The following is a 40,895-nucleotide window of genomic DNA, read 5'->3' on the forward strand; positions in this document are numbered from 1 at the left end:
CCTTGTCTTGTATCGCAAGCTCGGTTTCTTGGGCTAGCTGGTGGTAAACGTTCTGGCGCTCAACCTCGCGCTGTATCACCTAAAATAACCCGCCCCGCGCCGGGTACCCACACGACCCCGGGCGCAATTCATGATTGGACCTGATGCCGGACGACAGGAACGACACACAGAACAGACCGTCCCCCGACGCGCTCCTCGAGCATGCGGAGCGCGAGGGCCGTGGCCGCCTGCGCATATTTCTCGGCGCGGCGCCTGGCGTCGGCAAGACCTACGAGATGCTAATGGCGGGCCGCGCGCAGCGCGTCGATGGCATCGACGTCGTGATCGGCATCGTCGAGACACACGGCCGCAAGGAAACCCAGGCCCTGGTCGACGGCTATGAGGTGATCCCGCGCCGCCTAGTCGATTATCGCGGCCAGACGTTGGACGAGATGGACATCGACGCCATCCTGAAGCGGCGCCCGGCGCTGGTCCTGGTCGACGAGCTCGCCCACACCAACGCGCCCGGCAGCCGCCACCCCAAGCGCTATCTCGACGTGCAGGAAATCCTTGCGCAAGGTATCGACGTCTACACCACGCTCAACATCCAGCATGTCGAGAGCCTGAACGATGTCGTGGCGCAGATCACCCGCGTCAGGGTACGCGAGACGGTTCCCGATTCCATCATCGACGAGGCCGACGACATTGAGGTCATAGACCTCACCCCCGACGACCTGATCAAGCGGCTGCATCAAGGCAAGGTCTATTTCCCTCAAACCGCGCAGCGCGCCATCGAAAACTACTTTTCGCCGGGCAATTTGACGGCGCTGCGCGAGCTGGCGCTGCGCCGCACCGCCCAGCGCGTCGACGAGCAGCTCCTCAACCACATGCAGTCCCACGCCATCCCCGGACCGTGGGCGGCCGGCGAGCGGGTCCTTGTCTGTGTCGATTCGCGCCCGGGCGGGGCCGCCCGCATCCGCTATGCGCGCCGGCTTGCCGATCGGCTGCGCGCTCCCTGGACGGCGCTGCATGTCGACACGCCTCGCCTTGCCGGCATGTCCGAGGAGGACAAGGACCGGCTGGCGGCGAACCTGCGGCTTGCCGAGCAGCTCGGCGCCGAAGTGACGACCATTCCGGGCCAGAACGTCGCCCAGGACATCGTGCGCCACGCGACGGCAAACAACTTCACCCATATCGTCGTCGGCAGGCCGACCCGGTCGCGCTGGCGCGAGCTGATCGAAGGCTCGCTCACCTACGATCTGATCCGCAATGCCGGCGACATCAGCGTCCATGTCATTTCGCGAACCGAGCGCGACACCGATGCCGCCTCGACGAGGGTCAAGGCCGCGGCGGAACAGACACCGTTCCAGGTCTGGCCCTACCTTGTCACCACCGTCTTTGTCGTGGGCGCGCTGGCTGTCAGCTCCGTTCTCGACCAGTTCTTCGATGTTCGCAATCTGGCAAGCGTCCTGCTGCTGGCCGTGCTGACATCGGCGGTGACGTTTGGGCTCTGGCCGGCGCTTTACGCCTGTTTCCTGAGTGCGCTTGCCTTCAACTTCTTCTTCCTCGAGCCGCGCTACACGCTGACGATCAGGGATCCGGAGAGCATCGTCGCCTTTGCCGCCTTCCTCATTGTCGCCGTCATCGCCAGCAATCTGACGGCGCGCGTGCAGCGCCAGGCGGTCGCCGCCCGTTCGCGCGCACGGGCAACCGAGGACATCTATTCCTTCTCGAAGAAGCTCGCCGGCGCCGGCACGCTCGACGACGTGCTGTGGGCCACTGCCTTCCAGATCGCCTCGATGCTGAAAGTGCGCGTGGTGCTGCTGCTGCCCGAGAACGGCACGATTACGGTCAAGGCCGGCTATCCGCCCGACGACACGCTGGCCGAGGCCGACATCGCGGCCGCCCGCTGGGCCTGGGAGCACGACCGCCCGGCCGGCCGCGGCGCCGACACGCTGCCAGGGGCGAAGCGCCTCTATCTGCCCTTGCGGACGGGCCGCACGGCTGTCGGCGTGGTCGGCCTCGACAATGACAAGCAGGGCCCGTTGCTGACGCCCGAACAGCAGCGTCTTCTCGACGCGCTTGCCGACCAGGCGGCGGTCGCCATCGAGCGCATCCAGTTGGTCGCCGATGTCGACCGCGCCAGGTTGGCGGCGGAAGCGGACCGGCTGCGCACGGCGCTGCTCACCTCGATCTCGCATGATTTGAAGACGCCGCTTGCTGCGATCATGGGGGCGGCCGGCACGCTCAAGGAATTCGCGCCGGCGCTGCCGGAAAAGGATCGCGCCGAGCTTCTGTCGACGGTTGTCAGCGAATCGGAGCGGCTGAACCGCTTCATCGCCAATCTGCTCGACATGACCAGGATCGAGTCGGGCGCGATGGAGCCGAATTACGCGCTGCATTATGTCGGAGACGTTGTCGGCTCGGCGCTGAACCGGGCGGGGAAGATCACCGCTGAGCACAGGACGGAGACCGACATCCCGGCCGACCTGCCGATGCTGCGGCTCGATCCTGTCCTCTTCGAGCAGGCGCTGTTCAACCTTCTCGACAATGCCGCGAAATATGCGCCGCCCGGCTCGACCATCCGCCTGCAGGCCTGGGTCGACAACGGCTCCGTCATCCTGCAGGTCATGGACGAGGGACCGGGCATCCCGCCCGATGACCTGGAGCGGATATTCGACACCTTCTACCGCGTGCGCAAGCGCGACCAGGTGCGCGCCGGCACGGGTCTCGGCCTATCGATCAGCCGCGGCTTCATCGAGGCGATGGGCGGTACGATCTCGGCCGCCAACCGCACCGACCGTCCAGGCGCGATCTTCACCATCCGCATGCCGGTGCCTTCGGAATTGCCTGTCCTGGGCCTTACGGACGATGCGGCATGACAAATCAGACCGTCTCCATTTTGGTCGTCGACGACGAACCGCCGATCCGCAAATTGCTGCGCGTCGGCCTCGGCAGCCAGGGCTACGCGGTCTCCGAGGCGCCGAATGCCAAGGCGGCGCTCGAGCTCATCCAGGCCGAGCGGCCGGACCTGATCCTGCTCGATCTCGGCCTGCCCGGCATGACCGGCCTCGAGCTGCTCGGCAAATGGCGCAGCGACGGCCTCGACATTCCGGTCGTCATCCTTTCCAGCCGCACCGACGAGGCCGGCATCGTTTCGGCGCTCGAGCTCGGCGCCGACGATTATGTGACAAAGCCGTTCGGCATGAACGAGCTTGTCGCCCGCATCCGCGTGGCGCTGCGCCACAAATTCCAGCAACAGGGCGAGAAGCCGGTGTTCAATACCGGCGACCTCTCCGTCGATCTGGTGAAGCGCATCGTCAAGGTCGAGGGCAAGGAAGTGAAACTGTCGCCCAAGGAATACGACATCCTGCGTATGCTCGTGCAATATGCCGGCAAAGTGCTGACCCACCAGTTCCTGATGAAGCAGATCTGGAACGACTCGACCGATGTCCAGTATCTGAGGGTCTATGTGCGCCAGCTACGACAGAAGATCGAAAAGATCCCGGACCAGCCGCGCTACATCATCACCGAAACCGGCGTCGGCTACCGTTTGCGCGAGGCGGACGGAAACGAATAGGGCAACCGGTTTCTGCCGATCGCCCGCAGACGAATCCCTTACCTTTCGTTGCTCAGTCCGCCGACAAATCCGCCGTCCGGGCCAGCGCGCTGCCGAAGCCGTTGAGCGAGATGGTAAACGCGATCGGCTGCATGGTGTCCGCCGCTGTGGCGTTGATCTTCAGCGTCGTGCCGTTCTGCAGCATCGGCGTGGTATCGGCGTCGAACGTCACCGGCACTAGGCAGCCGACTGCCTGGCAGGTGTTGAACTGCAGCGCGCCGTCCAGCTTCTTGTCGTCGATTTCGAGCGCAATGCCGTTGGCCAAGGCAAGTCCGAAGGGCAGCGCCAGCGTGCCGGTGGCGTCCTGGCCGGTCTTGGTCGTCAATTCGATCGCCAGCAGCCGCTGGCCGCTTTGCTTGTTGAACTGCTGATGCGACAGGCTGCAGACCTTGTTGTTGCCGGTGACCTGGCAGTTGACCGTCCAGTCGCCATGCGTTTCCGACAGCGCCGAGGCGCCGCCCGGCAGCTGCGGCTTGGCCGCCGCGTCGGCGGGCTGAGCGGCGGCAGGCGCCACCTTGTCGGTCTTGTTCTGCGCGGCAAGTCCCGCCGCCGGCACACCGCCAATGCAGGCGGCTGTCAGTATCGCCGCCAAATACGCGTACTTCGTCCTCATGACATCCCTTCTTGGCCGCCGCCCGCGTCAGCTAGAAGCTGACTTTCAGAGACGCGCTGACCGCATTCTGCCTGACTGTTTCGCCGAAGGCGCCGTTGTACCTGATCGCCAGGCCGACGCCGTTGACGCCATTGAGCTCCAGCCCGGCGCCGACGCGATAGAGCGGCGAATCGACGGCTTCCGTCAAGTGCAATGCCGGGTTGCCGGGCAGATTCCCGGCGGCGGCGAAACGCCCCTCGCAGTCGCCCATGGCGCCATTGGCCGGCCGCACTATATAAACCATATGGTTTTTCGTACGGGAGCCGACCGGATGCTTCGTCATACCCTGGCTGTTCTTGCAGGCGCCTTGCTGGCGGCCGCGATTTCTCAGGCCGCACCGTCTTACGCGCAAATCGTCATCCCGACGAACCGCAACGCATTGGTGCAGCAAAATGAGCTGCAACAGTTCGAGAACCGGTTGCAGCGGCAGCAATATCAGCAGCAGCAGCAAATCTATCGCGAGCTCGACCGGCCGACCGCGCCCAGGAGCCAGCCCAACGTGCCGATCTATGACAAGACATGTCGGATGGAAGCGGTCGGCAACACGATTTCCAGGGTTTGCCGCTGACATTTTTGTTTTTTCAGTTTATTAGCCGACTTACTTGCTGGCAAAATGCCGGATTGCAAGGGCGGTGGTTTTAAGGTTTGCAGGGGGACAGGTTTTTGCCCGCGCGGATAGCGTAGGCAGGAATTCTGCTCTCACCGGAATTTGGGATGGCAACAACCAAAAAGAAAGCAGTTCGCAGAGCCAGGAAAGGGCAACGGATCCGCCAGGTGGCGGCCATTCCATTTCGGTTGCGGCAAGACGGCAGCCTCGAAGTGTTGCTGGTCACCTCACGCACCACGCGGCGCTTCATCGTGCCCAAGGGCTGGCCGATGAAGGGCAAGAGCGGGCGCAAGGCGGCAACGATCGAAGCCCAGGAGGAAGCCGGCGTTCTCGGCAAGGCGCTGAAGCAGCCTGCCGGCAGCTATTCCTATTGGAAACGCATGACCAACGGCTTCGTCCGCGTCGATGTCGTCGTCTATCTGCTCGAGGTCACAGAGGAACTTGCCGACTGGCAGGAAGCCGCGAACCGACAGCGCGCATGGCTTCCGGCGGCAGACGCCGCCTTGCTCATCGACGAGCCGGAGCTTTCGACGCTGTTGAGGGATTTGACCATCCCAGCGGCCGATCCGGCATAAGCAGGTACCTGTTCAGTGCCGTCCGGGAAAGGCCATGCTGGCTTTCCGGCATGGATCCACAGCCGCGGTTTCGGCCGGGCGCCCTCATTCGCTGCTTGACTCATACATATCCCGGCGGTTATACGTCAATCAATAGCCAATGGGTTATCGATCTCAGATGCCGGCCACGCACGATATGCTGTTCAGGACGCTTGCCGATCCGACAAGGCGCGCCATCTTCGAGCGTCTCTGCCGCCTGGGCGAGCAGACGGTCGGAGCCCTCACCGCGCAGGCCGGCGTGTCGCAGCCGGCGGTGTCGAAGCATCTCGGCGTGCTCAAGGAGGCGGGACTGGTACGCGACCGTCATGAAGGGCGTCAGACCCATTACAGCGCGCAGCTGAAAGCGCTTGCACCGTTGATGGATTGGACGCGCGACATGGCGGGGTTTTGGGAAAGCCGGTTCGACGATCTGGAGGACCTGCTCAAGAGGATGGATCAATGAACGAAGTGCCGGCCGCAAAGCGCTCCGTCATTGTCGAGCGCGAGATACCGTTTGCGCCGGAGAAGATCTGGCGCGCGCTCACCCAACCGCATCTCATCGAGGAGTGGCTGATGAAGAACAACTTCAAGCCGGTCGTGGACCACCGCTTCAATCTGAGCGCGGAATGGGGAGGCGTCGACTGCCAGGTGCAGACGGTCGAGCCCAACAGGACGCTGTCCTATACCTGGGATACCAAGGATCTCGAGAGCGTTGTCACCTGGACGCTCACCCCGACGAGCACGGGCACGCATCTGCGCATGGAGCAGATCGGTTTCCGCGCCGACCAGGAGCCGTACTACCGCGGCGCCACGGTGGGCTGGAAGCGCAACTTCACGGCCCTGGAAGAGTTGCTTTCGCGGATCGATTGAGGTCCGCCGCAAGGGTCAACAAACAATCAGGTCTGGCGGGCGGCAACCGCAAGCGTGAGCAATGGAGACACCGAAATGAAGATCAAACTGACCAGCATCTATGTCGACGATCAGGAAAAAGCTCTGGGATTTTACACTGGCGTTCTGGGCTTCACCAAGAAGGCCGACTTCACCAATGGGCCGTTTCGCTGGCTGACGGTGGTCTCACCGGACGACCCTGAAGGCACCGAGCTGCAGCTGGCACTGAATGACAACCCGGCGGCAAAGACCTATCAGCAGGCGATTTTCAAGCAAGGCCAGCCGGCGCTGATGCTGTTCACCGATGACATCAAAAGCGATCATGAGCGGATCAAGGCCAATGGCGGCAGCTTCGCCATGACGCCGACCGAAGTGACCGGCGCGACCATTGCCCAGCTCAACGACACCTGCGGCAACCTCATCCAGCTTTCGCAGCTGGCGCGCTGGTAGGCAGCTCGATCAACATCATCATTTGCAAGGGAGGTTAGATTGGACTGGAGCAAATGGATCAGGCAGCTTCACCGCTGGCTGTCGATCATCTTCACCGCCACCGTTATTGCCAATTTCGCCGCCATGGCCATGGGCTCGCCGCCCGCCTGGATCGTCTATTCGCCGTTGATCCCGCTTTTCCTGCTGCTCTTCAGCGGGCTCTATATGTTCGTGCTGCCCTATGCTGTGAGATGGCGCGGTGACGAGGCACGCGAGCGTATATAGGATCGACCTGATGGCGAAGACGAAATCGCCGAAAGTTGCCGCCCGGTCTCCGGGCGCGAAACCCGTCCTGCTTTCTGGCGGCAACCCGCAGATCGCTAAGGGCTATGGCGATGCCCCCGTGCAGGCCTATATCGCGGCGATGCCGGGCTGGAAGAGTGAGGTCGGGCGGCGGCTCGACCAGCTCATTGTGCAGGCCGTTCCAAATGTGCGGAAGGCCGTCAAATGGAACTCTCCTCTTTACGGGATGGAGGGCGAAGGTTGGTTTCTCGGCATCCATTGCTTCACCAAATACATCAACGTGACCTTCTTTCGCGGCCTGTCGCTCAAGCCGGTGCCGCCCGGCGAATCCAAGAGCAAGGACACGCGCCATTTCCACATCCATGAAAACGACCGGCTCGACGAGGAGCAATTCATCTCCTGGGTGAAGCAGGCGAGCCAGCTGCCCGGCGAACGGATGTAAGCGCACGATGATCAAGCGCCGCCTCCCTGAAACAGCCACGATGGCAATCTCTTATCCAGCCTCGAAGGAGAACCGGACATGCAAGAAGGCGACACGCAGGGCGGCAAGTCTCCGTCGGAGCTGATCGACGGAAGGATCAGGGAACTGGGTGACTGGCGCGGCGAGACGCTTGCCAGGCTCCGCGCCCTTATCAGGCAAGCCGCGCCGGACGCCGTCGAGGCATGGAAATGGCGCGGCGTGCCGGTCTGGGAGGATGCCGGCATCATCTGCACCGGCGAGACCTATAAGTCCGTCGTCAAGCTGACCTTCGCCAGGGGCGCGGCGCTGCCCGATCCGGCGAAGCTCTTCAACTCCAGCCTCGAAGGCAACACCAGGCGCGCCATCGATTTCAAGCAAGGCGACAATATCGATGCCGACGCCCTGAAGGCGCTCGTCCGCGAAGCCGTGGCCCTCAACAAATCGAAGACCAAACGCTGAGAGACGGCTGTCGCGGGATGCTATCGGTTTGATGTCGCGACTTTTTCTGCCGTGCCTTCGCGCTGCGGGTCGATACTATGCAGCAAATATCGCCATCACGTAGCGTAAGCGTCCTTCTGTAGCTTAGCAATAAATCATGAAACAAATACTGGACGAATTTATCGCCTGTTAAGCGAGGCGTATTATCTGGATTATTGTCGTCAGTAACCGGGCGACATGCGGGGAAGAACATCGTCTCAACCGACGGATGAGCCGGTCGGACAGACACCGGGGGAGCCAGCATAAGCTCCATGGGAATGGGATGAAGCTCTCATCGACCGATGCCAGCCCGCGTCTCATCGGACTGGTCTGGCCCTTCGTAGCGGTCGTCCTGATCCAGGCACTGGTTGCCACCCTCAGCCTCCACACGCTATCGGCCGTCCGCGCCTATGTCGGCGGCGAAAGCCAATGGTCGAAAGGGCAGAAGCACGCCATCTATTTCCTGAGCCTTTATGCCGATACCGGCCAGGAAGAGTATTTCAACGAATATCGCCAAGCCATCGCCGTTCCGCTCGCCGATCGCGCCGCGCGGCTGGCGCTCGAACGGGCTGAGCCCGACACGAATACGGCGCGGCTTGGCTTTCTTGGCGGCAACAACCATCCCGACGATGTCGCCGGCCTGATCTGGCTGTTCCGGAATTTCCGTGGCGTGAGTTATCTCGATACCGCGATCCGTCACTGGACGGAGGCCGACGAAACGATCCTCGCCATCGAAAGACTTGGCGGCGACGTGCATCGAAGGCTCGAAAAAGGGCCGGCATCTGCGGCCGAGATCGGTCTCTGGAAGGCGGAAATCCACCAGCTCGACCGCCAGATCGGGCCACTTTCCAAGGCCTTTTCCGACAGTCTCGGCGAGGGATCGCGCTTTATCAAGATGGCGCTGACCGCAGCCAATCTCGCCACCGCCGCCCTGCTTATCGCGCTCGCCGTCTGGCGCACGCGCAAGCTGATGGAACAGCGCCAGGCATTTCAGAACGCCCTCAACGCCGAGCGCGAGCGTGCTCAGATCACGCTGGCCTCGATCGGCCAGGCCGTGATCAGCACCGATGCCTGGGGACGGCTGGACTATATGAATGCCGGCGGGGAAAAATTGCTCGCCTGCTCCCTCGATGCCGCCAAGGGCAAACCAGTCGATGCCTTGTTTCGCCTCATCGACAAGGACAGTGGCGTCGAGGAGACCGATTTGATGCCGCGCCTGCTGGCAGGCGAGCCGCGCCGCTCCAATGTGCGTCCGCAGCTTCTGGAGCGTCCCGACGGTTCGGTGGTGCCGGTGGCGCTGAATGGCGCTCCGCTGATCGTTTCCGGCAATATCCTCGGTTGCGTCCTGGCCCTGCACGACATGACGCGCGAGCAGGATTATATCGAGCGCCTGTCGTGGCAGGCATCGCATGATGCGCTGACCGGGCTCGTCAACCGCCGCGACTTCGAGAACCGGCTGGCGGGCACGATCGCGGAGGCGCCGGAAAAGCCGCGCCAGCACGCGCTGATGTATCTCGACCTCGACCAGTTCAAGCTGGTCAACGATACGTGCGGCCACGCCGCGGGCGACCAGTTGCTGCGCCAGATCTCGGTGCTGCTCGCCAAAGAGCTGCCGCCCGGCGACATCCTGGCGAGACTGGGCGGCGACGAGTTCGGCGTGCTGCTCTTCGATTGCGATGCCGACTGTGCGGCCGTGACCGCCGAACGGTTGCGCGCCACGGTCCAGGATCTGCATTTCTCCTGGGAAGGGCGTCCCTTCAACGTCAGCGTCAGCATCGGCATGGTCGAAGTCGCCAATGCCGGCATGACGCTGGAAGAGGTGCTGCGCGCCGCCGACGTCGCCTGCTACATGGCGAAGGAAAAGGGCCGCAACCGTGTCCAGCTCCACAGCGACGGCGACACGGCGCTGCGCGAGCGCTTCGGCGAGATGGCCTGGGTGCAACGCCTGCATGCCGCGCTGGATGAGAACCGCTTCAGGCTGCACGCGCAGGAGATTGCGCCGCTGCGGGACGATATCGTCGAGACGGGCGCGCATGTCGAAATCCTGCTCAGGCTGACCGACGAGGACGGCAGCTTCGTCACCCCGCAGAGCTTTATCCCGGCGGCGGAGCGCTATGGATTGATGCCGGCGATCGACCGCTGGGTGGTACGCAACACCTTCGCCACATTGGCGGTCAGGCGCACCGATCCACATGCGACGCCGATATCCACCTGCGCGATCAACCTCTCCGGCGCCACTTTCGGCGACGAGACATTTCTCGGCTTCATGCGCGAACAGTTCACCGCGCACGCCATTGCGCCCGAAACGATCTGCCTGGAGATCACCGAGACCAGCGCCATCGCCAATCTTTCGGAAGCCATGCGTTTCATTGCCGACCTACGTGGGCTGGGCTGCCGCTTCGCGCTCGACGATTTCGGCTCCGGCATGTCGTCCTTCGCCTATCTGAAGCATTTGCCCGTCGACTACCTCAAGATCGACGGCGGCTTCGTCAAGGACATGCTCGACGACCGCATCGATCGCGCGATGGTCGAGATGATCCATCACATCGGCAAGGTGACGGGAAAACGCACCATCGCCGAGTTCGTCGAAAGCGACGGCATCGTCGAAGCGCTGAAAGTGATCGGCGTCGACTACGCGCAAGGTTATGCGATTGCACGGCCCCAGCCATTCGACGCGACCACCGCGCTGCTGGGAGGCCGGGTTGACCGCAGCGCAACCGCAGACACCTGGCAGACTTTGGCGCAGACGTTGCGCAGCAAGGTCGGCTAGTAACCCGGCCCTCTAGTGCATGTCGCCCAGAAGTGTGCAGCGGTTCTGGGACAACGACATGCATAAAAACAAAGACTTAAAGCGTGTCGCCTGAATCCGTTTCAGCGCGACACGCTTTAGTGCATTTTCACCGTTTCATGGAAACGGTGAAATGCTCCATCTCTTTGTTTTGACGCAATCTAGGCAACCGCCCCACCGGCCTGCCGTTCCAACAGGATCGTAGGCTTCTCGTGGTAAGCGGTCCGCAGCGTTTCGCGATAGCCGTTCTTTTCGGCCACCTTCAGCGAAGCGCCATTTTCCGGATCGATGATGCAGACGGTGCGCCCGGGCGGCCCGAACACCTCGTCGCCCCAGGCCACGACCCGTCCGACGACCTCGCTGGCCAGTCCCTGGCCGTGCGCGGCCGAGGCCAGCGCCCAGCCTGCCTCCGGCACGCCTTCGATCGAGGGCTCGATCTCGCGCTTCAGGTCATGGAATCCGGCCTCGCCGATGAAGCGCCCCGTCGCTCTGTCCTCGATCGCCCAGAACCCATAACCAAGCAGCGACCAGAGGCCCGCGTGGCGCAGGAAGCGCATCCAGCTTTCCTCCCGCGTGCGCGGCTTGCCGCCGATGAAACGGGTGACGGCTGGCTCCGCCCACATGGCGGCATAGGTCTCGAAATCACCCAGACGGTGCGGCCGCAGGATGGTCCGCGCCGTCCCGAGGATCGGCACGCCGGCTTCCTTTTCGATGCTCATGGCATTTCCTCGTTGAGCCGGTAGCGCATAGCAAACCAGCGCGTTCGAACAAGGGCCAGGATAAGCCAGGATCATCCTCCAGCGCAGCGATTTCGGCGCCTGGGAATTTTGACCGACGATGCTACTCTTCTGACGCACGATCCAGCCACGTCGCCTAACGCAGGGAACGAACATGGACACCACTGATCTTGTATTGGCCATTCTCCATCATCTGCTGGTGTTCTCGCTGGCCGGCATCATAGGCGCCGAGTTCGTGCTGGTGCGCGGCGATTTGGGGGCGGCGACGCTCAAGCGCCTGACCGGCATCGACCGTCACTACGGCATCATCGCCGCGCTGATCGTCATCGTCGGCATCTGCCGGGTGTTCTTCGGTCTGAAAGGCTGGGAATTCTATATCTACAACTGGGTGTTCTGGGCAAAGATGGTGGCCTTCACCATCGTCGGCCTGCTGTCGATCGTGCCCACCATGCGCTTCATTTCCTGGAACAGGCAGGCGAGCGGCAATCCGTCCTTCGCGGTGCCGGCGGCGGAATTGGCCTCGGTGAAGAACTATGTCCGCGCCGAAGGCTTCATCTTCCTGCTCATCCCGGTTTTCGCCGCGGCGATGGCGCGCGGCTACGGTTACTAGGCCTCGACCGGAAACGCCTCATCCAGCGGCGCGATCGGCACCAGCGGCGCCGGTATGTCGGTGGTCTTTTCCTTCGACTTGCAGATGTCGGCGATGACGCAGGCCGGGCAATCGGGCTTGCGCGCCTTGCAGACATAGCGGCCATGCAAGATCAGCCAATGATGCGCATGACGCATATATTCGGCCGGGATGACCTTGAGCAGCCCATGCTCGACCTGTTCCGGCGTCTTGCCGGGGGCAAGCCCGATCCGGTTGCCGATGCGGAAGATATGCGTGTCAACCGCCATGGTGTGCTGGCCGAAGGCGACATTGAGCACGACATTGGCGGTCTTGCGCCCGACGCCCGGCAGCTTGACCAGTTCGTCGCGATCCTCCGGCACTTGGCCCGCATGGTCGTCGATGAGCGCCTTGGACAAAGCGATCACGTTCTTCGCCTTGTTGCGCCACAGGCCGATGGTGCGGATATAGTCGCCGATCTTGGCCTCGCCCAATGCCAGCATCTTGGCCGGCGTGTCGGCCGCCGCGAACAGTGCCTTGGTCGCCTTGTTGACGCCGGCGTCGGTCGCTTGCGCCGACAGCACCACCGCGACCAGCAGGGTGAAGGCGTTGCCGTAGTCGAGCTCGCCTTTCGGCTCCGGCCGCTGGACCGAAAAACGCCGGAAGATCTCATGCACCTCGGCAGGGCTGTAAACCGATCGCGAAGCGGCCTTTCGCGGCCGTCCGCCGGGCGTTCGGCCGCCGCCCGCAACTGCGGACCGAGGCTTTTTGACTGCTAACGATTTTTTGGATTTGGGAGGCGCCATTTCCCTCCTATAATATTCCCCCATGAGCGACACAAACGCCTCGTTCCAGGCCGACGAGCCATTCTTCCAGGCTCTGCTCACTCCGCATCGTTCGCTAGGCCGCACCGGCTTCCTGATCCTGATGGGAGCGCTTCTGTTCGGCTGGGCCGTCACAGGCGCGTTCTTCCTGGCGCGCGGCGCCTGGCCGGTGTTCGGCTTCTTCGGCCTCGACGTGATCGCTGTCTACATCGCCTTCCGCGCCAACTACCGCGCGGCGCGCGCCCGCGAGGAAATCTCGGTCTCGCGCACCAGCCTCGACATCCGCAAGACCGCACCGTCCGGCCGTTCGGAAGCCCATCATTTCAATCCGTTCTGGACACGGTTCTCGATCGCCCGCCACAGCGAGATCGGCATCACCAAGATGGCGGTGGAGGCACAGGGCAAGAGCGTGGCGATCGGCGGCTTCCTCAATCCCGACGACCGCGAAAGTTTTGCCACCGCCTTTTCGCGCGCGCTGGCGACTGCCAAGACGCGCTGACACACTCAGCACCTCAGAACCTGTAGCGCAGCAGCCTGCCGACCTTGCGCATCGCTGGGATAAGTTTCCAAAGGCCGACGAACAGGCGCGCGGACCACCCCAGGCGGGCACCCTGCTCCGGCTTGTAGGACGGAATCTCGCCGACGAAGCGAAGTTTAGGCACCGCCTGCTCCAATTCATGCGGATCCTCGATGGCCCAATGGACTTCTGCGCCCGTTGCCTTGATGGCCGGATTGAGGCGCATCAGCTTCAGGCCGAAACGGCTATAGGCGTCGAACGCCAACTCACCGCCGGCAAGATGCGAAACAAGCCGCGCAAGCAGTCGCGGCCCCTTGTCGGCCGCGAGATACGGCGTCAGCCCCTCGGCCACCACGATCGCCGGGCGATTGCGGGGCACTTCAGCCAGCCATTCCGGTTCGGTCACCGACGCGGCGACCAGATGGTAACGGTCCCTGGACGGATAGAGCCTGCGCCTGAGATCCATGACCTCCGGGTAGTCGACGTCGAACCATTCGATGCCTTGCGGCGGGTCGACGCGGAATATCCGCGTGTCGAGCCCGCATCCCAGATGCAGCGCGATCGCGTCCGGATACCGTGCAAGGAAATCCGCAACGCAAACATCCAGTGTTTTCGCCCTGATTGCAAAACCCAGCCCGAGATTGCCGTCGACCTTGAGCCTTGAGAAATCATAGTTGATCTTGCGCACCGCCTCGTCGGCGAAGCGATCCTGGAGCAGCGAATGCGGCAGCCGGCTTTCCAGCGCCTTGCCGTAAAGCGTCATCAGCAAGGTTTCCCTTACCCCGGTCAGATCAACCTTTTCGCCGGCCATGACTGTCCTCTTCGGCTCGAAGCTGACTCTATCTGGGAGTAGACCGCGGGAAGGCAAGTTTCGGGTGGCTGCAAAGCTCCGGAAGAACGATATTGGCGGTCAAGGAGATATTGCCATGAACGCCCAGATGACCCTGAATACGCAGATGAAACCGACCGCGATCCTTGAGAACGACATCACGCCGGAAGGCAGCGACTACGAGGTCGTGCGCCGCGCCATCGAGAAGATCAGCCTCGACTACCGCGACCAGCCCTCCCTCGAGGTCCTTGCCGAGGAAGTCGGCGAGACGCCTACCGGCCTGCAGAAACTCTTCACCCGCTGGGCCGGACTGTCACCCAAGGCCTTCCTGCAGGCGGTCACGCTCGATCATGCGCGCAGGCTGCTCGATTCCGGCATGCCGCTCCTGGAAACCTCATTCGAGCTCGGCATGTCCGGCCCCGGCCGGCTGCACGACCTCTTCGTCACCCATGAGGCGATGTCGCCCGGCGACTACAAGACGCGGGGCGCCGGCCTGACCATCCGCTACGGCTACCACATCTCGCCTTTCGGCATCGCGCTGATCATGGTCACCGACCGAGGTCTCGCCGGCCTGGCCTTCTGTGACGCCGGCGGCGAGCGGGCTGCCTTAGCCGACATGTCCAGCCGCTGGCCGAATGCGACTTACGTCGAGGACATGTCCGCCACCCAGTCTTACGCCGCGCGGGTTTTCGACCCGACGCGCTGGCGCGCCGACCAGCCGCTGCGCGTGGTGCTGATCGGCACCGATTTCCAGTTGCGCGTCTGGGAAGCCTTGCTGCGCATCCCGATGGGCAAGGCCTGCAGCTATTCCTCGATCGCGGCAAGCATCGGCGCGCCGAGCGCCAGCCGGGCCGTGGGTGCGGCCGTGGGTGCGAACCCGATGTCCTTCGTCGTGCCTTGTCACCGCGCGCTCGCCAAGTCCGGTGCGCTGACCGGCTACCATTGGGGCTTGACGCGCAAGCGCGCCATCCTCGGTTGGGAAGCGGGACAGGTGTCGTCCTGAAGATCGATTTTTTCGTTCTCAGTTGCGGAAAGTCGCTAGTTGCAGTATAAGAAGTGTATCTATAAATAATTTCAGATATTATTCATCGAACACAACCGGCGACAACCTGTGGTTTCGCCGGTTGTTCTGTCGGTTGCTTTCGGTTATTATTTTACTTAACGCTAAATTAACCACGATAAAGAGATGATCCTCCTACATTAAGCCGGCGTCATCCGGCTCGAAAGAGGGGTCTCGATGAAATTCGCGCGCGCCGCAATGGCAGCAGGCCTGCTGGCCGGCTGCGCCTGCCAGACAGCATCGGCGGCCACCACTGGAAATGTGCTGTTCAACGGCACGATCACCGCGACCTGCACTGTCACGATCAACTCCAACGGCACGATGACCGTCAGCAGCAATCTTCAGTCGCTGAGCTCGCACAATGCAGGCGGCTCGGCCGGCAGCGCTCAGGTCGATACCACAGGTGGCGTCTCGCTCAGCGTGGACCCGGTAACGACGACGACCGTGCCCGCCTCGGATGTTACGGCGACGACATGGACCCCAACCTTCGCCACCTCCGGCGCGCAGACGATTGCCGAAACCGGCACCGCGACTGCGCTGACGGCGCCGGGCACATCGACGGTCGCGGTCAATCTTGCCGGAACCAAGAGCGGCACAAACCGCTTCTCCGCCGGCAACTACCAGGCAACGGTGACGCTGCGCTGCGAATAGCCCTCTTGCGAAAAAGGAGCGGTCCTTGAGAACGATTGCAATTCTGGCGGCGGGCCTGGCTGCCGCACTGTCTCCTGTTGCAGCAACGGGCCAGTCGATGACGCCTATGCGGGGCGAGGTGCGATCCTTCACGGATGCCTTCGCCGTTCGCGTGTTCCCAGGCAACCCGTACAACCAGCGCATACGCGTCGAGGTCCGTGTCTATGACCAGGATTTCCAGCCGGTCGACGCCAAGGTCACGCCGAGCGCCTTCCTTCTGGCCGGCCAGGCGTCCCGCCCTGTGCTGGTCGTCGTCCCGTTCGACGGCGCGAGCGAACGCAAAGTGCGTATCTGTACCGAGAGTATCCCCTTTCCAAGCGAGCAGACCCAGATAAGGGCACAGATATGCGGAAAGTTTTTCGGGCATCGCAGGTTCTGACCTTATCCTTGCTGCCCGCCCTGGCTATCGTAAGTCAGGGATTTGCCGAGGATATCCTGAACCTGAACCAGAACCAGACGGGTTTCAGCTTGCCCGGCGTCAGCCTGCCACAGGGCCAGGACGAAGTTCATGCCAGCGACGGCACGACCTGCCGCTCAGCCGTCTCCGGCAGCGGTGCCTATCTCGACCTAGGCATCATCCGGGGCAACAACAGCAGCAACCAGGCCAATAGCGACATCGCCACATATGGCCGCGTGGTGATCCCGATCGGCCGGACGCCGAAACGCATCGATTGCAGCCGCCTCTACGAGCTGGAAGTCGAGCGCCTGCGGCTTGAGTTGAAGCTCCTCAAAATGGGCCTCGGCACCGACGGCCAGACGACGGCGAGCACGACGAGCACTGCTGCCGCGGCTCCCACAGCCCACCCGACATCGGCAGGATGGGCCAACGAAGGCTGGAGCATCAGAGGCACGACCGGCAATGAAAAGAAAAAGAAGAGAAAATAGCTGCGCGCTGCTTGGCGTGGCAGCGCTTGCCGGTTTCTGCCTCCCGGCGCAGGCAGCGATCATCGGCACTTGCACGATCATGATCGGCGCATCGGGAACGATGAAATCGAATCCCGCCATCAACATCTTCGGCTCCAAGCAGGCGGGCGGGTCGAGCGCCGGCGCCACCATCACCGCGAACTCGACACTGTGTTCCATCCTAAACCTGCTCGACTGCTACTCCGTGTCCGCGCCGGCGCCGATCGCCTTCACATCCGCGCCGAGCGGTGGCGACACCAACGTCTCTTTCGCCTCCGTCTTCCGCCTCGACGGCTCGGGGCTGGATAATCCGGGCAGCTCGCCGCAAAAGCTGACCAACGGCACCCATACCGTCCAGGTCGATCTGACCGCCACGAAGTCGCCCGGCATCTTCCCGGCGGGCAATTACCAGGCCCAGGTCACTGTCCGCTGCGAATGATGCTGTGGGCCAGACGGTTCGGACAGCGACATGATCTGGCAACCGGCGGGCTTTGCGGCTAGCTTCGCGCCCAGCCCGCAAATTCCTGGAACAGCGCTTCGCGTATTTCGCCTGGAATTGCGCAAAAGCAGAGTCTTGGAGCAGGTCCGCCTTTCAGTGCAGGCTGACCCGCTTCAACGGGAGGCAGTTTTTTGATTATCGTTGTCGGTTCGATCAACCTCGACCTCATCGCCAATGTCGACCGCTTGCCGGGACCCGGCGAGACGGTGCGCGGCTCTGGCTTCGCCACCGCGCCCGGCGGCAAGGGCGCCAACCAGGCCCTGGCCGCGGTGCGCGCAGGGGCCCAGGTGCGCATGGTGGGCGCGGTCGGCAAGGACAGTTTTGCCGCCGAAGCGCTCGCCCTTCTCAAGGCCGGCAATGTCGATCTCTCCGGCGTCGGCCAGAGCTTCGCCTCCACCGGCACGGCTTTGATCCTGGTCGGCGCCGACGGAGAAAACGTTATTGCCGTCGTGCCTGGCGCCAATGATTCGGTCGTGCCAGGGGATGTTGCCAAGGCTTTTCTCAAAAGGGGCGATGTCGTGCTCTTGCAGCACGAGATCCCGTTGCAGACGGTCGAGGCCACGCTCGATGCGGCGCGTGCGGCTGGCGCCGTCAGCCTGCTCAACACCGCCCCCTTCCGTGCGGAGGCCGCAGGCCTCCTCGGCAAGGCCGACTACGCTGTCGCCAACGAAACCGAGTTCGATCTCTATGGCGAGGCCCTGGCGCTCTCCGGGCGCGACCGCCCTGCCCGCATGCGCGACTATGCCGGCAAGACAGGCCGCGCGATCGTCGTCACACTCGGCGGCGACGGCGTGCTGGCCGCCACGCCGGACGATTTCCTTACCATTGCGGCGCTGAAGATCACGCCGGTCGACACGGTCGGCGCCGGCGACACCTTCTGCGGCTATTTCGGCGCCGGCCTGTCGTCCGGCCTGTCGCTTGAGCAAGCGCTTACCCGTGCCGCTGCGGCCGGCTCGCTCGCCTGCCTGAAACCCGGCGCGCAGCCGGCGATTCCCTTGGCAAAGGACGTCGACGCGGCTTTGGCGGGCGCCCGCTAAGCCATGCGTCCCGTCACCAAGCATCCCGCACCGCCAGCAGGCGATATTTGCCGGCTGTCCACCGTCGAGCTCGCCGACAAGATCAGGCAGCGCCATTTGTCGGCACGCGAGGTGGTCAGCGCTTTCCTGGACCGCATCGAGGCCGTGAACCCGCTGGTCAACGCCATCGTCTCGCTGCGCGAGCGCGCCGATATCCTGGCCGAGGCCGACAGGGCGGACGAACATCTCGCGCACGGCGGCGAGACGGGATCGCTGTTCGGCCTGCCGATCGCCATCAAGGACCTCGCCCTGACCAAGGGGCTCAGAACCACGTTCGGCTCGCCGATCTTCGGCGATTTCATTCCCGACGAGGACGAATTCTTCGTCGAGCGCATCCGCAAGGCCGGCGCCATCATCATCGGCAAGACCAACGTCCCGGAATTCGGGCTGGGCTCCAACACCTACAATCCGGTGTTCGGGCCGACACTCAACGCCTTCGACCCGGCTCTGACCGCCGGCGGCTCGAGCGGCGGCGCGGCTGTGGCGCTGGCACTCGACATGGTGCCGGTCGCCGACGGCAGCGACTTCGGCGGCTCGCTGCGCAATCCGGCCGCCTATAACAACATCTACGGCTTCCGCCCCTCGCAGGGTCTTGTGCCTGCCGGTCCGGCTTTCGAGGTCTTCCATTCCCAGATGGGCGTCGAAGGACCGATGGGCCGCAGCGTGCGCGACATCGCGCTGTTGCTCGACGAACAGGCCGGCTATCACCCGCATGCACCGCTTTCGCATGACAAACAGGGTTCGTTCCTCGACAGCTTGGGAGCGAAAGCGTCCGGCGGCCGCATCGCCTGGCTGGGCAACCTCGGCGGCCACCTGCCGATGGAACCGGGCGTTCTCGATCTTTGCGAGGCCGCCCTTGCCCGCTTCGAGGACGCGTCGTTCCACAGTGAAACGCTGGTGCCGGACGTCGACTTCGAGGCGCTTTGGCAGGCTTTTGTCATCTTGCGCCAGTCAAGCAGCGGCTGCGGGCTGAAGGCGCATTATGACGACCCGGCAAAACGCCCGCTTCTGAAGCCCGAGGCTATATGGGAAGTGGAGCAGGCGATGCGCCTGACCGCGCCGCAGGTCCATGCCGCCAGCGTCCGGCGCACGTCCTGGCACCGGACGCTGTTGGCGCTGTTCGAGCGCTTCGACCTCATCGCCCTGCCGACCGCGCAGGTCTTCCCGTTCGACGTGACCACCCATTGGCCGCGCGAGATCGCCGGACGCGCCATGGACAGCTACCACCGCTGGATGCAGGTCTCGGCCTTCGCCACGCTCGGTGGCTGTCCCGCGCTCAACGTGCCCGTCGGCTTTGACGCCAGGGGCAGGCCGATGGGCATGCAGCTGATTGGGCGGCCGCGCGGCGACCTCGCCGTGCTGCGTGCGGGCGCGGCCTTTGATGCGGCTCTGCCCTGGTCGGCAGGAGCGGCTTGAACGATCGGTAGGCAATGCGAGCGACTTGCAACGGTAGCGGCGCCGTGCATTGATCCGCGGCCACCACCGCATCACCTCTGTCCCCGCTCGAGGAAAGACCATGTCGCTGGAACTTTACGCAACCTATGTCGTCGCTTGCATTGTCATCATCCTGGTGCCCGGGCCGACGGTGACGCTGATCATCGCCAACAGCATCCGCCACGGCTCGCGCGCCGGGCTTGCCAATGTAGCCGGCACCCAGGCCGGCCTTGCCATCATGATCGCCATCGTCGGCATCGGCCTCAACACGCTGATCGCCGGCATGGGCCACTGGTTCGAATGGGTGCGGCTGATCGGCGCCGCCTATCTGATCTGGATGGGCGTGCAGATGTTCCGCGCCAAGGGCACGCTGAACCCGGACGGCTCGGCCAAGAAACCGCGCGGCGGCTTCTTCCTGCAAGGCCTCCTAGTGGCGATCAGCAATCCCAAGACGCTTGTCTTCTTCGGCGCCTTCTTCCCGCAGTTCATCGCGCCGCAGGGCAACTACACGCTGCAGATCGCGGTGATGGGCCTGACCGCGATGATCTTCGCCGCCATGTCGGACTCGACCTACGCCCTTGCCGCGGGCCGCGCCGGCCGGCTGCTGTCGGCCAGCCGCGTCAGACTGATGTCACGCATCAGCGGCAGCTTCCTGTTCGGCGGCGGGCTGTGGCTGGCGTTTTCGAAGGCAAAATGAGCGACGCCTCTTCCTTCCCCCCTTGTGGGGGAAGGTGGATCGGCGCGAAGCGCCGAGACGGATGAGGGGTGTTCCAGGGAACACCAACGGCTCACTCCGCTGGAACACCCCTCATCCGTCGCCTTCGGCGACACCTTCCCCCACAAGGGGGAAGGAAGAGGCGCTTCTACAACCGCCCCAGCCTCTCGACCAGCAGCGCGAAGAAGCCGTCATGGTCGATGTCGCGCATCACCGTGGCGTTCTTTTCCCGCTTGGTGATGCCCCACCAGTCGATCACCGTCATGCCCATGGTCAGCTCCGAGGAGGTCTCGACACTGACATTGCAGCGGCGGCCCTTGAACAGCTCCGGCTTGATCAGATAGGCGATCACGCACGGATCGTGCAGCGGCCCGCCATCGGTGCCGTACTTTTCCTCGTCGTAGCGTTCGAAGAATTCCAGCATCTCGGCCGTCGCGGTGCCTACCTTGGTGCCGAGCTGGCGGAAAGCCTGTATGCGCTTGGAGGTGGTCAGCGCCTTGTGGGTAACGTCGAGCGGCATCATCACGATCGGAATGCCCGATTTGAACACCAAATCGGCGGCTTGGGGGTCGACATAGATGTTGAATTCGGCGGCTGGCGTGACATTGCCGCCCTCGAAGAAGCCGCCGCCCATCAAGACGATTTCCTTGATGCGCGGCGCGATCCTGGGCTCGCGGATCAGCGCCAGCGCGATGTTGGTGAGCGGTCCGAGCGGGCAGAGCGTGATCGTGCCGCTTTCCTCGCGCATCAGCGTCTCGACGATGAAATCGACGGCGTACTGCTCCTGCAGCTTCGTGGTCGGCTCAGGCAGCTGCGGGCCGTTCAGGCCGGTCTTGCCATGCACTTCCTCTGCGGTGACGAGTTGGCGCGCCAGCGGGCGGATGGCGCCGGCATAGACCTTGATATCGGGCCTGCCGGCCAGTTCGCAGATCTTGCGGGCATTGTTCTGGGTCAGCTTCAGCGGCACGTTGCCGGCAACCGCGGTTATGCCGACGATCTCCAGCTCGGAACTGCCGAGCGCCAGCAATATGGCGACGGCATCGTCCTGGCCGGGATCCGTGTCGATGATGATCTTTCTGGATTGGGGCATTTCAATTCCTTTTGGGAGTCTTTTTGGGCGGGGTTTAGAGCATGATCCCGAAAAGTGGGAACCGGTTCTCGGACAAGATCATGCTCCAACGAAGAGCTGAAACCAGGATGGCGGTTGAACGAAACGTCATCCTGATTTCGGTGGCTTGAACTTGATCGCGCGGCGGACCATATCAAGACCATCGGGAAAAATGCCATCCGGGTTTTTCCAGTTTGTGTCGCTCTTCAGAGGACAGTGTAACAATGAGTCGAATGACGCCGTTCTCCAGCCCGCTTCTTCTGGGCTTTGATGCCATGGAAAAGACGCTTGAGCGTCTGGCGAAGTCCGGCGACAGCTATCCGCCGTACAACATCGAACGCCTCAACGCCGCCGACGGCAAGGCCGAAAGGCTGCGCATCACACTGGCCGTTGCCGGTTTTGCCGAGAGCGACCTCGATGTCACCACGGAGGAAAACCAGCTGATCGTGCGCGGCCGTCAGACCGACGACACCGAGCGCGAATTCCTCCATCGCGGCATCGCCGCGCGCCAGTTCCAGCGCTGTTTCGTGCTGGCCGACGGCATGCGGGTGGTCGCTGCGGAATTGAAGAACGGCCTGCTGTCGATCGATCTCGACCGTCCGGAGGCCGAGCGGCTGGTACGGAAAATAAACATATCGGTGAAAGACTAACCTTCGCCGATGGCTCTATGCGAGGCGGCCAATCGTGGCGTCCTCGCGCCAAGGAGGCTTGAAATGACCAGAACTGACGAAACGATCACCATGACCAGCGGCGAACTCGCCCATCTCGGCGAAGGTTCGGTCGCTTATCTGAGGAAAGTATCGAGCGATGACCTGCGCGGCCGCTTCCCCGGCCTCGGCGAAATCGCGCCCGGCCTGGAACTGTGGGCGCTGTTTGCCGCCAACGGTCAGCCGATCCTGCTTTCCGATGCCCGTGACCGGGCGCTGGCGGGTGCGCTGGAGAACGATCTGACCACTGTCGCGATCCACTAACGCGACTTTGGGCCTTCGAAATGGGAAGGGTCGCCCGCGGCGGCCCTTGGAAGATTTAATCCAAAAACTTCAAGCTGCGTGCGAGGCCTGCGTGTCCGACAGCAGCGCGTGAATTGCCACCGCGTCGCGCGTCCCCCGGATCTTGGCGACCGTGTCGGCGTCGCGCAGCACGCGCGCGATGCGCGACAGCGCCTTGAGATGGTCGGCGCCCGCGCCTTCCGGCGCAAGCAGCAGAAACACCAGGTCGACCGGCTGGTCGTCCAGCGCCTCGAAATCGACCGGCGTTTCCAGCCGGGCGAAGACGCCGGCGATCCGCTTCACGCCGGCGAGCTTGCCGTGCGGAATGGCGATGCCGTTGCCGACGCCGGTCGAGCCCAGCCGTTCGCGCTGCAGGATGGTGTCGAACACCTCCCGTTCCGGAATTCCCGAAATCGCTGCCGCCCTCTCCGACAGCAATTGCAGAAGCTGCTTTTTGGAATTCGCCTTCAACGCCGGCATGATCGCCGAGACGCTGATGAGATCACTCAGATCCATGCTTGAAAAATCCCTTGCTCGCCTGCCGCGCCAGTCGTCGCCCCCTCGCGCGGCTGGCTTCTTATCCCTGCGCGACTTTGGTCGTCGATGGATCGATCCAGCCGATATTGCCATCCGGCCGGCGGTAGACGATGTTGAGATGGTCGTTTCCGGCATTGCGGAAAACAAAAACCGGGCTGTCGCTGGTGTCGAGCTCAATGACAGCCGACGCCACCGACATGGTCCGCAGCGTCATGCTTGATTCGGCCACGATGACCGGAGCGAAGTCCTCCGGAATATCTTCCTCATCGTCGGTGAGAGGAGCCATCACCGTGTAGGCGATGTCGGTCGGCTCTTCGCCATTGCCGGTACTGTGCGACTTCAGCCGGCGCTTGTAGCGGCGCAGCCGCGTTTCCAGGCGATCGGCGGCCGCCTCGAAGGCAAGCGTCGGGTCCTGGGCGTCGCCGGTCGCCTGCAAAGAAGCGCCGGAATCGAGCCGGACCATGCAGTCGGCGGAGAAACGCGACCCCGATTTGATGACCGTGACATGTCCTGAAAAACCCCGATCGAAATATTTCTCGATCGCCTCCCCGACCCGGTCGTTGATGCGCGTGCGGAACGCATCGCCGATGTCCATGTGTTTTCCCGAAATGCGTAGATTCATCTGAAAACTGACCTTCCTTGCTCAGGCTTCAAACTGTTCCCGAGTTTATACCCGTGGTGCGCGCGCACAAGCTTTGCAGCGGCATGCGCGCCGATTTTAGACCCGAACTTTCCGGTTGATCACAAGTCGCCTTCTTGGCCGTCCATGGCCGTGTCTGACGGACCCATTCGCAAGCGGGCATTACCGCCCCGCTCATGCGGGCGGGCTTCTAGACACTTCATTGCGGCTTGTCAATGAAGCTTGGAAATTGTGGAAAATCCGCCGTCGGGCGCTCTTTCACCGCCCGACATTCGCGAGCGCCCGCTTTTCCCGTCGCCGCTGCACCGACGATGGTATGTTCATGCCTTCGCGATACTTCGCGACGGTGCGGCGCGCGATGTCGACGCCGTTTTCCTTGAGCATGTCGACGATGGCGTCGTCGGAAAGCACGTCGGCGGGCTTTTCCTCCTCGATCATCTGCTTGATGCGGTCGCGAACGGCCTCGGACGAATGCGCTTCGCCGCCTTCCGCCGAGGCGATCGATGCCGTGAAGAAATAGCGCAGCTCGAAGACGCCGCGCGGCGTCAGCATGTATTTGTTGGCGGTGACGCGGCTGACAGTCGATTCATGCATGCCGATGGCGTCGGCCACCGTGCGCAGGTTGAGCGGCTTGAGGTGCCGTACGCCATGGACGAGGAAGGCGTCCTGCTGCCGCACGATTTCCGAGGCCACCTTGAGGATGGTCTTCGCCCGCTGGTCGAGGCTGCGCGTCAACCAGTTGGCGTTCTGCAGGCATTCGGCGAGAAAATCCTTTTCCGCCTGGTCCTTGGCGTGGCTCGAGATGCGGGCAAAGTAGACATTGTCCACCAGCACGCGCGGCAGCGTGTCGGCGTTGAGCTCGACCGCCCAGCTGCCGTCATTGGCGGTGCGGACCTCGACATCGGCGACAATCTCATCGCTTGCGCCGCCTGAAAACGCCAGACCGGGTCTCGGATCGAGCGCGCGGATTTCGGCCAGCATGTCGAGGAGATCCTCCTCGTCGACCCCGCAGATGCGTTTCAGCGTCTGGAAATCCCGCCGCGCCAAAAGCTCGAGGTTGGCGACCATGGCTTTCATCGCCGGATCGAGCCGGTCGCGCGCCGCCAGCTGCAACGACAGGCACTCGGCAAGGTCGCGCGCGAAAAGGCCTACCGGCTCGAAGGTCTGGCAGATGCCGAGCACACGCGCCACCGCCGCTTCGTCCGTACCGAGCCGTGCCGCGATCTCATCGAGGTCAGCGCGCAGATACCCGGCCTCGTCGAGCCCGTCGGCGAGCTCACCCGCGACGAGGCGTTCGCCGGGGCTGAGGGAAGCAAGCGCGACCTGCGCGCCGACATGTTCGCGCAGCGTAACGGCGGCCGCCGCCATGTCGCCGACATCGAACCCTTCCGATGACGCCGAGCCGGCGCCACTGCCGGCGGCCGACTTCCACTGCGCCGTGAGATCCGGCCCCAGCCTCTCACTGGTGCCGGGATCGTCGGGAAACAGGTTCTCCAGGGAGGAATCGAGCTTTTGCGAGATCGCTTCCGCGCTCCACTCCGTCTCGCCCTCGAACCAGTCGCCTTCGGGATCCCGCTCCGGCGCGACCTCGCTTTTCTGGGCCTGGTCGCTGGCGGCATCGTTCTGCGGTTCGGCCCGCTCCATCAGCGGGTTGCGCTCGATCTCCTCGTCGATGAAGCGCTCGAGCTCGACATGGGTGAGCTGCAGCAGCCGGATCGACTGCATCAGCTGCGGCGTCATCACCAGCGACTGGGACTGTCTGAGCTGCAGTTTGGCTGCCAGCGCCATGGTGGGGTTCAAACGCCTCGTCTACGCGTCGATTATTGTTTTTCGGTCGGGCATACAAACTGGCCCGGCTTTTGCTTGTCAAGGAAAACGCTAGCAGCTCCGGCTTACCGGAGCGTTATCGAGTGCTAAAATAGCCGAAAGTCGCAACCCGGCCACCGAGAATCAGAGCGTAAAGCCCTCGCCGAGATAAAGCCGCCGCACATCGGCGTTGGCGACGATCTCGTCGGCCCGGCCATGCGTCAGCACCTGGCCGGCATGGATGATATAGGCGCGGTCGATCAGGCCGAGCGTCTCGCGCACATTATGGTCGGTGATCAAAACGCCGATGCCGCGCGCCGTGAGATGTCGGACGAGCTGTTGGATGTCGGCGACGGCGATTGGGTCGATGCCGGCGAAGGGCTCGTCGAGCAGCATATAGGCCGGCCGTGTCGCCAGCGCCCGCGCGATTTCGAGGCGCCGCCGTTCGCCGCCCGACAGCGACATTGACGGTGCTTTGCGCAGATGGCTGATGTGAAACTCCTCGAGCAGCTCGTCGAGCGTACGTTCGCGCTCCTTGCGGCTCTTTTCCACCACCTCGAGCACGGCGCGGATGTTCTGCTCGACATTCAGGCCGCGGAAGATCGATGCTTCCTGCGGCAGATAGCCGATACCAAGGCGGGCGCGCCGGTACATCGGCATCGAGGTGACATCGAAGCCGTCGATCTCGATCGTCCCTTCATCGACCGGGACAAGGCCGGTGACCATGTAGAAACAGGTGGTCTTGCCGGCGCCGTTGGGGCCAAGCAGGCCGACCGCCTCGCCGGCGCGCACGCCAAGCGTCACCCCGCTGACCACCTTGCGGCCCTTGTAGCTCTTGGTCAGGCCCTTGGCGATCAGGGTGCCCTTGAACTTCGCCTTGTCGGTGCCGACCGTCGCCGGAGCAGCGGGTTGTGCGGCCGCCCGCCCCGGAAGGCGGGCAAGCAGCGAAGTCACGCCGGCCATTACTTGCTCGACGCTCCCTGCTGCTGCGCGTCCTGCTTCTGCGGCTTGAACATCATGACGACGCGAGGGCAACCTTCGACATTGCCGAGGCCGCTCTTCATCTGCACGGTGAGCTTGCAGCCCTTGAGCACATTGTCGCCCTGCGACAGCACCACTTCCTTGCCCGAAAGCACCAGTACCTGCGTCTTCATGTCGAATTTGCCGGTGTCGCCGGTGGCGATCTGGTCGTTTGATTTGATGTAGACTTTGTTCTCGACCTCCAGGTGGTCGATATTGGCTGCGCCCGTCATCGCCGACGCGCCGGCCGCGGCAATTTTGCCGTTATTGGCATCCTTGACATAATAGACCGTCATCTTGCCGGCCTTGAGCAGGGTCGGCCCCTGATTGACGGTCACGTTGCCGCTGAACACGGCCATGCTGTCGGCCTGCCGGACCTCGAGCTTGTCGCTCTCGATCTGGATCGGCTGGTCACCCGACAGTTTGAGCCCGGGGATCTGGCTGGTCGCGCTCGATTGCGCGAACGAATGCGCCGTCCCCAAAAACAGCAATGCGGCAGCACCCAGAAGCCATGCGGATTTACTGCGACGCATTCTGTTCTCCACTGTTGACCCCTGCCGCCTTCAACGCAGCTGGATCGATGTTGACCCGCACCCGGTTCTCGAAGACCACGAGCCTGCCATTGTCCTCGACCGACATCGAGTCCGCGGTGATGCGCGACCCGCCACGGCTGACGTCGACCGGATTGCTCGTCTTCATAGAGCCTTTGCCCATGTCTAGGAAGATCGATTTGAATTTCGCCACAAGGCCGTCTGTCGTGGTCACGCTGACGTCGCTGGTCAGGTCCATCGTATTGGCATCGCGGTTGTAGATACCGTGCGCGGCATCGACCGACACGATATTGTCGGTGGCCACGGGCAGTTTGGCGTTGATGCCTTCGAGGTCGATGACGGCCTGCTGGCCGACATCCTGCGTCGCCCTGGTCGCCGTCAGCGAATATGGCAGCTTCTGCTTGGTGAAACCATTGAGCTTCGGATTGGCCATCACCAGCTTGCCGTCCGAAAACGCCGTGCCGTCTGCCTGCACGGAGACGGACCCGGGCGCTTTAAGATAGGAATAGACCGGAAAGGCGACTGCAATCGCGACCGCGAGCAGCGGCACCGCGAATTTCAGGACGCGGACGCGGCGCGAGTGCCGTTGCGCGCGGTCGAACGCATCGCCACGCGTGCCGCCTTGGGCCGCGGGAGCCGATACCGTTTCGGTATCGCTCATTTCGTCAGATCGCGCCAACATGACTTTTCTAATGGACCTTTGTCCGCCCAAACACCGACTATAGGTGGTATGCCGGCACCTACAAGCAAGCACAAGCGGAGGAAAACTGCAAAAATGTGACGGCTGCCGCTCGCAAATCGAGAGCGATCCGGCGGCACGGCCCGTACTTCATAGCAGATACAGACCGGTTGCGTTAATTTTTCGTGAGATCGACGTCAACGTCGAGGCTCGAAGCCGGACCTTTCAGGAAACGGTAGCCGTGTGCCGAGGCTTGCTTTAAAAGCGTGCTTTCCCACCGACCCATGAGGCTGACGATGGCAATGAGAGCCGACGACCTGATCGACCGCCGCCGCTTGCGCCGCAAGCTGACTTTCTGGCGCGTGGCCGCTTTTGTGGTTCTGGCGGCAGCCGTGGTCGCCTTCTCGGCCTGGTTCTATGACGATAATTTTACCGGCCGGGCGGTCCCCCATATCGCCAAGGTCAAGATTGAAGGCACCATCACCGAGGACGAGGAACTGGTCAAAAGGCTGGAAGACATCCGCGCATCGCCGGAGGTGAAGGGCGTCATCCTGTCGATCGATTCGCCCGGAGGCACCACGGTCGGCGGCGAGTCCACCTTCGAGGCAGTGCGCAAGCTTGCCGGCGACAAGCCGGTGGTGGCCGAAGTCGGCACGCTGGCGGCGTCGGCCGGCTATATGATCGCAAGCGCGGCCGACCATATCGTTGCCCGCAAGACCTCGATCGTCGGCTCGATCGGCGTGCTGATCCAGTATCCCGATGTCAGCGGCCTCATGGATAAGCTCGGCATCAAGCTGGAAGAAGTGAAATCATCGCCGCTCAAGGCTTCGCCCTCGCCCTTCAAGCCGACCAATGACGACGAGCGCGCCATGGTGCGCAAGCTGATCCTCGACAGCTATGATTGGTTCGTCGGCATCGTCGCCGACCGCCGCAAGATGACGCATGAACAGGCGCTGGCCCTGGCCGACGGTTCGATCTTCACCGGCCGCCAGGCCTTAGCCAATCATCTGGTCGATGCCGTCGGCGGTGAGCAGGAGGCGATCGACTGGCTGGCGACCAAGGGCGTGGACGGCAAGCTGAAGGTTGTCGAGTGGAAGGACAAGGACAGGCGGGGCGGTTTCCTGTTTTCCCAGTCGATGGCAAAAGTGGCGGCCAAGGCCCTCGGCCTGCCCGATTCCGGCGGCGATATCATTCATGAGCTCGGCGCCGACCGCTTGTTTCTTGACGGTCTCGTTTCGGTCTGGCACCCTTGAGGTGCCGTTGGGACGTGCCAAAAAAGCAATAAAATCATCCTGATAATCGGTTGCAGTGGTTTTACGGGGAACGTTCTATGATCAAATCCGAACTTGTGCAGATCATTGCTGCACGCAACCCGCACCTTTTCCTGCGCGACGTCGAAAACATCGTCGGCGCGATCTTTGACGAGATCACCGACGCGCTTGCCGAGGGCAACCGGGTCGAGTTGCGCGGTTTCGGTGCCTTTTCGGTGAAAAACCGTCCCGCCCGCACCGGCCGCAACCCGCGCACCGGCGAATCCGTCGAGGTCGAGGAAAAGTGGGTGCCGTTCTTCAAGACCGGCAAGGAGTTGCGCGAAAGGCTGAACGGCGGCAAATAGGCGCCGCGCCGGCGGGGTTGAAACGGCATTTTGGCGCTTAAAGCATGTCTTCCGAAAAAGTGAGGACGGGTTTCGGGGCAAAGACATGCGCGCTTCAAGAAGCCCCTCCATGGAGATTTGATGTTCAATCGCTTCATCCTCGTCGTTGTCTTCGTGCCGCTGGCCGTCATCCTGATCGCGCTCGCCGTCGCCAACCGCGGCTCCGTCGCCTTCACGCTCGATCCGTTCCATCCCGGCAATCCCGCGCTGACGCTGAACTTGCCGCTTTTCATCTTCCTTTTCCTGGCCTTGGCCATCGGCATCGTTGTCGGCAGCTTCGCCACGTGGGTGAAACAGGGCCGCTATCGCAAGCTCGCGCGCCAGCGTGGTCTCGAGGCGGAAAACCTGCGCCAGGCGGTGAGCCGTGCACCCGCAGCGCCTAACGGACCGGCGCTGCCCAAGCCGACGAACTAATGCATGTCGCCCAGAAGTGTGCTGCGGTTCTGGGACAACAACATGCATAAAAACAAAGACTTAAAGCGTGTCGCCTGAATCCGTTTCAGCGCTACATGCTTTAAGTAACGCATTACGGAGCCTCAGATGCTGACCATTTCGGCCGCCGAGGTCGACCGCGCGCTGACCTTTCCCGGCCTCGTCGAGACGCTGCGCACCGCCTTTCGCGATGGCGCCGTGCAGCCGGTTCGCCACCATCATGGCGTCGAGCGGCCGGACGGCGCCGCCTCGACCCTGCTTTTGATGCCGGCTTGGACCGACTTCAACGCCGCCGGCACCTCGGCGGGGGGCCATATCGGCGTCAAGATCGTCACCGTGTCGCCGGACAACAACGCCATCGGCAAACCGGCGGTGATGGGCCTCTATCTTCTGCTCGACGGCGTCACCGGCGAGCCCGAAGCGCTGATCGACGGCCAGCGGCTGACGCAGTGGCGCACGGCCTGCGCCTCCGCGCTCGCCGCCTCCTATCTCGCGCGCCAGGACGCCTCGCGGCTTTTGGTGATCGGCGCCGGCGCGCTGTCGCCGTTCCTTGCCAGGGCGCATTCGGCGGTCAGGCCGATCAAATCCATCCGCATCTGGAACCGCACGCCGGCCAATGCCGAAAAGGCAGCGGCCGCCTTGCGCGCCGAAGGCCTTCCGGCAAATGCCGCTGGCGATCTCGATGCAGAACTTGCCGAGGCCGACATCGTCACTTCCGCGACGATCTCGAGCACGCCGCTGGTCAAGGGCGCGCTGCTGAAACCGGGCACCCATGTCGATCTCGTCGGCGGCTTCACGCCGGCGATGCGCGAAAGCGACGACGACGCCATTTCCCGCGCCCGCGTTTATGTCGACACCCGCGCCGGTGCCACCAAGGAAGCCGGCGACATCGTCCAGCCGCTGGCCTCGGGTCTGCTGAAGCCCGAAGCGATCATCGCCGACCTGCACGAGCTCGCGCGCGGCGAAAAACAGGGCCGGCAGAACGACAGTGAGATTACGCTGTTCAAGTCGGTTGGCGCAGCGCTTGAAGATCTCGCCGCCGGCATCGCCGTCTACAAGGCGCTCAGGTAGGCAGTAGGGGTTGGGCAGTAGGCAATAGGGAAGATAAGCCTCTGCCTACTGCCTACTGCGCATTCGGCCAGTAGACGCGCACGCGATGATTGTCCGGATCGAGCGCGACGAAAGTGCGGCCGAAGTCCAGATCGGTCGGCGTCTGCAAGATGTTCAGTCCGCGCTCCGCCCAGTCCGCATGCGTCGCATCGACGGCGCTCGCGTCCGCAACCGCGATCACGATCTCGCCACCTCCGCCGGTCGCCGCAGCCGCCGGCTCCACCGTATGGCGCGACCACAGGCCGAGCTTGAAGCCCTTGTCGAGCACGAACATCACGAAGGTCGGCGAGGACTCGACCGGCTCGCGTCCGAGCAGCTTGGCATAGAAAGCGCCGCTGTTTTCCGGGCTGTCGACATAGAGGATGACGAAATTCGGCGTGGTCATATCTGATCTCCAAAGTGTCTGAACCTTGGGAACCATAGGCGGGCCTACTGTCAGATTCTGGCAGCAGCGATCAGCCGGGAGCGTTTTTCGTGCCGTTCTGGCCGGGCGCGTCGAGCGTCGCCCTCCACTCTTTCAGCATTGCCTGGCGGCGGCGCGGATAGCGCATGTCGGTCGCCGTCAGGTCGGACATCCGGTCGGCGCGGAAATGGCGGAAATCCTGGCGCATCTCGCACCACGCCACCACTACCCGCACCTTGTCGAAGAAGCTCAGCGCGAACGGCCAGACCAGGCGCTTCGATGCCGAACCACCGGCATCGCGATAGAGGAAGCCGAGCTTGCGCTCGTCGCGGATCGCCTGCCGTACGACACCAAGGTCGACGGTCTCGGTATTTTCCGCGCGTGGCCCGACGAGCAGCGTCGTCGCGTCGAGATCCTCCCGCAGGTCGTCCGGCAGCACCGCCGCGATCTTGGCCAGCGCATCGGCCCCGGCAGCGGCCAACCGCTTGTCCGGTTGCTTTGCCACCCAGCGCGAGCCGAGCACGATCGCCTCGATCTCCTCGTCGGTGAACATCAGCGGCGGCAGCATGAAGCCGGGCTTCAGCACATAGCCAAGCCCCGCCTCGCCTTCGATAGGCGCGCCCTGCCCCTGCAGCGTCGCGATGTCGCGATAGAGCGTGCGGATCGAGATGCCCATCTCGTCCGCAAGCGTATGGCCGCTCACCGGCCGGCGGTGGCGGCGCAGTATCTGGACAAGGTCGAGCAGGCGTTCTGAGCGGGACATCGATTTCGTCGTCACGGATGATGGACCATAGGGCTGGGGCGCGCATCACGGCAAGCGACCCGATGCTACGGAACGCCTGTGTCTCATCCCCGTTCTCTCCGCAATGGAGATGCGCGGATTCCTGCTGTTCTGGTCGGTGCTCGCCGCCACGATCGCGGCGCTCAGCCTTGGACCGTCCTTTGCCCATGTGCTGGAATCGCTGCCCAGGCTGACCAGATGGTCGCCGGCGCTCTGGCGCGAGGCGACGGTCTTCAATGCGCAGTATCAACTGTTTCTGTTGGTGGGGGCGCCGCTCGACATCGCGGCGATCCTCTGTCCGGCACTGCTTGCCTGGATGCTGCGTGAAGAACCCTCCGCCTTCCGGTTCGTGCTCGTAGCGACGTTGCTATATGCGGTCGCGCTGGCGCTCTGGTTCGGGCTTGTCAAACCGCCCAACGACATTCTTGCGACCTGGACGCCGGGTCCAATTCCAGAAAACTTCGAAGCTGTCCGGCTGCGTTGGGAAACCGGCCACATGGCGGTCACCGCGGCGAAAGTGCTCGGCTTCGTTTCGCTTTGCTTCGGCCTGTTCAGTGTCCGGCATGGTTGATGGCCACCATCGGAATAGGCCACGGTTTGTTGCGCCGGTAGGCTGAGCTGTGGCAGAAGCGGGCCGAACCGCCGGAGATGACCCTTCTTGAAATCTTTTCGCGACAAACGCCGCGATGGCCGCCCGCATCCCGCAAGGGCGGAACAGGCCCGCCCCCGAGATGCGTTCGCGGCTGGACGCCAGCAGGCAGCGCCCGCCGAGCGCCGCGAATCGAAACCGACGGACCGGCAGGAAGCCAAGCCGCTGCCGCGCGTGCTTGCGCGTCGCGAGGGCGCGTTGCCCGCCGAGCGCCTGCCATTGATCCTCGAAGTCGCGCCCAACGCCGATTACGCGCTGCTGGACAGCGGCGCCGGCGAGAAGCTGGAGCAATACGGCCCCTACCGCATCGTGCGCCCCGAGGGCCAGGCGATCTGGCAGCGAGCCCTTCCGGCGAAGGAGTGGGAGCGCGCCGACGCCGTCTTCACCGGCGACACAGACGAGGAAGGCATCGGCCGCTGGCGCTTTCCAAAGGCGCCGCTCGGCGAAACCTGGCCGATGAAGCATGACGGCATCTATTATCTCGGCCGCTTCACCTCGTTCCGCCACGTCGGCGTCTTTCCGGAGCAGGCTTCGCATTGGAACCATATGGCGGGGCTGATCGCGGCGGCGAAGCGCCCGGTCAAGGTGCTCAACCTGTTCGGCTATACCGGCTTGGCCTCGCTGGTGGCGGCCCGCGCCGGCGCCGAGGTCACCCATGTCGATGCCTCGAAGAAGGCGATCGGCTGGGCGCGCGAGAACCAGGAAATGGCCGGCCTTGCCGACAAGCCGATCCGCTGGATCGTCGAGGACGCGGTGAAATTCGCCGAGCGCGAGGAACGCCGCGGCAGCCGTTACGACATCGTGCTTTTCGACCCGCCGGCCTACGGCCGCGGCCCGAAGGGCGAGGTCTGGCAATTGTTTGAGGACCTGCCGGGCCTCACCGATCTCTGCCGCTCGATCCTGACGCCGAAGCCCTTGGCCGTCGTTCTTACCGCCTATTCGATCCGCGCCTCCTTCTTCGCCATCCATGCGCTGATGCGCGATACCTTCGCCGGGATGGGCGGCACGGTCGAGTCCGGCGAACTGATCATTCGCGAGAAATCGGCCGGCCGCGCGCTGTCGACCTCGCTGTTCTCGCGCTGGGTGGCTTGAATGACTGCACATGACGGCGCGCGCCCTGTCGGGCAGGTCAAGGAAGTCACCAGCCTTGCCAATCCCCTGGTCAAGGACATCAAGGCGCTTGCGCTGAAGAAATTCCGCGACCAGCAGAACGCCTTCATGGCCGAGGGCCTGAAACTCGTCATCGACGCCCTCGATCTTGGCTGGTCGATCAGGACTTTGGTCTTCGCCAAGGCTGGCCGCGGCAACGCGGCGGTCGAAAAGGTCGCCGCGCGCACCGTCGCAGCCGGCGGCACCGTACTCGAAGTTTCGGAAAAGGTGCTGGCGGCAATCACCCGCCGCGAAAACCCGCAAATGGTGGTCGGTGTCTTTGCGCAGCGGACCGTGCCGCTGAAGGACATCCGCGCCAAGGACGGTGACGTCTGGGTCGCGCTCGACCGGGTGCGTGACCCAGGCAACCTCGGCACCGTGATCCGCACCGTCGACGCCGTCGGCGCCAAGGGCGTCATCCTGGTCGGCGACACCACCGACCCGTTCTCGCTGGAAACGGTGCGCGCCACGATGGGCTCGATCTTCGCCGTGCCGGTCGCCAAGGCGACCGAGCAGGCCTTCCTCGCCTGGCGGCGCGATTTTTCGGGTCTCGTCGTTGGAACCCACCTCAAAGGCGCGGTCGACTATCGCTCGGTCGATTTTTCCAGGGGGCCGGTCTTGCTGCTGATGGGCAATGAGCAGCAGGGGCTGCCGGACAACCTCGCCGAAAGCTGCGATCGCTTGCTCCGGATACCCCAAGCCGGCCGCGCCGATTCGCTCAATCTGGCGGTGGCCACCGGCGTGATGCTGTTCGAGATCCGGCGCGGCGCGTTGAAGCTCGAGCCTGACACACGATGAGGACCGCCAAGTGAAATCCTGGTCCCCCTACATTGTCCTGGTCGTCGTCGCCATTGCGCTCGACCAGTGGATCAAGCAGCTGGTCGAGAACGGTCTCGCCTTCCAGGAAAAGGTCGATCTCCTGCCGTTCCTGGCGCTGTTTCGCACCTATAACACCGGCATCGCCTTCTCGATGTTCTCGTCCTTCGGCGATATCGGCCTGGTGGTCATCGCCGTGCTGGTCGTCGCCTTCGTGCTCTATCTCGCCACGCGCACGCCGGCCGGCCATTTCATCGCCCGAACCGGCTTTGCCCTGATCATCGGCGGCGCGCTCGGCAACCTCATCGACCGCGCCGTCTACGGCCACGTCATCGACTACATCCTGTTCCACACGCCGGTCTGGTCCTTCGCGGTGTTCAACCTCGCCGACGCCTTCATTTCGATCGGCGCGGCGCTTGTCGTCTTCGACGAGCTGATCGGCTGGCGGCGCGAGGTGAAGCCTCAGGATCCCGGCAATTGACCTCACGCGGTTGAAACCGCAGACTTCTCACCAGCCAGAACCGAGGAGAAAACCATGCCCGACACCTTCAAAGCCATCCTCGTTTCGCGCGATGCCGAAAAGAAGCAGTCGGTCGATGTCGTCGACCTCACCGATGCCGATCTGATGGAAGGCGATGTCACCGTCGCCGTCGAGGCGACTACGGTGAACTACAAGGACGGGCTCGCCATCACCGGCAAGGCGCCGGTTGTGCGCCGCTGGCCGCTGGTTCCGGGCATCGATTTCGCCGGCACGGTGATCTCCTCTTCGCATGCCGACTGGCGCAAGGGCGATAAGGTGATCCTCAACGGCTGGGGCGTCGGCGAGACGCATTACGGCGCCTATGCGGGCCGCGCCCGCGTCAAGGGCGACTGGCTGGTGCCACTGCCCGAAGGCATGAGCGCGCATGACGCAATGGCCGTCGGCACCGCGGGCTACACGGCAATGCTCTGCGTCATGGCGCTGGAGCGGCATGGCATCGTGCCGGATCGCGGCCCGGTGGTGGTGACGGGTGCTGCCGGCGGCGTCGGCTCGGTCGCCATCTCGATCCTCTCCAGCCTCGGCTACCATGTCATCGCCTCGACCGGCCGCAACGCCGAGAGCCCCTATCTGATCGACCTCGGCGCGGCCGAAGTGATCTCGCGCGAGGAACTCAGCCAGCCGGCAAAGCCGCTTGCCAAGGAGCGCTGGGCGGGCGGCGTCGACTCGGTCGGAAGCCATACCTTGGCCAATGTGCTGTCGATGGCCTCCTATGGCGGCGCGATCGCGGCCTGCGGCCTGGCCGGCGGCATGGACCTGCCGTCGAGCGTGGCACCCTTCATCCTGCGTGGCGTCTCGCTGCTCGGCATCGATTCTGTGATGGCGCCAAAGCCGGTGCGGCTCGAAGCATGGCGCCGCATCGGCACCGACCTCGACCTCAAGAAGCTTTCGACATTGTCGCGCACGATTGGTTTCGACGGCATTGTCGCTGCCGCGCGCGACATCGTCGATGGCAAGGTCCGGGGCCGCGTGGTCGTCGATATGTAGCTGAAAGCGATGTCGCAGAGCGACGGTCGTCCGCGACCGCGGCCGACCGGAATGCGCGCAATCGCTAAAATTCGAACGATCCGTCCCAGTCTTCCATAATTTCTGTCTGGCATGGTTTGCGCATGGTCGCGGACTCCGACATCAGGCAGGACAGCAAAGCCGCGGGCGCTGACGGGCTCATCCCCGATGCGCCGAAGCGGCAGGTGCTCGTCGCGCCGCCGCTGGCTCCTGAATTGCCGGCGGCCAGTCACGAAGGTTTGCCGTTCCTGACGATCGTCGCCATCGCCGTCCTGGCCGGGTTGGCGCATCTCACAGGAGCGCCGATCATCATTACCGTCGGCCTCGCCGCCGCGGCTCTTGCCGGCCTTGCCATGTATCTGCGCAGCCGGCGCGACGAGCGGCGCACCGCCGCCCTGCTCGACGAGACCGCCGCCCGCAGCCGCGCCGAGATCGAGACCCTCGCCGACCGCATGTGGGAGATGCAGGAGAGCGAGGAGCGCTTCCGCGGCCTGATCGACGCGCTCGGCGACCTCGTCGTCCATCGTGATCGCGATGGCCATATCGTTTATGCCAACAGCGTCTTTGCCTCGCTTGTCGAGATCGACCCGCGCGATCTCGCCGGCAAGACCTTGTCCGAGCTCGGCATCGATGTCGGCATCGTTCCCGACGCCGCCTTCTCCGACCATGAATGCCTGAGCTCCACCGATGTCGCGATCCGCACGCCGAACGGGCCGCGCTGGTTCTCCTGGATCGAATTGTCGGTGCGCGACAAGGACACGGGCGCGGTCTCGCACCGGGCGATCGCCCGCGACATCACCGCGCGCAAGCGCGCCGAATCCTCGCTGATCACCGCGCGCGAACGGGCCGAATATGCGAGCCAAGCCAAGTCACGCTTCCTCGCCACCGTCAGCCATGAGATCCGCACGCCGATGAACGGCATCATGGGCATGGCCAAGCTGCTTGCCGATACCGACCTGTCGCCAGAACAGCGCACCTATGTCGGCGCTGTCTCCACGTCGGCCAGCGCGCTGCTCGCGCTCATCGAGGACCTGCTCGACTATTCCAAGATCGAGGCCGGCCGTTTCGAACCCGAGCCGCAGCCGACTTCGCTGCGCGAAATCGCCGACAACATCATCGAGCTTCTGGCCGCGAAAGCCTTCGCCAAGAACATCGGCCTCGGCTGCCATGTCGAACCCGACGTGCCGCAGATGATCACCGCCGACCCCGGCCGCGTTCGCCAGGTGCTGCTCAACCTCATCGGCAACGCGGTGAAGTTCACCGATACGGGCGGCGTGCTGCTCACCGTGGCGCGCGCCCGCACCGAAGCCACCGACACCATCTGCTTCACTGTCGCCGACACCGGCCCGGGACTGCGTGAAGAGGACATGGAGCGCATCTTCGAGGAGTTCGAACAGTCCGACGGCACCTCGACCAGGGTGCATGGCGGCGCCGGCCTCGGCCTTGCGATCTCGAAGCGGCTGGCGGCGGCGATGGGCGGCACGATCTCGGTTTCGAGCCGGCTCGGCGAAGGATCCGAATTCGTCCTCGAGATCCCGGCGGTCGCGGCCACCGAACCGCCGCCGCACCGGCACAATATCCTTGCCGACCGGCGGGCGGTGATCGTGTCGAAAAACGCCATCGAGGCCGATGCCATCGCCCGCACGATCAGGGCCCATGGCGGCACCGTCGAGGTCGCGGCGACGCCAAGCCAGGCCGCTCCGTTCGCCGCCGGCTGCAACGTGCTCCTGATCGACGCCGCGCTCGAAAACAGCGACGGGAGGCTGCTCAGGCGGCTGCGCGACTCAGGCTTTGCGGATTGTGAAGCCATCACCCTGATTGCGCCGACGGACCGCGGCATGCTCGGCGAATTCCGCGCCAGCGGCTACGCCACCTTCCTCGCCAGGCCGGTGCGCGGCGAGACCCTTTTGCGGGTGCTGTTGACCAGCCATGGCTCCCTGCTCGCCCAGCCGCAGCCGGAGCCGCGCGGCGTCTCCTCGGCGCGCAGGCGCGACCAGGGCCTGTCGGTGCTGATCGCCGAGGACAATGACATCAACGCCATGCTCGCCCGCGCCACGCTGCTCAAGGCCGGGCATCGCGTCAAGATCGTCGGCAACGGCAAGGCCGCGGTCGAGGCCGTTACCGACGCCGGCCTCAAGTTCCGCTTCGATGTGGTGCTGATGGACCTGCATATGCCTGTCATGGACGGCCTGGATGCGATCGCCGCCATCCGCCGCCATGAAGAGTCTCTGGCGATGCCGCCGATCCCGATCATGGTGCTTTCGGCCGACAGCCAGGAAAAGACCCGGCATGCCGTGCTCGCCCACGGCGCCAGCGGCTTCGTGACCAAGCCGCTCGATCCCGAAGCGCTCGTCCAGGCGGTTGAGGGCCAGGTTGCCGCCTGAGGAAATTTTTACCCCTTGAAAACCTGAGGTTGCCTGGCTTTCGCGGCCGCAAGATAGCCGGTTGAGGGTATTGTCCAGCCGACAAAGTATTGCCCGCCACGTCGTATCACGGTACTGTCACAATCCTGTTGCACCTACACCGTATCCCCGTGCCAAGAGGGATGGCTCGAAGGAGAATCACTCGTGCATACAGTCATGCCTGAATGTGACACTCGGCCGAATGCCGGCGGCGCCCTTCTCGCCGCCCGTGGCGCCGACGCCGTCGCAAGCGGTGCTCCGCTGGGCCGCATCGGCAACCTCGAAGTGCGGCTCGCCCGCAACGAGGCTGAGATCGCCGCCGCCCAGGAGGTCCGCTATCGGGTGTTCTATGACGAGCTTGGCGCGAGGAAGGACTTGGCCCAGGCGCAGGATCGGCGCGACGCCGACCGTTTCGACCCGCTCTGCGATCACCTTCTTGTGCTCGACACTTCCCTTCCCGGCCCTGAGCACCGCCGCATCGTCGGTACCTACCGATTGCTGCGGCAGGAGATCGCCGCGACTGCCGGCGGCTTCTATTCCGAGGGCGAGTTCGAGCTCACCAAGCTGATCGCGCGGCATCCCGGCCAGCGCTTCCTTGAGCTCGGCCGTTCCTGCGTTTTGCCGGAATACCGCTCCAAGCGCACCATCGAGGCGCTCTGGCAGGGCATCTGGGCCTATATCAATCACTACGGCATCGGCGTGATGACCGGCTGCGCCTCTTTCCATGGCATCGTGCCGGCGGCGCATGCCGAGGCGCTGACCTATCTCGCCCATCATTGCCGCACCAATTCCGCCTGGGATGTTCGCGCGGTTCCCGGACGCTACTGTTCCATGGACCTGATGCCGATCGAGGCGGTGAACACCAAGGCGGCGATCGCCGCCATGCCGCCGCTGGTCAAGGGCTATCTGCGCGTCGGCGCCCGCATCGGCGATGGCTGTGTCATTGACCACGAATTCTCGACCGTCGACGTCTTCGTCGTCATGCCGGTCAAGGAGATCGGCGCCCGCTACGTCAACTACTATGGCGGCGAAGGCCAGCGTTTCGCTGCGTGAGTGAGTAGTGGTGGATACCAAGACTCGCGCTCTTGTCACTACTGACTACTGACTAACCCCTAACCCCCTACTCCCTCACGGAATATCCTCCGGTCTTCGCCCCGGCCGGCTCTTATAGGCTGGAAACGACCAGCCGAACTTAAGCGCCCCGCCACGCACGATGAATGCACCCGCGAAGCCGAGCAGGCTGGACGCCAGCGCCGGCAGGCCGGCAAGATCACCAAGGGTGAAGATGGTGGCGCCGGCAAGGGCAGCCGTGACATAGATTTCGGGCCTGAGCAGAACCGAAGGCTCGCCGGCAAGCAGGTCGCGCAAAATGCCGCCGAAGGTCGCCGTCAACACGCCCGTGATGACCGACACGACGGGCGAGCCGGTGATCGCCAGCCCCTTGGCCGCGCCCATCACCGCGAAGGCGGCGAGGCCGACGGCGTCGAGCCACAGCAACAGCTTGTAGCGGGATTCGACGCGGTGGGCGCTGAAGAAGACCAGCACCGCGACGACGGCGCAGATCAGCACATAGCCGCTGTTGGCGACCCAGAACACCGGCAGGTTGAGGATGACGTCGCGCAGCGTTCCGCCGCCAATGCCGGTGACGCTGGCCAGGAACAGGAACCCGATAATGTCGAGCTGCTTGCGCGATGCGGCAAGCGCGCCCGTCGCCGCGAAGACGGCGACGCCGGCATAGTCGAGCAGCGCGATGGGGTTCAAGGACATAGGGTGGGGCAGTAGGGGAGTAGGGCAGTAGGGCAGTAGGGCAGTAGGGAATGATAGATAACACAAGCCGCGTGGATTGCACGGCTCATCCCTACTCACCTACTCCCTTACTGCCCAAAAAAACAACAGAACTAATGACATAAAAGTATATTATAAAAAAATAATATCCCAAA

General features: G+C 63.7%; 49 protein-coding genes. 34 read left to right on the top strand and 15 right to left on the bottom strand.

Annotated elements, in window-relative coordinates; genetic code table 11:
* Positions 1-143: 143 nt before the first annotated feature.
* The gene (locus AC0L2L_RS04955) at positions 144-2,861 is read left to right on the top strand and encodes a DUF4118 domain-containing protein (RefSeq protein WP_473576565.1); all 2,718 of its coding nucleotides are present in this window, start codon (positions 144-146) and stop codon (positions 2,859-2,861) included.
* The gene (locus AC0L2L_RS04960) at positions 2,858-3,559 is read left to right on the top strand and encodes a response regulator transcription factor (protein WP_473576566.1); all 702 of its coding nucleotides are present in this window, start codon (positions 2,858-2,860) and stop codon (positions 3,557-3,559) included. Before AC0L2L_RS04955 ends, AC0L2L_RS04960 begins: the two co-directional genes overlap by 4 nt.
* A 52-nt stretch (positions 3,560-3,611) precedes the next feature.
* Here AC0L2L_RS04960 and AC0L2L_RS04965 read toward each other — a convergent pair whose 3' ends face one another.
* Together AC0L2L_RS04965 and AC0L2L_RS04970 are read right to left on the bottom strand one after the other, a co-directional pair.
* Positions 3,612-4,211 carry an invasion associated locus B family protein gene (locus AC0L2L_RS04965; protein WP_473576567.1) on the bottom strand — a complete coding sequence of 200 codons (600 nt, stop codon included), beginning with the start codon at positions 4,209-4,211 and terminating at the stop codon, positions 3,612-3,614.
* A gap of 31 nt (positions 4,212-4,242) precedes the next feature.
* The gene (locus tag AC0L2L_RS04970; protein ID WP_473576568.1) at positions 4,243-4,494 is read right to left on the bottom strand and encodes a hypothetical protein; all 252 of its coding nucleotides are present in this window, start codon (positions 4,492-4,494) and stop codon (positions 4,243-4,245) included.
* On the opposite strand from AC0L2L_RS04970, the gene AC0L2L_RS04975 reads away from it, so the two are divergent.
* The 9 genes from AC0L2L_RS04975 to AC0L2L_RS05015 all read left to right on the top strand — a co-directional run bounded on the left by AC0L2L_RS04975 (position 4,495) and on the right by AC0L2L_RS05015 (position 10,777).
* The gene (locus AC0L2L_RS04975) at positions 4,495-4,818 is read left to right on the top strand and encodes a hypothetical protein (protein ID WP_473576570.1); all 324 of its coding nucleotides are present in this window, start codon (positions 4,495-4,497) and stop codon (positions 4,816-4,818) included.
* 146 nt (positions 4,819-4,964) lie between these two features.
* On the top strand, positions 4,965-5,432 hold the full coding sequence (locus tag AC0L2L_RS04980) for an NUDIX hydrolase (RefSeq protein WP_473576571.1): 468 nt from the start codon (positions 4,965-4,967) through the stop codon (positions 5,430-5,432).
* A gap of 157 nt (positions 5,433-5,589) precedes the next feature.
* Positions 5,590-5,913: an ArsR/SmtB family transcription factor gene (locus AC0L2L_RS04985; protein WP_027165340.1), complete on the top strand. Its 324-nt coding sequence runs from the start codon at positions 5,590-5,592 to the stop codon at positions 5,911-5,913.
* Complete coding sequence (locus AC0L2L_RS04990) at positions 5,910-6,320, top strand: SRPBCC family protein (RefSeq protein WP_473576573.1); 411 nt, start codon at positions 5,910-5,912, stop codon at positions 6,318-6,320. Before AC0L2L_RS04985 ends, AC0L2L_RS04990 begins: the two co-directional genes overlap by 4 nt.
* A 75-nt stretch (positions 6,321-6,395) precedes the next feature.
* Positions 6,396-6,788 (top strand): VOC family protein, encoded by a 393-nt coding sequence (locus AC0L2L_RS04995; RefSeq protein ID WP_473576575.1) that lies wholly within the window; start codon positions 6,396-6,398, stop codon positions 6,786-6,788.
* A 39-nt stretch (positions 6,789-6,827) separates the two neighbouring features.
* Positions 6,828-7,052: a hypothetical protein gene (locus AC0L2L_RS05000; RefSeq protein WP_473576577.1), complete on the top strand. Its 225-nt coding sequence runs from the start codon at positions 6,828-6,830 to the stop codon at positions 7,050-7,052.
* A gap of 10 nt (positions 7,053-7,062) precedes the next feature.
* The gene (locus AC0L2L_RS05005; RefSeq protein ID WP_473576578.1) at positions 7,063-7,512 is read left to right on the top strand and encodes a DUF1801 domain-containing protein; all 450 of its coding nucleotides are present in this window, start codon (positions 7,063-7,065) and stop codon (positions 7,510-7,512) included.
* A gap of 78 nt (positions 7,513-7,590) precedes the next feature.
* On the top strand, positions 7,591-7,989 hold the full coding sequence (locus AC0L2L_RS05010) for a DUF1801 domain-containing protein (protein WP_473576579.1): 399 nt from the start codon (positions 7,591-7,593) through the stop codon (positions 7,987-7,989).
* Between the two features lie 301 nt (positions 7,990-8,290).
* Positions 8,291-10,777, top strand: coding sequence for an EAL domain-containing protein (locus AC0L2L_RS05015; protein ID WP_473576581.1), 2,487 nt, complete (start codon positions 8,291-8,293; stop codon positions 10,775-10,777).
* Positions 10,778-10,956: 179 nt separating this feature from the next.
* Here AC0L2L_RS05015 and AC0L2L_RS05020 read toward each other — a convergent pair whose 3' ends face one another.
* Positions 10,957-11,514 (bottom strand): GNAT family N-acetyltransferase, encoded by a 558-nt coding sequence (locus tag AC0L2L_RS05020; RefSeq protein WP_473576582.1) that lies wholly within the window; start codon positions 11,512-11,514, stop codon positions 10,957-10,959.
* Between the two features lie 172 nt (positions 11,515-11,686).
* Here AC0L2L_RS05020 and AC0L2L_RS05025 point away from each other — a divergent pair, with 172 nt between their 5' ends.
* Positions 11,687-12,142: a DUF2214 family protein gene (locus AC0L2L_RS05025; protein WP_473576584.1), complete on the top strand. Its 456-nt coding sequence runs from the start codon at positions 11,687-11,689 to the stop codon at positions 12,140-12,142.
* On the opposite strand, the gene nth is transcribed toward AC0L2L_RS05025, so the two are convergent.
* Positions 12,139-12,945: an endonuclease III gene (gene nth, locus AC0L2L_RS05030; RefSeq protein ID WP_473576585.1), complete on the bottom strand. Its 807-nt coding sequence runs from the start codon at positions 12,943-12,945 to the stop codon at positions 12,139-12,141. The two genes, AC0L2L_RS05025 and nth, sit on opposite strands and share 4 nt — an antisense overlap.
* Positions 12,946-12,967: 22 nt before the next feature.
* On the opposite strand from nth, the gene AC0L2L_RS05035 reads away from it, so the two are divergent.
* Positions 12,968-13,462, top strand: a complete 495-nt coding sequence (locus tag AC0L2L_RS05035; RefSeq protein ID WP_473576586.1) for a DUF2244 domain-containing protein — start codon at positions 12,968-12,970, stop codon at positions 13,460-13,462.
* A gap of 13 nt (positions 13,463-13,475) precedes the next feature.
* On the opposite strand, the gene AC0L2L_RS05040 is transcribed toward AC0L2L_RS05035, so the two are convergent.
* The gene (locus AC0L2L_RS05040; protein WP_473576587.1) at positions 13,476-14,291 is read right to left on the bottom strand and encodes a class I SAM-dependent methyltransferase; all 816 of its coding nucleotides are present in this window, start codon (positions 14,289-14,291) and stop codon (positions 13,476-13,478) included.
* A gap of 115 nt (positions 14,292-14,406) precedes the next feature.
* On the opposite strand from AC0L2L_RS05040, the gene AC0L2L_RS05045 reads away from it, so the two are divergent.
* The 8 genes from AC0L2L_RS05045 (at position 14,407) to AC0L2L_RS05080 (ending at position 20,668) form a co-directional block, all read left to right on the top strand.
* The gene (locus AC0L2L_RS05045; RefSeq protein ID WP_473576589.1) at positions 14,407-15,312 is read left to right on the top strand and encodes a methylated-DNA--[protein]-cysteine S-methyltransferase; all 906 of its coding nucleotides are present in this window, start codon (positions 14,407-14,409) and stop codon (positions 15,310-15,312) included.
* A 234-nt stretch (positions 15,313-15,546) separates the two neighbouring features.
* Complete coding sequence (locus AC0L2L_RS05050) at positions 15,547-16,020, top strand: hypothetical protein (RefSeq protein ID WP_473576591.1); 474 nt, start codon at positions 15,547-15,549, stop codon at positions 16,018-16,020.
* Between the two features lie 25 nt (positions 16,021-16,045).
* On the top strand, positions 16,046-16,438 hold the full coding sequence (locus AC0L2L_RS05055; protein WP_473576592.1) for a hypothetical protein: 393 nt from the start codon (positions 16,046-16,048) through the stop codon (positions 16,436-16,438).
* Positions 16,405-16,944 carry a hypothetical protein gene (locus tag AC0L2L_RS05060; protein ID WP_473576593.1) on the top strand — a complete coding sequence of 180 codons (540 nt, stop codon included), beginning with the start codon at positions 16,405-16,407 and terminating at the stop codon, positions 16,942-16,944. Before AC0L2L_RS05055 ends, AC0L2L_RS05060 begins: the two co-directional genes overlap by 34 nt.
* Positions 16,919-17,401 (top strand): hypothetical protein, encoded by a 483-nt coding sequence (locus AC0L2L_RS05065; protein ID WP_473576595.1) that lies wholly within the window; start codon positions 16,919-16,921, stop codon positions 17,399-17,401. Before AC0L2L_RS05060 ends, AC0L2L_RS05065 begins: the two co-directional genes overlap by 26 nt.
* Before the next feature lie 191 nt (positions 17,402-17,592).
* Positions 17,593-18,498, top strand: a complete 906-nt coding sequence (locus tag AC0L2L_RS05070; RefSeq protein WP_473576596.1) for a ribokinase — start codon at positions 17,593-17,595, stop codon at positions 18,496-18,498.
* A gap of 3 nt (positions 18,499-18,501) precedes the next feature.
* A complete protein-coding gene (locus tag AC0L2L_RS05075) occupies positions 18,502-19,953 on the top strand; it encodes an amidase (RefSeq protein ID WP_473576597.1) in 1,452 nt (483 codons plus the stop codon).
* A 100-nt stretch (positions 19,954-20,053) separates the two neighbouring features.
* A complete protein-coding gene (locus AC0L2L_RS05080; protein WP_473576598.1) occupies positions 20,054-20,668 on the top strand; it encodes a LysE family translocator in 615 nt (204 codons plus the stop codon).
* A gap of 166 nt (positions 20,669-20,834) precedes the next feature.
* Here AC0L2L_RS05080 and AC0L2L_RS05085 read toward each other — a convergent pair whose 3' ends face one another.
* Positions 20,835-21,776 carry a nucleoside hydrolase gene (locus AC0L2L_RS05085; protein WP_473576599.1) on the bottom strand — a complete coding sequence of 314 codons (942 nt, stop codon included), beginning with the start codon at positions 21,774-21,776 and terminating at the stop codon, positions 20,835-20,837.
* A gap of 242 nt (positions 21,777-22,018) precedes the next feature.
* Here AC0L2L_RS05085 and AC0L2L_RS05090 point away from each other — a divergent pair, with 242 nt between their 5' ends.
* Both AC0L2L_RS05090 and AC0L2L_RS05095 read left to right on the top strand, forming a co-directional pair.
* Entirely contained in the window at positions 22,019-22,444 is a 426-nt protein-coding gene (locus tag AC0L2L_RS05090; protein ID WP_473576601.1) for an Hsp20 family protein, read from the top strand.
* Between the two features lie 63 nt (positions 22,445-22,507).
* The gene (locus AC0L2L_RS05095; protein WP_036257920.1) at positions 22,508-22,765 is read left to right on the top strand and encodes a BQ00720 family protein; all 258 of its coding nucleotides are present in this window, start codon (positions 22,508-22,510) and stop codon (positions 22,763-22,765) included.
* 69 nt (positions 22,766-22,834) lie between these two features.
* Here the strand turns inward: AC0L2L_RS05095 and ptsN are convergent, their stop codons facing one another.
* The 6 genes from ptsN to lptC form a co-directional block, all read right to left on the bottom strand.
* Positions 22,835-23,299: a PTS IIA-like nitrogen regulatory protein PtsN gene (gene ptsN, locus AC0L2L_RS05100; protein WP_027165361.1), complete on the bottom strand. Its 465-nt coding sequence runs from the start codon at positions 23,297-23,299 to the stop codon at positions 22,835-22,837.
* A 61-nt stretch (positions 23,300-23,360) separates the two neighbouring features.
* Positions 23,361-23,942, bottom strand: a complete 582-nt coding sequence (gene hpf, locus AC0L2L_RS05105) for a ribosome hibernation-promoting factor, HPF/YfiA family (protein ID WP_473576603.1) — start codon at positions 23,940-23,942, stop codon at positions 23,361-23,363.
* Between the two features lie 276 nt (positions 23,943-24,218).
* A complete protein-coding gene (gene rpoN / locus AC0L2L_RS05110; RefSeq protein ID WP_473576605.1) occupies positions 24,219-25,748 on the bottom strand; it encodes an RNA polymerase factor sigma-54 in 1,530 nt (509 codons plus the stop codon).
* 162 nt (positions 25,749-25,910) lie between these two features.
* Positions 25,911-26,729, bottom strand: a complete 819-nt coding sequence (gene lptB, locus AC0L2L_RS05115) for an LPS export ABC transporter ATP-binding protein (RefSeq protein ID WP_473576606.1) — start codon at positions 26,727-26,729, stop codon at positions 25,911-25,913.
* Positions 26,729-27,319 (bottom strand): LptA/OstA family protein, encoded by a 591-nt coding sequence (locus tag AC0L2L_RS05120; RefSeq protein WP_473576607.1) that lies wholly within the window; start codon positions 27,317-27,319, stop codon positions 26,729-26,731. Before AC0L2L_RS05120 ends, lptB begins: the two co-directional genes overlap by 1 nt.
* A complete protein-coding gene (lptC, locus tag AC0L2L_RS05125; RefSeq protein ID WP_473576609.1) occupies positions 27,306-28,019 on the bottom strand; it encodes an LPS export ABC transporter periplasmic protein LptC in 714 nt (237 codons plus the stop codon). The genes AC0L2L_RS05120 and lptC overlap by 14 nt, the downstream gene beginning before the upstream one ends.
* A 293-nt stretch (positions 28,020-28,312) precedes the next feature.
* On the opposite strand from lptC, the gene sppA reads away from it, so the two are divergent.
* From sppA to lhpI, 4 genes are all read left to right on the top strand, one after another.
* The gene (gene sppA, locus AC0L2L_RS05130) at positions 28,313-29,269 is read left to right on the top strand and encodes a signal peptide peptidase SppA (RefSeq protein ID WP_473576610.1); all 957 of its coding nucleotides are present in this window, start codon (positions 28,313-28,315) and stop codon (positions 29,267-29,269) included.
* A 77-nt stretch (positions 29,270-29,346) separates the two neighbouring features.
* Positions 29,347-29,631: an integration host factor subunit beta gene (locus tag AC0L2L_RS05135; protein ID WP_027165368.1), complete on the top strand. Its 285-nt coding sequence runs from the start codon at positions 29,347-29,349 to the stop codon at positions 29,629-29,631.
* 120 nt (positions 29,632-29,751) lie between these two features.
* Entirely contained in the window at positions 29,752-30,084 is a 333-nt protein-coding gene (locus AC0L2L_RS05140; RefSeq protein WP_473576613.1) for a DUF1049 domain-containing protein, read from the top strand.
* Positions 30,085-30,210: 126 nt separating this feature from the next.
* Positions 30,211-31,173 (top strand): bifunctional Delta(1)-pyrroline-2-carboxylate/Delta(1)-piperideine-2-carboxylate reductase, encoded by a 963-nt coding sequence (lhpI, locus tag AC0L2L_RS05145; protein WP_473576614.1) that lies wholly within the window; start codon positions 30,211-30,213, stop codon positions 31,171-31,173.
* A 52-nt stretch (positions 31,174-31,225) separates the two neighbouring features.
* On the opposite strand, the gene AC0L2L_RS05150 is transcribed toward lhpI, so the two are convergent.
* Both AC0L2L_RS05150 and AC0L2L_RS05155 read right to left on the bottom strand, forming a co-directional pair.
* Positions 31,226-31,597: a VOC family protein gene (locus AC0L2L_RS05150; RefSeq protein WP_473576615.1), complete on the bottom strand. Its 372-nt coding sequence runs from the start codon at positions 31,595-31,597 to the stop codon at positions 31,226-31,228.
* A 70-nt stretch (positions 31,598-31,667) separates the two neighbouring features.
* A complete protein-coding gene (locus tag AC0L2L_RS05155; protein WP_473576616.1) occupies positions 31,668-32,378 on the bottom strand; it encodes a helix-turn-helix transcriptional regulator in 711 nt (236 codons plus the stop codon).
* 103 nt (positions 32,379-32,481) lie between these two features.
* On the opposite strand from AC0L2L_RS05155, the gene AC0L2L_RS05160 reads away from it, so the two are divergent.
* The 7 genes from AC0L2L_RS05160 to olsB all read left to right on the top strand — a co-directional run bounded on the left by AC0L2L_RS05160 (position 32,482) and on the right by olsB (position 40,008).
* Entirely contained in the window at positions 32,482-32,967 is a 486-nt protein-coding gene (locus AC0L2L_RS05160) for a DUF1772 domain-containing protein (RefSeq protein ID WP_473576617.1), read from the top strand.
* An 87-nt stretch (positions 32,968-33,054) separates the two neighbouring features.
* Entirely contained in the window at positions 33,055-34,137 is a 1,083-nt protein-coding gene (locus AC0L2L_RS05165) for an RsmD family RNA methyltransferase (protein ID WP_473576618.1), read from the top strand.
* The gene (locus tag AC0L2L_RS05170; protein WP_473576619.1) at positions 34,138-34,992 is read left to right on the top strand and encodes a TrmH family RNA methyltransferase; all 855 of its coding nucleotides are present in this window, start codon (positions 34,138-34,140) and stop codon (positions 34,990-34,992) included.
* Between the two features lie 10 nt (positions 34,993-35,002).
* Positions 35,003-35,491, top strand: coding sequence for a signal peptidase II (gene lspA, locus AC0L2L_RS05175; RefSeq protein ID WP_473576620.1), 489 nt, complete (start codon positions 35,003-35,005; stop codon positions 35,489-35,491).
* A 54-nt stretch (positions 35,492-35,545) separates the two neighbouring features.
* Positions 35,546-36,535 carry an acrylyl-CoA reductase (NADPH) gene (acuI, locus tag AC0L2L_RS05180; RefSeq protein WP_473576622.1) on the top strand — a complete coding sequence of 330 codons (990 nt, stop codon included), beginning with the start codon at positions 35,546-35,548 and terminating at the stop codon, positions 36,533-36,535.
* 122 nt (positions 36,536-36,657) lie between these two features.
* Positions 36,658-38,937, top strand: a complete 2,280-nt coding sequence (locus tag AC0L2L_RS05185) for an ATP-binding protein (RefSeq protein WP_473576624.1) — start codon at positions 36,658-36,660, stop codon at positions 38,935-38,937.
* Positions 38,938-39,132: 195 nt separating this feature from the next.
* Positions 39,133-40,008, top strand: a complete 876-nt coding sequence (olsB, locus tag AC0L2L_RS05190; RefSeq protein ID WP_473576625.1) for a l-ornithine N(alpha)-acyltransferase — start codon at positions 39,133-39,135, stop codon at positions 40,006-40,008.
* A 75-nt stretch (positions 40,009-40,083) separates the two neighbouring features.
* Here the strand turns inward: olsB and AC0L2L_RS05195 are convergent, their stop codons facing one another.
* Positions 40,084-40,716, bottom strand: coding sequence for a trimeric intracellular cation channel family protein (locus tag AC0L2L_RS05195; protein ID WP_473576657.1), 633 nt, complete (start codon positions 40,714-40,716; stop codon positions 40,084-40,086).
* Between the last annotated feature and the right edge of the window lie 179 nt (positions 40,717-40,895).

The organism is Mesorhizobium sp. WSM4832 (assembly GCF_055811115.1).

Excerpts from the sequence above, each read along its gene's own strand:
- AC0L2L_RS04960 (WP_473576566.1), top strand. The coding sequence starts at position 2,858 with ATGACAAATCAGACCGTCTCCATTTTGGTCGTCGACGACGAACCGCCG.
- acuI (WP_473576622.1), top strand. The coding sequence starts at position 35,546 with ATGCCCGACACCTTCAAAGCCATCCTCGTTTCGCGCGATGCCGAAAAG.
- AC0L2L_RS05020 (WP_473576582.1), bottom strand. The coding sequence starts at position 11,514 with ATGAGCATCGAAAAGGAAGCCGGCGTGCCGATCCTCGGGACGGCGCGG.
- AC0L2L_RS05035 (WP_473576586.1), top strand. The coding sequence starts at position 12,968 with ATGAGCGACACAAACGCCTCGTTCCAGGCCGACGAGCCATTCTTCCAG.
- AC0L2L_RS05075 (WP_473576597.1), top strand. The coding sequence starts at position 18,502 with ATGCGTCCCGTCACCAAGCATCCCGCACCGCCAGCAGGCGATATTTGC.
- AC0L2L_RS04995 (WP_473576575.1), top strand. The coding sequence starts at position 6,396 with ATGAAGATCAAACTGACCAGCATCTATGTCGACGATCAGGAAAAAGCT.
- AC0L2L_RS05025 (WP_473576584.1), top strand. The coding sequence starts at position 11,687 with ATGGACACCACTGATCTTGTATTGGCCATTCTCCATCATCTGCTGGTG.
- AC0L2L_RS04985 (WP_027165340.1), top strand. The coding sequence starts at position 5,590 with ATGCCGGCCACGCACGATATGCTGTTCAGGACGCTTGCCGATCCGACA.
- sppA (WP_473576610.1), top strand. The coding sequence starts at position 28,313 with ATGGCAATGAGAGCCGACGACCTGATCGACCGCCGCCGCTTGCGCCGC.
- AC0L2L_RS05050 (WP_473576591.1), top strand. The coding sequence starts at position 15,547 with ATGAAATTCGCGCGCGCCGCAATGGCAGCAGGCCTGCTGGCCGGCTGC.
- AC0L2L_RS05135 (WP_027165368.1), top strand. The coding sequence starts at position 29,347 with ATGATCAAATCCGAACTTGTGCAGATCATTGCTGCACGCAACCCGCAC.
- AC0L2L_RS04970 (WP_473576568.1), bottom strand. The coding sequence starts at position 4,494 with ATGGTTTATATAGTGCGGCCGGCCAATGGCGCCATGGGCGACTGCGAG.
- AC0L2L_RS04975 (WP_473576570.1), top strand. The coding sequence starts at position 4,495 with ATGGTTTTTCGTACGGGAGCCGACCGGATGCTTCGTCATACCCTGGCT.
- AC0L2L_RS05080 (WP_473576598.1), top strand. The coding sequence starts at position 20,054 with ATGTCGCTGGAACTTTACGCAACCTATGTCGTCGCTTGCATTGTCATC.
- AC0L2L_RS05065 (WP_473576595.1), top strand. The coding sequence starts at position 16,919 with ATGAAAAGAAAAAGAAGAGAAAATAGCTGCGCGCTGCTTGGCGTGGCA.
- AC0L2L_RS05085 (WP_473576599.1), bottom strand. The coding sequence starts at position 21,776 with ATGCCCCAATCCAGAAAGATCATCATCGACACGGATCCCGGCCAGGAC.
- AC0L2L_RS04965 (WP_473576567.1), bottom strand. The coding sequence starts at position 4,211 with ATGAGGACGAAGTACGCGTATTTGGCGGCGATACTGACAGCCGCCTGC.
- AC0L2L_RS05040 (WP_473576587.1), bottom strand. The coding sequence starts at position 14,291 with ATGGCCGGCGAAAAGGTTGATCTGACCGGGGTAAGGGAAACCTTGCTG.
- AC0L2L_RS05005 (WP_473576578.1), top strand. The coding sequence starts at position 7,063 with ATGGCGAAGACGAAATCGCCGAAAGTTGCCGCCCGGTCTCCGGGCGCG.
- ptsN (WP_027165361.1), bottom strand. The coding sequence starts at position 23,299 with ATGGATCTGAGTGATCTCATCAGCGTCTCGGCGATCATGCCGGCGTTG.
- lptC (WP_473576609.1), bottom strand. The coding sequence starts at position 28,019 with ATGTTGGCGCGATCTGACGAAATGAGCGATACCGAAACGGTATCGGCT.
- AC0L2L_RS05155 (WP_473576616.1), bottom strand. The coding sequence starts at position 32,378 with ATGTCCCGCTCAGAACGCCTGCTCGACCTTGTCCAGATACTGCGCCGC.
- AC0L2L_RS05095 (WP_036257920.1), top strand. The coding sequence starts at position 22,508 with ATGACCAGAACTGACGAAACGATCACCATGACCAGCGGCGAACTCGCC.
- AC0L2L_RS04955 (WP_473576565.1), top strand. The coding sequence starts at position 144 with ATGCCGGACGACAGGAACGACACACAGAACAGACCGTCCCCCGACGCG.
- lptB (WP_473576606.1), bottom strand. The coding sequence starts at position 26,729 with ATGGCCGGCGTGACTTCGCTGCTTGCCCGCCTTCCGGGGCGGGCGGCC.
- AC0L2L_RS05140 (WP_473576613.1), top strand. The coding sequence starts at position 29,752 with ATGTTCAATCGCTTCATCCTCGTCGTTGTCTTCGTGCCGCTGGCCGTC.
- AC0L2L_RS04990 (WP_473576573.1), top strand. The coding sequence starts at position 5,910 with ATGAACGAAGTGCCGGCCGCAAAGCGCTCCGTCATTGTCGAGCGCGAG.
- olsB (WP_473576625.1), top strand. The coding sequence starts at position 39,133 with ATGCCTGAATGTGACACTCGGCCGAATGCCGGCGGCGCCCTTCTCGCC.
- AC0L2L_RS05090 (WP_473576601.1), top strand. The coding sequence starts at position 22,019 with ATGAGTCGAATGACGCCGTTCTCCAGCCCGCTTCTTCTGGGCTTTGAT.
- AC0L2L_RS04980 (WP_473576571.1), top strand. The coding sequence starts at position 4,965 with ATGGCAACAACCAAAAAGAAAGCAGTTCGCAGAGCCAGGAAAGGGCAA.
- AC0L2L_RS05150 (WP_473576615.1), bottom strand. The coding sequence starts at position 31,597 with ATGACCACGCCGAATTTCGTCATCCTCTATGTCGACAGCCCGGAAAAC.
- AC0L2L_RS05060 (WP_473576593.1), top strand. The coding sequence starts at position 16,405 with ATGCGGAAAGTTTTTCGGGCATCGCAGGTTCTGACCTTATCCTTGCTG.
- rpoN (WP_473576605.1), bottom strand. The coding sequence starts at position 25,748 with ATGGCGCTGGCAGCCAAACTGCAGCTCAGACAGTCCCAGTCGCTGGTG.
- AC0L2L_RS05170 (WP_473576619.1), top strand. The coding sequence starts at position 34,138 with ATGACTGCACATGACGGCGCGCGCCCTGTCGGGCAGGTCAAGGAAGTC.
- AC0L2L_RS05120 (WP_473576607.1), bottom strand. The coding sequence starts at position 27,319 with ATGCGTCGCAGTAAATCCGCATGGCTTCTGGGTGCTGCCGCATTGCTG.
- lhpI (WP_473576614.1), top strand. The coding sequence starts at position 30,211 with ATGCTGACCATTTCGGCCGCCGAGGTCGACCGCGCGCTGACCTTTCCC.
- AC0L2L_RS05045 (WP_473576589.1), top strand. The coding sequence starts at position 14,407 with ATGAACGCCCAGATGACCCTGAATACGCAGATGAAACCGACCGCGATC.
- AC0L2L_RS05160 (WP_473576617.1), top strand. The coding sequence starts at position 32,482 with ATGGAGATGCGCGGATTCCTGCTGTTCTGGTCGGTGCTCGCCGCCACG.
- nth (WP_473576585.1), bottom strand. The coding sequence starts at position 12,945 with ATGGCGCCTCCCAAATCCAAAAAATCGTTAGCAGTCAAAAAGCCTCGG.
- AC0L2L_RS05015 (WP_473576581.1), top strand. The coding sequence starts at position 8,291 with ATGAAGCTCTCATCGACCGATGCCAGCCCGCGTCTCATCGGACTGGTC.
- AC0L2L_RS05010 (WP_473576579.1), top strand. The coding sequence starts at position 7,591 with ATGCAAGAAGGCGACACGCAGGGCGGCAAGTCTCCGTCGGAGCTGATC.
- AC0L2L_RS05185 (WP_473576624.1), top strand. The coding sequence starts at position 36,658 with ATGGTCGCGGACTCCGACATCAGGCAGGACAGCAAAGCCGCGGGCGCT.
- hpf (WP_473576603.1), bottom strand. The coding sequence starts at position 23,942 with ATGAATCTACGCATTTCGGGAAAACACATGGACATCGGCGATGCGTTC.